This window comes from Arthrobacter sp. Hb9-2 (genome assembly GCF_059091165.1).
In genome coordinates, this window is record NZ_JBNHGJ010000026.1 from 1 (window position 1) to 55,148 (window position 55,148).

54 protein-coding genes (1 of these 54 running past the window's edge) are annotated in these 55,148 nt (G+C 65.6%); 21 read left to right on the plus strand and 33 right to left on the minus strand.

The window, feature by feature from the left end; translation table 11 throughout:
- Positions 1–209 precede the first annotated feature (209 nt).
- From AC5RV1_RS14605 to AC5RV1_RS14615, 3 genes are all read left to right on the plus strand, one after another.
- On the plus strand, positions 210–1,397 hold the full coding sequence (locus tag AC5RV1_RS14605; protein ID WP_493995039.1) for a YihY/virulence factor BrkB family protein: 1,188 nt from the start codon (positions 210–212) through the stop codon (positions 1,395–1,397).
- Between the two features lie 363 nt (positions 1,398–1,760).
- Positions 1,761–2,018, plus strand: a complete 258-nt coding sequence (locus tag AC5RV1_RS14610; protein ID WP_493946145.1) for a hypothetical protein — start codon at positions 1,761–1,763, stop codon at positions 2,016–2,018.
- Between the two features lie 99 nt (positions 2,019–2,117).
- The gene (locus AC5RV1_RS14615; RefSeq protein ID WP_256249403.1) at positions 2,118–2,294 is read left to right on the plus strand and encodes a CsbD family protein; all 177 of its coding nucleotides are present in this window, start codon (positions 2,118–2,120) and stop codon (positions 2,292–2,294) included.
- 108 nt (positions 2,295–2,402) lie between these two features.
- Here the strand turns inward: AC5RV1_RS14615 and AC5RV1_RS14620 are convergent, their stop codons facing one another.
- Positions 2,403–3,080: an O-methyltransferase gene (locus AC5RV1_RS14620; protein WP_493995040.1), complete on the minus strand. Its 678-nt coding sequence runs from the start codon at positions 3,078–3,080 to the stop codon at positions 2,403–2,405.
- Positions 3,081–3,152: 72 nt separating this feature from the next.
- On the minus strand, positions 3,153–3,476 hold the full coding sequence (locus AC5RV1_RS14625; RefSeq protein WP_163168031.1) for a thiamine-binding protein: 324 nt from the start codon (positions 3,474–3,476) through the stop codon (positions 3,153–3,155).
- Positions 3,477–3,597: 121 nt separating this feature from the next.
- Here AC5RV1_RS14625 and AC5RV1_RS14630 point away from each other — a divergent pair, with 121 nt between their 5' ends.
- Positions 3,598–4,233 (plus strand): TetR/AcrR family transcriptional regulator, encoded by a 636-nt coding sequence (locus AC5RV1_RS14630; protein WP_493946143.1) that lies wholly within the window; start codon positions 3,598–3,600, stop codon positions 4,231–4,233.
- A gap of 108 nt (positions 4,234–4,341) precedes the next feature.
- A complete protein-coding gene (locus tag AC5RV1_RS14635) occupies positions 4,342–4,623 on the plus strand; it encodes a hypothetical protein (RefSeq protein WP_493946142.1) in 282 nt (93 codons plus the stop codon).
- A 59-nt stretch (positions 4,624–4,682) separates the two neighbouring features.
- Here AC5RV1_RS14635 and AC5RV1_RS14640 read toward each other — a convergent pair whose 3' ends face one another.
- The 6 genes from AC5RV1_RS14640 to AC5RV1_RS14665 form a co-directional block, all read right to left on the minus strand.
- A complete protein-coding gene (locus tag AC5RV1_RS14640) occupies positions 4,683–4,943 on the minus strand; it encodes a hypothetical protein (protein ID WP_493995041.1) in 261 nt (86 codons plus the stop codon).
- Between the two features lie 106 nt (positions 4,944–5,049).
- The gene (locus tag AC5RV1_RS14645) at positions 5,050–5,361 is read right to left on the minus strand and encodes an AzlD domain-containing protein (protein WP_493946140.1); all 312 of its coding nucleotides are present in this window, start codon (positions 5,359–5,361) and stop codon (positions 5,050–5,052) included.
- Positions 5,358–6,227, minus strand: coding sequence for an AzlC family ABC transporter permease (locus AC5RV1_RS14650; protein ID WP_493995042.1), 870 nt, complete (start codon positions 6,225–6,227; stop codon positions 5,358–5,360). The genes AC5RV1_RS14645 and AC5RV1_RS14650 overlap by 4 nt, the downstream gene beginning before the upstream one ends.
- Positions 6,182–6,685: a DoxX family protein gene (locus AC5RV1_RS14655; RefSeq protein ID WP_493946138.1), complete on the minus strand. Its 504-nt coding sequence runs from the start codon at positions 6,683–6,685 to the stop codon at positions 6,182–6,184. The genes AC5RV1_RS14650 and AC5RV1_RS14655 overlap by 46 nt, the downstream gene beginning before the upstream one ends.
- A 109-nt stretch (positions 6,686–6,794) precedes the next feature.
- The gene (locus tag AC5RV1_RS14660; protein WP_493995043.1) at positions 6,795–8,213 is read right to left on the minus strand and encodes a CoA transferase; all 1,419 of its coding nucleotides are present in this window, start codon (positions 8,211–8,213) and stop codon (positions 6,795–6,797) included.
- A 22-nt stretch (positions 8,214–8,235) separates the two neighbouring features.
- Positions 8,236–9,135 (minus strand): glycerophosphodiester phosphodiesterase, encoded by a 900-nt coding sequence (locus tag AC5RV1_RS14665; protein WP_493946136.1) that lies wholly within the window; start codon positions 9,133–9,135, stop codon positions 8,236–8,238.
- 49 nt (positions 9,136–9,184) lie between these two features.
- Here AC5RV1_RS14665 and AC5RV1_RS14670 point away from each other — a divergent pair, with 49 nt between their 5' ends.
- On the plus strand, positions 9,185–10,540 hold the full coding sequence (locus AC5RV1_RS14670; RefSeq protein WP_493995044.1) for a DUF445 domain-containing protein: 1,356 nt from the start codon (positions 9,185–9,187) through the stop codon (positions 10,538–10,540).
- A 7-nt stretch (positions 10,541–10,547) separates the two neighbouring features.
- Here AC5RV1_RS14670 and AC5RV1_RS14675 read toward each other — a convergent pair whose 3' ends face one another.
- Positions 10,548–11,297, minus strand: a complete 750-nt coding sequence (locus AC5RV1_RS14675; protein ID WP_493995045.1) for a LamB/YcsF family protein — start codon at positions 11,295–11,297, stop codon at positions 10,548–10,550.
- Positions 11,281–12,087: a hypothetical protein gene (locus AC5RV1_RS14680; protein WP_493946133.1), complete on the minus strand. Its 807-nt coding sequence runs from the start codon at positions 12,085–12,087 to the stop codon at positions 11,281–11,283. Before AC5RV1_RS14680 ends, AC5RV1_RS14675 begins: the two co-directional genes overlap by 17 nt.
- 155 nt (positions 12,088–12,242) lie before the next feature.
- Between AC5RV1_RS14680 and AC5RV1_RS14685 the strand changes: the two genes are divergently transcribed.
- Complete coding sequence (locus AC5RV1_RS14685; RefSeq protein WP_493995046.1) at positions 12,243–13,559, plus strand: MFS transporter; 1,317 nt, start codon at positions 12,243–12,245, stop codon at positions 13,557–13,559.
- On the opposite strand, the gene AC5RV1_RS14690 is transcribed toward AC5RV1_RS14685, so the two are convergent.
- From AC5RV1_RS14690 to AC5RV1_RS14700, 3 genes are all read right to left on the minus strand, one after another.
- Positions 13,556–15,898 (minus strand): glycoside hydrolase family 65 protein, encoded by a 2,343-nt coding sequence (locus tag AC5RV1_RS14690; protein WP_493995047.1) that lies wholly within the window; start codon positions 15,896–15,898, stop codon positions 13,556–13,558. The genes AC5RV1_RS14685 and AC5RV1_RS14690 overlap by 4 nt on opposite strands.
- Positions 15,899–16,057: 159 nt before the next feature.
- The gene (locus AC5RV1_RS14695; protein WP_493995048.1) at positions 16,058–16,807 is read right to left on the minus strand and encodes an HAD family hydrolase; all 750 of its coding nucleotides are present in this window, start codon (positions 16,805–16,807) and stop codon (positions 16,058–16,060) included.
- Between the two features lie 420 nt (positions 16,808–17,227).
- On the minus strand, positions 17,228–17,866 hold the full coding sequence (locus tag AC5RV1_RS14700; protein WP_493995049.1) for an alpha/beta hydrolase: 639 nt from the start codon (positions 17,864–17,866) through the stop codon (positions 17,228–17,230).
- A gap of 215 nt (positions 17,867–18,081) precedes the next feature.
- Between AC5RV1_RS14700 and AC5RV1_RS14705 the strand changes: the two genes are divergently transcribed.
- The 5 genes from AC5RV1_RS14705 (at position 18,082) to AC5RV1_RS14725 (ending at position 22,855) form a co-directional block, all read left to right on the plus strand.
- A complete protein-coding gene (locus tag AC5RV1_RS14705) occupies positions 18,082–18,339 on the plus strand; it encodes a DUF6458 family protein (RefSeq protein ID WP_256249387.1) in 258 nt (85 codons plus the stop codon).
- Between the two features lie 303 nt (positions 18,340–18,642).
- Entirely contained in the window at positions 18,643–19,449 is an 807-nt protein-coding gene (locus AC5RV1_RS14710) for a DeoR/GlpR family DNA-binding transcription regulator (protein ID WP_493946128.1), read from the plus strand.
- Positions 19,446–20,441 (plus strand): 1-phosphofructokinase family hexose kinase, encoded by a 996-nt coding sequence (locus AC5RV1_RS14715; RefSeq protein WP_493946127.1) that lies wholly within the window; start codon positions 19,446–19,448, stop codon positions 20,439–20,441. Before AC5RV1_RS14710 ends, AC5RV1_RS14715 begins: the two co-directional genes overlap by 4 nt.
- Positions 20,442–20,443: 2 nt before the next feature.
- Positions 20,444–22,513: a PTS fructose transporter subunit IIABC gene (locus AC5RV1_RS14720; RefSeq protein WP_493946126.1), complete on the plus strand. Its 2,070-nt coding sequence runs from the start codon at positions 20,444–20,446 to the stop codon at positions 22,511–22,513.
- Positions 22,514–22,576: 63 nt separating this feature from the next.
- Positions 22,577–22,855, plus strand: a complete 279-nt coding sequence (locus AC5RV1_RS14725) for an HPr family phosphocarrier protein (protein WP_013599585.1) — start codon at positions 22,577–22,579, stop codon at positions 22,853–22,855.
- 114 nt (positions 22,856–22,969) lie between these two features.
- Here AC5RV1_RS14725 and AC5RV1_RS14730 read toward each other — a convergent pair whose 3' ends face one another.
- From AC5RV1_RS14730 to ku, 3 genes are all read right to left on the minus strand, one after another.
- Positions 22,970–23,302 (minus strand): SRPBCC family protein, encoded by a 333-nt coding sequence (locus AC5RV1_RS14730; protein WP_493995050.1) that lies wholly within the window; start codon positions 23,300–23,302, stop codon positions 22,970–22,972.
- Entirely contained in the window at positions 23,292–24,149 is an 858-nt protein-coding gene (locus AC5RV1_RS14735; protein ID WP_493946124.1) for a class I SAM-dependent methyltransferase, read from the minus strand. Before AC5RV1_RS14735 ends, AC5RV1_RS14730 begins: the two co-directional genes overlap by 11 nt.
- Before the next feature lie 254 nt (positions 24,150–24,403).
- Positions 24,404–25,552 carry a non-homologous end joining protein Ku gene (gene ku / locus AC5RV1_RS14740; protein WP_493995051.1) on the minus strand — a complete coding sequence of 383 codons (1,149 nt, stop codon included), beginning with the start codon at positions 25,550–25,552 and terminating at the stop codon, positions 24,404–24,406.
- Positions 25,553–25,592: 40 nt separating this feature from the next.
- On the opposite strand from ku, the gene AC5RV1_RS14745 reads away from it, so the two are divergent.
- Positions 25,593–28,172, plus strand: a complete 2,580-nt coding sequence (locus AC5RV1_RS14745) for an ATP-dependent DNA ligase (protein WP_493995052.1) — start codon at positions 25,593–25,595, stop codon at positions 28,170–28,172.
- A 67-nt stretch (positions 28,173–28,239) separates the two neighbouring features.
- Here AC5RV1_RS14745 and AC5RV1_RS14750 read toward each other — a convergent pair whose 3' ends face one another.
- Together AC5RV1_RS14750 and AC5RV1_RS14755 are read right to left on the minus strand one after the other, a co-directional pair.
- On the minus strand, positions 28,240–29,538 hold the full coding sequence (locus AC5RV1_RS14750) for an Nramp family divalent metal transporter (RefSeq protein WP_493995053.1): 1,299 nt from the start codon (positions 29,536–29,538) through the stop codon (positions 28,240–28,242).
- 124 nt (positions 29,539–29,662) lie between these two features.
- Positions 29,663–30,598, minus strand: a complete 936-nt coding sequence (locus tag AC5RV1_RS14755; protein ID WP_493946120.1) for a dihydrodipicolinate synthase family protein — start codon at positions 30,596–30,598, stop codon at positions 29,663–29,665.
- Positions 30,599–30,764: 166 nt separating this feature from the next.
- Here AC5RV1_RS14755 and AC5RV1_RS14760 point away from each other — a divergent pair, with 166 nt between their 5' ends.
- From AC5RV1_RS14760 to AC5RV1_RS14770, 3 genes are all read left to right on the plus strand, one after another.
- Positions 30,765–31,799, plus strand: coding sequence for a LacI family DNA-binding transcriptional regulator (locus AC5RV1_RS14760; RefSeq protein WP_493995054.1), 1,035 nt, complete (start codon positions 30,765–30,767; stop codon positions 31,797–31,799).
- Between the two features lie 140 nt (positions 31,800–31,939).
- Entirely contained in the window at positions 31,940–32,365 is a 426-nt protein-coding gene (locus AC5RV1_RS14765; RefSeq protein ID WP_493946118.1) for a YciI family protein, read from the plus strand.
- 4 nt (positions 32,366–32,369) lie between these two features.
- The gene (locus tag AC5RV1_RS14770; RefSeq protein WP_493995055.1) at positions 32,370–33,617 is read left to right on the plus strand and encodes an RNA polymerase sigma factor; all 1,248 of its coding nucleotides are present in this window, start codon (positions 32,370–32,372) and stop codon (positions 33,615–33,617) included.
- Between the two features lie 136 nt (positions 33,618–33,753).
- Here the strand turns inward: AC5RV1_RS14770 and AC5RV1_RS14775 are convergent, their stop codons facing one another.
- A complete protein-coding gene (locus tag AC5RV1_RS14775) occupies positions 33,754–34,011 on the minus strand; it encodes a hypothetical protein (RefSeq protein ID WP_493946116.1) in 258 nt (85 codons plus the stop codon).
- A 526-nt stretch (positions 34,012–34,537) separates the two neighbouring features.
- Here AC5RV1_RS14775 and AC5RV1_RS14780 point away from each other — a divergent pair.
- Positions 34,538–36,151 (plus strand): MFS transporter, encoded by a 1,614-nt coding sequence (locus AC5RV1_RS14780; protein ID WP_493995056.1) that lies wholly within the window; start codon positions 34,538–34,540, stop codon positions 36,149–36,151.
- A 249-nt stretch (positions 36,152–36,400) separates the two neighbouring features.
- Positions 36,401–37,510 (plus strand): FUSC family protein, encoded by a 1,110-nt coding sequence (locus AC5RV1_RS14785; RefSeq protein WP_493995057.1) that lies wholly within the window; start codon positions 36,401–36,403, stop codon positions 37,508–37,510.
- On the opposite strand, the gene AC5RV1_RS14790 is transcribed toward AC5RV1_RS14785, so the two are convergent.
- The 5 genes from AC5RV1_RS14790 to AC5RV1_RS14810 all read right to left on the minus strand — a co-directional run bounded on the left by AC5RV1_RS14790 (position 37,478) and on the right by AC5RV1_RS14810 (position 43,762).
- Positions 37,478–38,251 (minus strand): SDR family NAD(P)-dependent oxidoreductase, encoded by a 774-nt coding sequence (locus AC5RV1_RS14790; RefSeq protein WP_493946113.1) that lies wholly within the window; start codon positions 38,249–38,251, stop codon positions 37,478–37,480. The two genes, AC5RV1_RS14785 and AC5RV1_RS14790, sit on opposite strands and share 33 nt — an antisense overlap.
- 93 nt (positions 38,252–38,344) lie before the next feature.
- A complete protein-coding gene (locus AC5RV1_RS14795; RefSeq protein ID WP_493995058.1) occupies positions 38,345–40,258 on the minus strand; it encodes an IucA/IucC family protein in 1,914 nt (637 codons plus the stop codon).
- A complete protein-coding gene (locus AC5RV1_RS14800; RefSeq protein WP_493995059.1) occupies positions 40,255–40,824 on the minus strand; it encodes a GNAT family N-acetyltransferase in 570 nt (189 codons plus the stop codon). The genes AC5RV1_RS14795 and AC5RV1_RS14800 overlap by 4 nt, the downstream gene beginning before the upstream one ends.
- Positions 40,821–42,170, minus strand: coding sequence for a lysine N(6)-hydroxylase/L-ornithine N(5)-oxygenase family protein (locus AC5RV1_RS14805; protein WP_493995060.1), 1,350 nt, complete (start codon positions 42,168–42,170; stop codon positions 40,821–40,823). The genes AC5RV1_RS14800 and AC5RV1_RS14805 overlap by 4 nt, the downstream gene beginning before the upstream one ends.
- Positions 42,167–43,762 (minus strand): pyridoxal phosphate-dependent decarboxylase family protein, encoded by a 1,596-nt coding sequence (locus AC5RV1_RS14810; RefSeq protein ID WP_493995061.1) that lies wholly within the window; start codon positions 43,760–43,762, stop codon positions 42,167–42,169. Before AC5RV1_RS14810 ends, AC5RV1_RS14805 begins: the two co-directional genes overlap by 4 nt.
- Positions 43,763–44,032: 270 nt before the next feature.
- Between AC5RV1_RS14810 and AC5RV1_RS14815 the strand changes: the two genes are divergently transcribed.
- Positions 44,033–44,374 (plus strand): hypothetical protein, encoded by a 342-nt coding sequence (locus tag AC5RV1_RS14815; RefSeq protein ID WP_493995062.1) that lies wholly within the window; start codon positions 44,033–44,035, stop codon positions 44,372–44,374.
- Positions 44,375–44,600: 226 nt separating this feature from the next.
- Positions 44,601–44,912 carry a hypothetical protein gene (locus tag AC5RV1_RS14820; protein WP_493995063.1) on the plus strand — a complete coding sequence of 104 codons (312 nt, stop codon included), beginning with the start codon at positions 44,601–44,603 and terminating at the stop codon, positions 44,910–44,912.
- A 134-nt stretch (positions 44,913–45,046) separates the two neighbouring features.
- Here the strand turns inward: AC5RV1_RS14820 and AC5RV1_RS14825 are convergent, their stop codons facing one another.
- The 6 genes from AC5RV1_RS14825 to AC5RV1_RS14850 form a co-directional block, all read right to left on the minus strand.
- On the minus strand, positions 45,047–46,009 hold the full coding sequence (locus tag AC5RV1_RS14825) for an NAD(P)/FAD-dependent oxidoreductase (protein ID WP_493995064.1): 963 nt from the start codon (positions 46,007–46,009) through the stop codon (positions 45,047–45,049).
- A 170-nt stretch (positions 46,010–46,179) separates the two neighbouring features.
- Positions 46,180–46,533: a GNAT family N-acetyltransferase gene (locus AC5RV1_RS14830; protein WP_493995065.1), complete on the minus strand. Its 354-nt coding sequence runs from the start codon at positions 46,531–46,533 to the stop codon at positions 46,180–46,182.
- A 100-nt stretch (positions 46,534–46,633) separates the two neighbouring features.
- The gene (locus AC5RV1_RS14835; protein ID WP_493995066.1) at positions 46,634–47,485 is read right to left on the minus strand and encodes a class II fructose-bisphosphate aldolase; all 852 of its coding nucleotides are present in this window, start codon (positions 47,483–47,485) and stop codon (positions 46,634–46,636) included.
- Entirely contained in the window at positions 47,485–48,951 is a 1,467-nt protein-coding gene (locus AC5RV1_RS14840) for a GntP family transporter (RefSeq protein ID WP_493995067.1), read from the minus strand. The genes AC5RV1_RS14835 and AC5RV1_RS14840 overlap by 1 nt, the downstream gene beginning before the upstream one ends.
- Before the next feature lie 136 nt (positions 48,952–49,087).
- Positions 49,088–49,987 (minus strand): NAD(P)-dependent oxidoreductase, encoded by a 900-nt coding sequence (locus tag AC5RV1_RS14845; protein ID WP_493995068.1) that lies wholly within the window; start codon positions 49,985–49,987, stop codon positions 49,088–49,090.
- Between the two features lie 27 nt (positions 49,988–50,014).
- Positions 50,015–51,520: a four-carbon acid sugar kinase family protein gene (locus AC5RV1_RS14850; protein ID WP_493995069.1), complete on the minus strand. Its 1,506-nt coding sequence runs from the start codon at positions 51,518–51,520 to the stop codon at positions 50,015–50,017.
- 159 nt (positions 51,521–51,679) lie between these two features.
- Between AC5RV1_RS14850 and AC5RV1_RS14855 the strand changes: the two genes are divergently transcribed.
- Positions 51,680–52,384, plus strand: coding sequence for a FadR/GntR family transcriptional regulator (locus AC5RV1_RS14855; protein ID WP_493995082.1), 705 nt, complete (start codon positions 51,680–51,682; stop codon positions 52,382–52,384).
- Between the two features lie 8 nt (positions 52,385–52,392).
- Here AC5RV1_RS14855 and AC5RV1_RS14860 read toward each other — a convergent pair whose 3' ends face one another.
- The 3 genes in view from AC5RV1_RS14860 to AC5RV1_RS14870 are tightly spaced (at most 17 nt apart) and all read right to left on the minus strand, a layout consistent with a single transcriptional unit that may run on beyond the window.
- Positions 52,393–53,409, minus strand: coding sequence for a LacI family DNA-binding transcriptional regulator (locus tag AC5RV1_RS14860; RefSeq protein ID WP_493995070.1), 1,017 nt, complete (start codon positions 53,407–53,409; stop codon positions 52,393–52,395).
- 17 nt (positions 53,410–53,426) lie between these two features.
- Positions 53,427–55,004 (minus strand): glycoside hydrolase family 43 protein, encoded by a 1,578-nt coding sequence (locus AC5RV1_RS14865; RefSeq protein ID WP_493995071.1) that lies wholly within the window; start codon positions 55,002–55,004, stop codon positions 53,427–53,429.
- Positions 55,001–55,148, minus strand: the final stretch of a protein-coding gene (locus tag AC5RV1_RS14870) for a DUF6807 family protein (protein WP_493995072.1). 797 nt of this gene lie beyond the right edge of the window; 148 of the gene's 945 nt are visible here — the last part of the coding sequence; its start codon lies beyond the right edge, outside the window — the gene reads right to left on this strand; it ends in the stop codon at positions 55,001–55,003. Before AC5RV1_RS14870 ends, AC5RV1_RS14865 begins: the two co-directional genes overlap by 4 nt.

Here is a 55,148-nt window from a genome sequence, read left to right on the forward strand (position 1 = left end):
ACCGACGCCGCCCAAAACGTCAAAGCCGAAGGCCAAGGAGCCGTCACCGACGTCAAAGACCGCGCCACCGACGCCAAAACCAACGTCCAAAACACCTGACCCGCCACTAATCGCGGCACCAAGAGGCACGAGCACCACCTGAGAGGCCGGCCCCGCCATCCCGCGGAGCCGGCCTTTCAGTTTTCGCACCCTTATCGAGAGGACACCCCATGGCCACTCACGACGCATCCGAGAGCAGCACAGCCAAAGCACGCCAGGCACCGGATCCCAACGACTCACGGAAGCCGGACAGCCCCAAGGACTTGGACAAGCCGAACTGGAAGTACATTGCCAAGAAGACCCTGCGGGAATTCAACAAGGACCAGTGCCCGGATCTCGCTGCTGCGCTGACGTATTACGCGGTGCTGTCGCTGTTCCCGGCCATCCTGGCACTCGTTTCATTGATCGGACTTTTCGGGGACCCGCAGAAAACCACCGACGCCCTGCTTCAGATCGTGCGGGGCTTCGCTCCTGCGGAAACTGTCAACACTGTCAGCGGCACGGTATCGGAACTGGCCAACGCTCCGGCCGCAGGATTGACCCTCGTGCTTGGTCTTGCCACCGCCCTCTGGTCGGCTTCCGGGTACGTGGGCGCCTTCGGCCGGGCCATGAACCGCGTCTACGAGGTGGACGAGGGGCGGCCGTTCGTTAAGCTGCGCGGCACCATGCTGATAGTAACCCTCCTGTCGGTAGTGATCATCGCGATCCTGGCCGGCATGCTGGTGCTTAGCGGGCCGGTGGCAGAAGCGGTCGGCGGCCTGATCGGGCTCAGCGGCGCTTTCCTCGCCATCTGGAACATTGCCAAGTGGCCGGTCATGGTCGCGCTCATCATCGTGATCATCGCTGTCCTCTACTACGCGACTCCCAACGTCAAGCAGCCCAAGTTCAAGTGGATGAGCCTCGGTTCCGGCATCGCACTTTTTGTGTTCCTGCTGGCGTCGCTCGGCTTTGGCTTCTACGTAGGCAACTTCGGAAACTACAACAAGACCTACGGCGCCCTGGGCGGCGTGATCGTGATGCTGCTGTGGCTGTGGATCCTGAACATGTCCCTGCTCTTTGGCGCCGAGTTCGACGCCGAGATGGAGCGGGGCCGCCAGCTCCAGGCAGGTATCGAGGCAGAAGAGACCATCCAGCTGCCGCCGCGTGACACCAAGAAGAGCGAAAAACTGCAAAAGCAAGAGGAAGAGGACATCAAGCACGGACGTGAACTCCGCGAGAAGTACAGTGCGGAGAACGGCAAGGACGGGGAAAACGGAGACAACGGCCAGGCCGGTAACCAGGACACTGGCCAGCCCAGGGAACCGCATCGTGACCGGGTACGGAACAAGTTGCGTGACCGTGGCACCAGCCGGGACTGAGCAGTTGAAAACCGGGGACTGCGGCGGGCGGAAGCCTGTAGACGGGCGCCGCAGTCCCGGGGACTAGGCAGGACCTGCCAGATGGGGGAAAATTGTGTTGGAGGGTCCTGTACAGGCTTCCCCGGTCAACAACAAGGTGGCCCGGGACAAAGACGGGGCCGGCGGTGAGATGGCCTCTTCTGAGACCGAGGCCAGTCCCCCCAGTCGCCGTCGGCCCCCTCGATCCAGTGAAATTCCCGGCGTAACTGGACAAAACGAGCCGTGCTGCCATACGTTCATGATTACCCTGCTGGTTCCCTTGGGATCCGGCAGTGCCGCTGAAGCAGAAACGGCGGCAACACGGTCGACCCCGAATGAGCGAATATGCCTGCTACCCATTTTGAAGATTTTCTTGCCGAAGCAGTTGTCGCAGACAGGGAGCCCGGCCTGGGCCTCCGGCGCGATGAGCTCTACGGGCTGTACACCAGTTGGTGCCTCCTCCACAACGCACCGCTCCAAGCTCCGGAAGCCCTGTGGGAGGCGCTTCATTCCCGCGGGATCAACCCGGACAGCAACAACTTGTCCATGACGGGCCCCGCCGCCGCCGACTACATTGTGGCGAGTGCGCCGGACCTGGTCTGACAAAACCTATCGAACCTGTCGAAGCTACCTTCCGCTGGTTAGCATTGAACATGGCCAGCGCTTACTGTCCGCAGGCCACCAGCCGAAGGGAGAATCACCATGGGTTTGGATGACAAGATCGACAACGCCGCAGAGAAGATGGGCGGCAAGGCCAAAGAGGCTACCGGTGCGGCCACCAATGACGAAAGCCTTCGGTCCGAAGGCAAGATGGACCAGGCCAAAGCGGACCTGAAACAGGCCGGCGAGAAAGTCAAGGACGCTTTCAAGAAAGACTGAGTCCCTCAGGAAGGGTCTGCTGCGGAACACCGCGGCAGACCCTTTTGCTTTTGCCCGATCAGTGGCTGCCCCGGATCAGTGACCGGGGCTGTGGCACCCTCCGCAGCCCTACTTGATCAGCGCGAGAGCGAATCCGTCCCAGCCTTTGGAGCCCACTGTCTGGATGACGGTGGCATCCAGCCTGGGATGGCCGCCCAACAGCTTCAGCGCATCAACAATTCCCTGGGCATTGACGGGATCCATGCCGGGGTCCATGATGGCACCTTCCCAGATGGTGTTGTCCAACACGATGGCTGTCCCCGGGCGCCCCAGGCGGATGGCCCAGTCCAGATAATGGCTGTTGTTCTCCTTGTCTGCATCAATAAAGATGAAGTCAAAGGGTTCACGGTCCTCCTCTGCCAGAGCGGCGAGCGTGTCCAGGGCCGGTCCCAGCCGGATCTCCACCTTCTGCCCCAGGCCTGCCGCGTCAATGTTGGCCCACGCCACCTCCGCATGCTTGGGGAGGAATTCGCAGGTGACCAAAGTGCCGTCGTCGGGCAGTCCCTGCCCCATCCAAATTGTGCTGAAACCGGCCAGGGTGCCTATCTCCAGGACGCGGCGCGCGCCGGAGAGCTGAACCAGGAGCTTGAGGAGCTTGCCGGCGTTGGGCGCCACCTCGATGGCGGGCATGCCGGCGGCAGCCGCGGATTGCACGGCCCTGAGCAAGCCTGGATCAGGATGGACCACGACGTCGGACAGGAACTTCTCCGCGGCAATCCACTCCGGCCGGGGCTTGTGCTCGAACATGAGGCACAGTCTGGCACGCGGCAACCCACGGGTCCAGAGAGTGCAGGCCGACGCCGGAGGCGACGCCCGCGTTCAGGAACCGTCGGAGAGCGCGTCTTCCAGGCGGTCCACTTTGGCGGTCAGCTCACCTGAGTAACCGGGCCGAATGTCGGCCTTGATGACCAGGGAAACCCTGCTGCCGTAGCGGCCCACCGCCTCCGTGGCGCGCTTCACGACATCGAACACCTCATCCCACTCACCCTCGATGGTGGTGAACATCGAGTCGGTTTTGTTGGGCAGGCCCGACTCCCTGACGATCTTCACGGCGGCGGCGACGGCGTCGTGGACGGAGGCGTCAGCGGGCCGGGAACCTTCGCTGGGAGTACCGGACGGGGCGACAGAAAACGCAAGCAGCATGAAGCCCAGTGTGCCACGGCGCCGGCGATGACGCAGGACAGGGTGGCTGGCCCCCTCGTCACATAACCCCCTACCCTTCGGTAACGGTGAAGGCAGCAGGCTCGATTGCTAACCTTTTGGCATGAGCCTCGCAGTCGCCCGCAAGCCCCTCCGCGCCGACGCAGCGCGGAACGTGGACAAGATCATCACGGCGGCACGCCAATGCTTCCGCGAGTTCGGCCCGGAAGTACCGCTGCAGACAATTGCGGCCACAGCCGGCGTCGGACCGGCAACACTCTTCCGGAATTTCTCGGACAAGGAGGAGCTGGTCCTCGCCGCCCTCAACCGGCAGCTGCGGCTCACCGTGGATCCGGTCGTGGACGGTGCCCTTGCCGACATCGACGCAACCGCAGGACTGTTGCGGGTCATGGAGGCCCTAATGGCCGTCGCCAGTGACGACGCCAATCTCTTGGGGGCCGTCGCCGGCCGCCGGGAGCTCCTGACAGGCATCACGGGCTCGCTGATGGAGTCGATGGGTGTTCTGCTGGTACGCGGCCAAGGCCAAGGCAGCCTGCGCTCGGACATCTCCATGACGGACATGTTCCGGCTGCTCGCCATGCTTATCGGAGTTGTGGACACCATGGAACCCGGATCCGATGCCTGGCGCCGTCCGCTGGCCTTGGTGGAAGACGCCATCCGGACCGTCCGGCCCACGCGCCCGCTTCCTGTCCACGTGCCGCTGCCGGCCGCTTCCCTGGCGGGGCAGCAACCCCTCTAGCCGCAGGAATCCTGCCCGCAGGGACGTCCTGGGCCTCCCCATTGTGGGCCTCCAGCCCGTGCAATACACTTCAAGTGGGTTACGCAGCCAGCCTCTGTTCCTCTCCAGATGGAGCCCACGCATGCCACAGTTCCTGCACCTACGGCCCTCCACGGCCCCAGCGCGATGAACAGTTCCCGGCTTCTGCACTACATCAACGACCCGCGCGGCCCCGAGGAACTACTTCCCACCCTGCCGGCAGAGGAACTCGCAAAACTGTTGGATGCCCTCTACCAGAACCTTGACACACCCGAACCCGAATTCGGCGCCCAGGCCTGGTACGAGATGGCGGTTGAAGAAAGCATGCGCCGGTCAGCTGCACCTGACGGCGCCACCCACGGGGTAGCCTAGCCACATTCCGTCGCCCGCGTGCGGACTCTCCTGATAGCGCTCTTGATGTCCTGGCCCAGTTAGTTGCTGTCAGCTACTCCCCTGGCGCGGATCTCCCGGCGGACCAAGGCCTGCAGCGCAGGAACCTGGGAGGCCGGGTCCACGTCCATCGCCCGTTGAAGGCTTTCTGCGAGTGCTTCCAAGTCCTCGGCCGGGACGTCGGAGATACCGGAAAAGCGGGTGAAGAAACGCTTGACGGGCAGCCCCGCGCGTCGCCGAAAATCCTTGTGTGGACGGGGTCTTCCGGCCCTTGCCGCGGACGCGTGCAGTTGATCTTCCATCGTTGCCGTTCATCAAATCGTTGGGGCCAACTGCATAGCCGCTCTCATAGTACAACTCACACCCACCGGCAAGGGAAGAGAACGGCGTCACGTTCTTACTCGTTGGTCAGTTCCAGCCCAGCATCCGGAGCAATGCCGCAGTCCCGGCACCGGCCACCACCACCACGAGAAACGGTGCCCTCAGCGCCAGGGCGACCGCGGCTGCTGCGAGCGCACCCAGGCGCGCATCGGCCACCAGGGCCTGCCCTGACGCTACGGCGTTCACTACTGTCAGGGATGCAAGCAACCCGATAGTCATGGTGCCTGCGACCCGTGACATCCGTGGATTCTCCAAAAACCTGGCCGGGACGAAGTAGCCCACCAGTTTCCAGGCATAGGCCAAGGCACAGGCGATCAGCAGCCAAATCCAGAGGGTCATGTGCCGGCCCCTGAGGTGCCGCCCTCGCCACGCTGGTGGCCGCCGTCTGCGCCGTGCCGGCGGTGCCCGCCGTCCGGATCGCGCCCGCCACGGTGATGGTCCGCGCCGCGGTGCTGGTGCTCCCGGTAGGGATCCACATCCGGCTCCAGGCCCTCGTCGCTCCGGCCGTGGCTGAACCAGCCCATCACGGCCGCCACGACGGCGGCCACCAGGATCGGCACTCCGGCAGGAACGAAAGGTACTGCCGCCACCGTGGCCACGGCACACACCACAGCAATGGCGATCGGCTCACGGCCCTTCAGCCGGGGCCAGAGCAGGGCCAGGAAAGCGGCCACCGCTGCTCCGTCCAGTCCCCACTGTTTGGGGTCCCCCAGTCCGCTTCCGGCCAGCGCCCCCACCGCGGTGAACAGGTTCCAGAGGACGTAGATGCCGATGCCGGCTGCCCAAAAGCCGCGGAGCTGCTCTGCGGGGTCGGTCTGGCCGGTGCTGGTGGCTGTGGATTCGTCGATGGTCACCTGGGCGGCCACGTACTTGCGCCACCCCATGGGGTGCAGCAAGGCGTTCAGCTGCATGCCATAGATGCCGTTGCGCATTCCCAGAAGCGTGGCTGCGCTCATCGCCGCAATGCCCGAGCCGCCGCCACCCACCACGCCGATAAAGGCGAACTGCGAGCCGCCACTGAACAGGAGCAGGCTAAGGGCCATCGTCTGCCAGAAGTCCAGCCCGGATGTGACGGAAAGTGCGCCAAATGATATTCCGTACAGGCCGGTGGCCACGCTGATGGAGAGCCCCACGCGCACGGCAGGGGAAGCCAGGAGTTTCACTGCCACGGCCACGAACCCAATGCAGGCTTCCGAAGACTCCATGCCCAGACGATCAGCGGCCACTGTAACGGGAGGCGCAAACTGTGAACTTTGCGTTGCAGAGGGGTCCCCTGGGGGCCGTAGGCCCGGCGGAGGGCATCGGCATGGCCCGCCAGGAAGACGATGAACATCGCGGTGAGGGCGGTTGCCGCCGCCTTGCGCGTCAACGGCACCAGAATGCCGACGGCGGCAGAGAGTTCCAGCAGGCCGCTGACGGCGATCCATTCTTCCCTGGTCATCACAGCCAAGGGCCGACGGCGGCTTGGTTCCGGGTTGCTGGCGGCCGCACCGCAGTCGCGCATTCCTTGCCGTTCTGAGTCCACAAGGCAGAGGTAATCGGGCACTACCTGGCGGAAGAAGCCGGGGTCGCGGAAGTGTTTCATGGCGCTGGCCAGCAGCAGCGCGCTCATGGCTGCAGCGGAAAGGCTCTGGAGGGCCCGGCCGGACCGGGGAAAAGGCATGGCTCCACTCAATCACAAGCGCGGCGGGCCATCGAAACCGCCCGGCCCGGCGTAAACCCCAGGCCCAACCCACCCTCTGCCCACTTAACCCATCTGCCCGGGCAAACCGTCAGTTCCAGGCAGGAGCCGAACGTCCATAGGGCACTGGCGGCGCGGTGTAGTCGAGGGGTCGTCCGGCCACCAGGAGCGGCGGCGGAGCGTAGCGGAGTTCCCCATAAGTGCTGGCCATGGTTCCGAGTTGGGGTTCAGGCAGCAGGCTTGCCATGCCCGCGGAATGCACGGCCGGCAGGGCGAAAAGTTCCTCTGCGGTGCGGACCAGCGACAACCGGGCCCATCCGCCGAGGCCAGTCCGCCGGCGCCGGGCGAGCAGGGCGATGGCTGCCGCGGCCACACCGTACCCTGTCGCGTGGTCCAGGGCCTGGACGGGGAGCACACCCGGCCGCCACTCGCCGTCGTGGTTCTCCGTCCCGTAAAGGTGTGCGATCCCGGTGGCCGCCTGGACAATGCTGTCGAAACCGCGCAGGCCACTCCAGGGCCCCATGCTGCCCCAGGCGTCCAGCGAGACCACCGCGCGCTCCGGGCGGGATGCCAGCAGCACCGCCGGCTCCAGCCCAAAGCGGTCCAGGGAGCCGCGCCGGTAGCCGGTTATCACTACGTCAGCGGTCTCCAGCAACTGTTCCAACTGGTGTTGGCCGCCGGCGGCAGTCAGGTCGGCCTCGGTACTCCTCTTGTCGAACCCGGTATCCACGAACTGGTCGATGATTTCGGGCAGTTGCGGCGGATCGATCCGCAGGACGTCGGCGCCCAGTGCCCCCAGCAGCCGGGTGGACACGGGTCCGGCGATGACGCGGGTCAGGTCCAGCACACGAACTCCCTTGAGGGGGCGGCGCGGGTCTTCAGCCACGAGCCGCAGGGGGCCTTCGGTGCCGTTGGTTTCTCCCGCCGGGAGGGTCCAATCGATCCATGGCCCCGCTGCTGCAGCCCGGCCCATCCCGGACTCCAGCCATTCGTTGCGGCTTCGCACCACTGCGGCCACTCCGCCCTGGGATTGGATCGCGGCCTCGGCTTCGAGGGACGTCATCGTGCGGAGGGAAGCGGCCAGGCCATCGGCCGTGCTGGCTCCCACCGCCTGCATCAGCCGCTGTTCGTGGTGCGGGTAGTTGGCGTGCAGCCGGATCCAACCGTCCTGCGTGCGCCGGAAGCCGGACAGCGGGGCGAAGCCCTGGATCTTCCGGCCGTTGATCCGCAGGTGCCCGGAGGAGTCAAAGGCTCCGGCCGTCAAGGCCGCCGTGGTGGTAAAGCGGCCCGGCGCACCGGCCAGGAGGTTCAATACTGCGGCTGCAGCGCCAACGGCTCCCAGAGCGAGGCCTTCCACGTCCAGGGGGCCGCCCCACCAGCTTCGGGGACCGGACCAGGGCGGCAGGGCGTCGCCGAGCGCTGGTTCTCCGCCATTGAGCACGGGCGCGGGGCCGTATGCCGGCTCGAGATTCCGGAACAGCTGAGGAACGCCGTCGAAAGACTTGCTCACGTGGCCGGCCTGCCTTCCCTGATCAGCTTCCCTGCGTCGAAGCCACCTGAAGCTGGCCCAGCACACGGGCCGGCACGTTGGTGGTGATCTCGTGGACGCCGAGGTCCTGGCAGAGGGCCACGTCCTGCTCGGAGTCCACGGTCCACACCCGGAAGCGCCGGCCCTGCTCGAGCCACCGCTGGACAGTTGCCGGGTGGCGGCGAACGTAGTCGACGCCTGGACCGGCCAAAACGGCTTCGCCTGCGTCCAGGATCCGCTCACCTTCCAGCTGGGCGGCTTTCATGACGTTGGCAATCGCACCGCCGGTGATCAGCCCCAACCCCAATTCCTCGCGAAGCTCACGCACATCCACGTCATCCACCAGTTGGCAGATGTACTCGGCCGGAACCGACCGGAGCAGGCGGCGCACGGATTCCGGACTGAAGCTCATAAAGGTCACCGCCACGTTGTCCAGGGATGAACTCCCGGCGTCCCAGCCCTCGCCGCGGAGAACCTCCAGGACCCGGTCCTCCAGCTTGAGCTGGTACGGGCTGGGATGCTTCAGCTCGATGGCCAGCCCCACGGGCCGTCCGGCCCCGCGAAGGATCTCCAGCAGCTCGGGAAGGGTGAGGAACTGCTCGGACCTCGCACCGTACACCTCCGGGATGCGCACGCCTTTCCACGAACAAAAATCCAGGCGGCGGAGCTCGCGCAGCGTCCGTTCCGCCACCGGCCCGGTTCCATCAGAAGTGCGGTCCAGGTTGGCGTCGTGCAGGAGGATGACGTGCTGATCGCGGGTGAGATGGACATCGCACTCCACGCCGTCCGCCCCGTCCGCCAGCGCCTGCAGGTAGGCTGCCCGGGTGTGCTCGGCAAACGCGGCGCTCGAGCCCCGGTGGGCAAAGACCAGGGGCCGCGGCGGCACTGACTCGTCAGTAGTCATGGAGACACGGTAGCCGACCCGGGCCGCACTGCGGGACTAGGCTTGGCACATGCAGGTGAACTCTGAGCCAACTACCCGGGAAGCACGCACCAACCACACACCGTCCGCTCCGGCCGCACCGCCCGGCGCAGAGGTGCGTGCCGCCGTCGGCCATAATCTCAGCGCCGGTGACGCCGAAAAGGCGGCAGCGCTGCGGAAAATGAAGCTGGTGGCGCTGGCGCTGCTGGTGGCCATGGCGGTGATCTTCGTGTTCGCGTTCGCGCTGCAGAAGGAGTATCCGTGGCTCCAGTACGTGCGTGCTGCGGCTGAAGGCGGCATGGTGGGCGCGCTGGCCGACTGGTTCGCCGTCACCGCGCTGTTCAAGTACCCCATGGGCATCAAAATCCCGCATACCGCCATCATTCCGCGCCGGAAGGACCAGATCGGCGCCTCGCTGGGTGAATTCGTGGAAACCAACTTCCTGTCCGAGCAGGTGGTCCAGGACAAGCTGGCCAGCGTGAACATCGCGCGCCGGGCAGGCGAATGGCTGGCGACGCCGGCAGGCGCCGAGCGGGTGGCAAAGGAGGGCGCCGCCGTCATCCGCGGTGTTTTCAAGGTCCTGAACGACGACGACGTCCAGGCGGTCATCGAGGGCATGGTCCGCAAGCACCTGCTCACTCCGCCGTGGGGACCTCCCGTGGGCAGGATGGCCGAGCGGATTTTCCACGACGGGCACCACCACAAGCTTGTGGACCTGCTGGTGGACAGGGCAGCGGACTGGGTCAGTGAAAACCACGAGACGGTCAGCCGGCTGGTGTCGGAGCGTTCGCCCACCTGGGTGCCGCAGTTCGTGGACGGGCTGGTGGGTGACAAGGTCTACATCGAATTCCTCAAATTCGTCCGGGCCGTGCAGTCCGATCCGAACCACCAGGTCCGGCAGTCCATCGACAAGTACCTGAACGACCTTGCACAGGACCTGCAGCACGACCCGGTGATGATCGCGCGCGCCGAGGACATCAAGGCCCAGGTCCTGGGTGATCCCGAAGTCCGGGAACTGGCATCCCGGACGTGGGGAACAGTAAAGAACGCCCTGCTGGGTGCTGTTGATGATCCGCAAAGCGACCTCACCATCAAGTTCAAGGCAGCGGTCCGCGACTTCGGCTCGCGCCTGGTCAACGATCCCGAACTCGCCGGAAAGGTCAACGCCTGGATTGGCGACGCCGCCGGCTACCTGGTACGGACGTACCGCTCCGATATCGCCGGGGTCATCACGGATACCGTTGCCCGCTGGGATGCTGAGGAAACCTCCCAGAAGATCGAGCTCCAGGTGGGCAAGGACCTGCAGTTCATCCGGATCAACGGCACCGTGGTGGGTTCACTGGCCGGGCTCACGATCTTTACCGTGGCGCACCTGATTTTCGGGTAAGCGAAGCCTACGCGAAAGACTCCAGCTCCACACCGGCAGCTTCCAGGCCCGCCCTGACGGCTGCAGCCATCTCAACCGCCCCCGGCGTATCACCGTGGATGCACAGCGAGTCCGGCCGAACCTGCAGCACGGTTCCGTCAAGGGCCGCCACCTCACCCTTGGTGGCCATGCGCACAGCCCGCTCGACGATCGAGTCGACGTCGTGCAGCACGGCGCCCTCCTGCGAGCGCGGCACCAGTGTTCCGTCAGCCAGATAGGCGCGGTCCACAAACGCCTCGATAAAGACGGGGTGCCCCGCTTCCTGCGCCTGCTTGAGAAGCTCCGAACCGGGCAGACCGAGGATGGGCAGGCCGGGATCATAGGAGTTCACTGCGGCCACCACGGCGGAGGCCTGGTCGGCATCGTGTACCAGCCTGTTGTACAGCGCGCCGTGCGGCTTCACGTAGTCAACGGAGGCACCCACGGCGTGGGCCACGCCGTCGAGCGCGCCCAGCTGGTAGAGCACGTCCCCGAAAAGTTCGTCGAAGGACATGTCCAGCGAGCGGCGGCCGAACCCGGCAAGGTCGCGGTAGCCCACGTGCGCGCCGACGGTCACGTCCAGCTCATAGGCCGCCCGGCAGCTGTCCAGCATGGTAACGGGGTCGCCGGCATGGAAGCCGCACGCCACATTGGCGCTGGTGACCAGCCGGAACATGGCGGGGTCGTCCCCCATGTTCCAGGAGCCGAATGATTCGCCGAGGTCAGCGTTGAGGTCCAAGATTGTCACCTTCCAGCGTCAGGTTGTCCGGTGCGGCGGCGTTGAGTTCGCCGGGGATGGTGTCCGGCATGGGACCAAACGCTTCCTTCGCGTTCGACACAACTGCCCGCCCCATCATGAGGTTACCGGCTCCGCCCACCACTGCGCCGATGCCGAACGGCAGCGCCCGGCCGAACAGCGCGGTGCCCTGGCGCTTGAGGAGGTTCTTAAGAAAGGCTTTCTGGATCCGGTTACGGATTGAGCCAAAGCCGGGCACGGGCATCGACTTCGACAGCACGTTGCCCCACGCACTGGAAGCACCAATGCTGTTGCCGGCCGCCTGGCCGCTCAGCGTTCCGAGCAAAGCAGTGCCTTCCTCACCGAGCATGAGGGCCATCACCATGGTGCTGGCCTTTTCCGGGTTGGTGAGGCGGATGCCGTGCAGCTCCGCGAGTGAAGTGGCGTAGAGGGCGGTGGCCTCCAGGAATCCAACCGTCGCGGCAGCGGAGAGGCCGAGGGAGGCCACGGTGCCAACGCCGGGGACCACCGCGGTGGCGCCGACCAGGGCCCCGCCGCCTGTGACGGCGCGAAGGTAGTCGCGTTCCAGGATGTCCGCCAGCTGGGCGGCGGTGGCACGCGGATGCTTGCGCTGCAGCCTGCGGATGTAGGCCAGCACCAGGGGGCGCTGGATCTCCACTGCCTTCAGGAGCATGTTGTGCACGCCCGGCTTCGGGTTGCCGTCTGCGTCGAAGACGGCATTGTGGGCGGTCTCGTGTGCGATTCGTGCTGCGGGATTGCTGCGCCTGGCCATGGTCACCTCTGTTGGTCTCGCCGGCCGCGTCGGATGCGGCCTTTTCCTAATACTAAGGTTGCTTAACACTAGGCCACGGCATGCCTGCCCCAGGTGGCCATGAGGATAGTTTGACCCTGCTGTCCGGGTATCCGTCCAAAGCCTAGACTTACCCTATGCCCGCCCCCAAAGCCCTGCGGCCCTTTGCCCATCGTGAGTACCGGGTACTGATTTCGGCCCTGGCCATCTCCATTTTCGGTTCCGGAATGTGGGCCGTCGCAATGGTCTACCAGGTGATCCATCTGGGCGGCGGACCGCTGGAGCTGTCAGTGGTGGCTGCCGCCGGAAGTGTTGGCCTGGTGGCCTTCCTGCTGGCCGGCGGAATCGCCGCCGACCGGATCCCGCAGCGGCGCCTGATCATTGCCGTGGAGGGAGCCAACCTCGCCGTCATCGCCGCCATCAGCGGGCTCGCCATGGCCGGGTGGCTGCAACTCTGGCATCTGGCAGTGGGCGCCTTTGTGCTGGGCGTGGGAGCGGCGTTCTTCTTCCCCGCCTATTCGGCCATCCTGCCGCGCATTCTGCCGGCAGAAGATCTGCTCGCAGCAAACGGGGTGGAGGGTTCCATGCGGCCGGTACTCCAGCAGGCCGCCGGTCCCGCAGTGGCCGGTATCGTGGTGGCCGCCCTCTCGCCGTCGCATGCCGTAACGGCGGTGGCCGTCTGCCACCTCTCGGCCTTCATCGTCCTCAACTTCCTGGGCCAGCACTCCCTGGACGCGCCCGTCAACGGGGCCGAAGGCGGTTCCCACCCTGCGGGAGCAGAACGCGGCAAGTCGTCCTTCCTCCAGGACCTGCGCGAGGGTGTCAGCTATACGCTGCGCACCCCGTGGCTGCTGTGGACCCTGCTGTGGGCGTGCATCTCGGTCCTGTTCCTCATCGGCCCCATCGAGGTCCTGCTGCCGTTCGTGGTGCGCGACCAACTTGGCGGCGATTCCCGCATGTTCGGCTTCCTCCTCGCCGTGATGGGCGTGGGCGCGGCCTTAGGCTCGCTGTTCACGGCATCATTGAGGCTGCCGCGGCGCTATCTCACGGTGATGATGGTGTCCTGGGGCGCCGGCAGCCTGCCGCTCGCCGCCGTCGGGCTCATGGACAACTTCTGGGTCATGGCGGCGTCGCTGTTCATCTGGGGCGCCACCGGCAGCGTGGGCATGGTCATCTGGGGCACGCTGCTGCAGCGGCGCGTCCCGCCCCATCTTTTGGGCCGGGTCTCCAGCCTGGACTTCTTTGTGTCGCTCGCCCTCATGCCAGTCTCCATGGCCCTGGCCGGGCCGGCCGCCGAGGTTCTGCCTATCTGGCTGCTCTTCCTGGTGGCCGGCGTTGTGTGCCCCATCATGGCGGTCATCGCCATGATGGTGGCACGGATGCCCGACGACGAACTGGCCCACCCGCTGGACAGGGCACCTGAAGTTGAACGTTCGACGGCGCGCGGAGACTAGTTGTTGGCGCGCACCACGGGGATGCTCGCCGTCGGAAGTCCGCTGGGGAACACGGTGGGTTCGGGCTCCGGCACGGGTTCGAGCGCTACCCGCACGGGCTCCGCACCCACGCTAAGACGCTGGCCGCGGACGTCCACCTCCAGTGCCTCGCCTTCCTCGACCGCCAGGGTGATGGCACCGGCGACGAGCTCAACCAGCAGCAGGCGACCGCGGATCTTGAGGTGGAACGTCAGGGCTTCCCAATCAGCGGGCAACCGGGGATCGAAGTACGGGACCGGGCCCTGGTCCCGGAGGCCGGCGAACCCGCAGACGAGGGAGCTCCACACGCCGCCGGTGGAGGCGATATGCACCCCGTCGATGGTGTTGCCGTGGGTATCGTCCAGGTCGATGAACACAGCGTTGGTGAAGTGCTCAAGCGCCTCGCGGGAGTACCCCACCTCAGCAGCCATGATGCCCTGGACGCAGGCGGAAAGTGTCGAATCGCCCGTTGTCAGCGGATCGTAGAAGTCGAAGGCACGCTGCTTTTCCTCCGCGGTGAAATCCTGCCACTGCAGGAACATCGCCAGGACGGTGTCCGCCTGCTTCAGGACCTGGTGGCGGTAGATCACCAGTGGGTGGAAGTGCAGCAGCAGGGGGTACTTGGACCGGGGCGTGGTCCAGTCCCAGGGCTCCAGGGTCATGAAGTCGTTGTCCTGCGAATGGACCTGCATGCGGTCGTCGAACGGCAGCTGCATGCGGTTCGCCGCTGCCTCCCACAGCTGCCGCTCTTCCAGGCTGATGCCGGCATGTTCCAAGGCGGCAGCAGCACGCAGGTTGAAGCGCGCCATGACGTTTGTGTAGAGGTTGTCGTTGACCACGGCCGTGTATTCGTCGGGCCCGGTAACGCCGTGGATATGGAAGAGCCCGTCCTTGCCGAAGAAGCCCAATGAGAGCCACATGCGTGCGGTCTCAATGAGCAATTCAGCGCCCATCCCGTCACGGAACGCGGTGTCCCCAGTGGCCCAGACGTACCTGTTGGTGGCGAAGGCGATGGCGGCTGCAATGTGGAACTGGGCGGTACCGGCGGCATAGTAGGCGCTGGCCTCGAGTCCGTTGATGGTGCGCCACGGGAACAGCGCCCCGTCCACGCTGAGTTCCTTGGCGCGGATCCTGGCCTCGGGGAGGATGGCGTGGCGGTACTCCAGGACCTGGCGGGCGCCGTCCGGATTGGTGTAGGTCAGGTACGGCAGGAGGTAGACCTCCTGGTCCCAGAAATAGTGGCCCTCGTAGCCTGAACCCGTGACTCCCTTCGCGGGAATCCCGGCAACATCGGCACGGGCAGTTGCCTGCGCCAGCTGGAACAGGTTCCACCTGATGGCCTGCTGCAATTCGGGCTGGCCGGCCACCACGATGTCCCCGGTGGCCCAATAGTCCCGGTAGTGCGCTTCGCTTTCGGCGAAGATGTCCTGGACCGGACGCAGATTCTGCTCTGCTACGCCAGCGGCGTCAATTGCAGGGTCCTGGAGTGCCGGGCCGGCCGCGTAGCTGACGCTCTTTTCCAGGCGGAACGGCTCGTCCGCGCTGACGGCCAGGACGTAGCGGACGCTGCTGTCATCCTGGTCCACCAAGGTGTCGAACGGCTGATGCCCTGCGGACGTCCAGTGGTCCACCGCAACGCCGATCCGCTGCTTGGACTCGGCGGCCTCCCAGGCGAGCCGGAGGGACCCGTCCCCCCCGTCCAGCCGCAAGGGCAGCAACACGCGTCCGGCGTGGCGGCCCGCCCGGCGCGGATCGTGGGCGGAATGGTCTTCCACCGGCTGGTCCTGGCGGTTGATCACTGAGGAGGTGACGTCCAGGGAGACGTCACGGTCCGTGGCCACTTCCAGGGAGATGCCAAGAGTTCCCCGGGAAGCGAATCCGACGGCGCGCCGTTCGGTGGTGGTGACGGCGGCGCCGGAGCGGCACTGCCAGGTGATCCGGCATTCGTAGACGCCTTTGGCGAAATCAACGGAGCGCCGGTAGTCCAGCACCTCGGATTCGGCCAGGCTGAGGGCCTCGCCGTCGACAATCACGGTGAAGTTGTTGGCGTCCGGGATGTACAGGATGCGCTGGCCGGTGCGGGCGAAGCCGAAGGCGTTTTCGGCATGCTTGATGTCCCAGATTTCGTGCAGGCCGTTGATGAAGCTGCCCGGCAGGTCCGAGTCCGCTGCCGCCCAATGGGCACCACGGATTCCCAGGTGCCCGTTACCCAGGGCGAAGAGCGTTTCCAGCGTCCCCTCATTGCCCTGTTCGTGGCGTGTTTCCACGAGCTGCCAGGGTGTGTTCGGGAACCTTTCGCGGTCCGCGGAGATCAGAGCCATGATGTTGGGGTCCTTGTGCTGTGGCGGTGCTGCCGGGTGGGCCGGCCAGGCGTGCCGAGGGGGATTGTGGCAGCTGGGGGTGCTGCTTATTGCTTGCTTAGGTGGTGGTTCGTTGTGTTCCGGCGGCGGGATTGGGGGACGCCACCCGGTACGGTGCGGCTAGAGGAGCTCGTCGAGGTCCCTTACCACCACGGTGGCCCCGGCCTCGAGAAGCGTCTTCCGTCCGGCGCCGCGGTCCACTCCGACAACAGAGTGGAATGTGCCGGCGTTTCCAGCCTGTACACCGGAGACAGCGTCCTCGACTACCACGCATTCCTCAGAGGGCAGGTCCAGCAGGCGCGCGGCATAGTTGTAGGTGGCGGGGCTGGGTTTGCCCGGCAGGCCTTCGCTGGCTGCCACCACGCCGTCCACCACCACCTCGAAGTGGCGGCTGAGTCCGGCGGCCGCCAGGACAGCCGGAGCGTTGCGGGAGGAAGAGACGACGGCGACCTTCAGTCCGCGGTCAAGCGCGGCATGAAGGAACCGCACGGAGCCTTCGAAAGGCTCGACGCCGGCGCTGACGATGTCGTTGAAGATCCGGTTCTTCCGGTTGCCCAGGCCCTGCACCGTGATGTTAACGGGGTCGTCATCGGTGGGCCCTTCCGGAAGCACGATTCCGCGCGAGGCCAGGAAGTCCCGGACGCCATCGAAGCGCGGCTTACCATCAATGTGGTCGAAGTAGTCGCTTTCGCTGTAGCCGGCGACCTGCGGCTGCGACGCGAGGTAGCCTTCGAACAGTTCCTGCCACGCCCGCTCATGGACGGTGGCCGTGGGGGTCAGCACCCCGTCCAGGTCGAACAGGATGGCAGAGGCGCCGGTCCAGGCGGAGAGTTCGGCGGTTGCTTGTTCTGTAGCCATGTTTTCAGTCATCAGCGGTGGGTTGTCCTTTCAGGACGTGGGCAGCCTCGAAGGCGGGATGCTTTGGGAGTGTGGAGGCCTCGATGCCCGGACGATCGGCAGTCGCAGCAGGCAACTGCCGGCATAGACATTGCCGGGGCCCGTAAGCTAGCTGATCGTTGTATTCCATCATGACCGTGTGGTGCGCTATGGCACAAACCGTCGGAGCATTCAACTGGGACTGCGAAAGTCAGGGCAGCTGACCGTTTGGGGCCACAGTAAACCGTCCGCACCGCGTTGATCTCCTTGTCCGCCCAGTTCAGGGCCGCAATAACGGCCGAAGACGAGTGTAAGCGCTTACAAATTTGGCTGGCAACTGTTTTTTCGTTCGGTCAAACTGTGACGCGCTTCACGGCTCAACATGGCCGGCGCGCTGGGTTTAGCCCAGCCCGCCTAGGCTCCAACGGCCGCTGCGGGCCTGAGCACGTAATGGCGCAGGAAGGCACTCACGTCCACCATCTCGGTCTTGGACATCGCATGCCCCATGCCCGGGTAAGTCCGGGCGGTGAGGAGGGTGTTGTTCCGGAGCCACTCCTCGGTGTACGCGATCGCGTCTTCGTTGATGACAAGGTCGGCCTTGTCCCGCCCCCAGAAGAAGGGCGGTTTGGCGTCAAAGGATTCAGTGAGGGACAGCAGCTCATTCTCGAGCACAAAACCGGAAAGCCCCACCACGGCTACATAGTCCTTGGGGTGGAGGCGCAGCAGCGTGCTGGCCATCGCCATGCCCTGCGAGTAGCCAAGCAGGCTGACGCTGCTGTGCTGGCCCTTGACGCTGTTGATCCATGCCTGGACGGCACTGGAGGCTTTGATGACGTCGGCGAAGTCATTGGCCAGGAAGTAGTCCAGCAGGAACCAGCCAAAGTGGTCGCCGATGGGCATCGGGGCCCGCAGGGCCGCGCAGGTAAATTCCGCCGGCAGGTACTCAAAGAGCCTGACCATGCGTGACTCGTCCGTGCCGTAGCCATGCATCATCACCAGCAACGGAGTGCCCGCCCGCTCGTCCTCCGGCTTGGACCACACAACTGTTTCCATCGAATCAGCCTAACGAGGCAGGTTAGGAACAAGCCTCAACCGGATACCTTAATCACTTGAGTCACACCTGCCCCGCGTCGCGCCGCCACCAACTGCCCCGCCCCAGTCATTGAATACCGCAACTTGGGGCTGTAGCGTGACGCTTAACGGGAAGCATGCTTAGCAACCGTCAACGGGCTATGAACACGCCCACCAGCCACCACAAGGAGCACGTCATGAGAATCGGATCCTCCATCTTCCTCATCGCCCTCGGCGCCATCCTCGCGTGGGCGGTCGCTCCAGGCCTAATACCCGCCGTCGACCAGGTGCTGGTGGGTTACATCCTGATGGCCGTCGGCGTGATTGGCCTCATCGCGTCACTCATACTCGCGTCCCCCGGCCGCAGCAGGCGCATCAGCGAGAGCCGCTCGGTGGTGGACCCCAACACCGGAGAGCGCATCACCCGGAATGAAAGCCGCGACGGCGGACTGTAGCCGGGCAGAAAGAAGCATCGTGACCCGCTAAAGCCGGGCCGGACCATTGCGGTCCGGCCCGGTTTTCTTGTCCCCCGCATCCTTGTCCAGCTGCAGGGCCGGGACGGCAGGACGCTGCGCCGCAAGGGCTGAAAATCTGGCGCATTTTGTTTCGTGTGGATTTCCATTGACAAACCAACACAACCAAAGATAAAGTCAAGTAACACAACATCATGTGATGCCAGTCACGCACCGGCGCGCTTCCATCATTAGAAGCAGCACCATAAACAGCCGCACCATCAAGCCTTACGCAACGGAGGGTATGTGTTCGCCGAGGAGCGCCAGCAGAAGATTGCCGAGCTTGTAGCCGGCACCGGCCGGGTCAGCGTGACCCTCCTGGCCGAGCGCTTCCGTATCACCACCGAAACCGTCCGCCGGGACCTTGCCACCCTGGAAAACGCCGGCACCGTCCGGCGCGTGCATGGCGGGGCCGTTGCGGCAGACCGCTTCAGCACCACGGAGGAAAGCGTCAACGAACGGGCCATCCAACGGCCCGACCAGAAGATCCGGATCGCCGAGGCTGCGCTGGCGCTCATCCCCCGCAACTCCCCCGGCAGCGTCCTCATCGACGGCGGCACCACCACGGAAGTGCTGGCGGACCTGCTCTCCCGGCGCACCGCCGTCGAGCGCATTGACGGGGCAGAACCGCGGGCGGAACTGGTTGCCATCACCCATGCGGTCCCCATCGCCGGCAAGCTTTCGAGCGTTCCGGGCATCGCCCTGGAGATCCTGGGCGGCCGCGTGCGCGGCATCACGCAGGTTGCCGTGGGCCAGGCAACTGTGGACGCCGCCGGCAGGCTCCGGCCAGACATCGCGTTTATCGGCACCAACGGCATCCACCCGGAATTCGGCCTCAGCACTCCCGATCCCGAAGAAGCGGCCGTCAAGGCAGCTTTTGTCCGTTCGGCCCGCCGCATTGTGGTGCTGGCCGATTCCTCAAAGCTGGACACGGAAACCCTGGTCCAGTTCGCCTCCCTGAAAGATCTGGACACCTTGATTACAGACAGCGAACCCGGCCCGGAACTTGCAGCCGCCCTGGAAGAAGCCGGCGTAGATGTGGTGATCGCATGATCGTCACCTTCACGGCCAACCCCAGCCTCGACCGGACCGTGGCGCTCCCCGGCCCCCTCGAACGGGGCGAAGTGCAGCGGGCGGTCTCCGTCAGCCAGGAATCCGGCGGCAAGGGCGTCAACGTCTCCCGCGCGCTGGTGGCCTCCGGCCTTGAATCCGTGGCCGTCCTGCCCGGCGCGGACAGTGACCCCGTCCTGGCCGGCCTGCGCGAAAGCGGAGTCCCCTTCGTTTCCCTCCCCATCAATGAGCCGCTCCGCACCAACGTGGCGCTCACTGAGCCCGGCGGAGTGACCACCAAGATCAACGAGCCCGGACCGCTGCTCGACGCCGACCAGCAGGAAGCCCTGATGAAGCTGCTGCTCGAGAGCTCCCGCGGTGCGAGCTGGGTGGTCCTTGCCGGGTCGCTTCCGCCGGGATTCCCCCCAGATTTCTACGCCACCGTGGCGCGCCGGCTCCGCTCTGCGGGGAACGGAAACGCCCCGCAGATCGCCGTGGACTCCTCCGGCGCTCCTCTTGCCGCCGCCGTCTCCAGCGACGAGGCAGGCGATGGTTCGGGAAAACCGGACCTCCTTAAACCCAACGCCGAAGAACTGGCGGAACTGGCTGCTGCAGCCGGCTTCGCCTCCCCGGCCACCGCTGACGAACTGGAAGCGGACCCGGCTGCTGCCGCAGCAGCAGCCGCCGCCGTCGTACGTTCCGGTGTGGGTGCTGTGCTGGCAACTCTCGGATCAAAGGGAGCTGTCCTGGTAACGGCCGACGGCGCGTGGCTGGCCACGCACCCGCCGGTCGCCGCGGTCAGTACGGTCGGTGCGGGCGATTCGGCCCTCGCAGGCTACCTGCTCGCCCACGGCCAGGGCGCCGCCCCGGCCGATTGCCTTCGTCAGGCCGTGGCCCATGGTGCCGCAGCCGCCTCCCTGCCCGGTTCCACAGTTCCGGCAGTTCACCAAACCACCCCGGATGCCGTAACCATCACGGCCCTTCGAAAGGATTGACAGTGACCCAGCTCATCACCACGGAACTGGTCGAGCTCGACCAGAACCTGGGCAACGCGCCCGAGGCGGTGATCCGGCACCTGGCAAGCAAGGTAGCTGCCGCCGGACGCGCAACAGAAGTTGAAGGCCTCTTCGCCGATGCCTACGCCCGCGAGCAGAAGACCGCCACGGGCATCCCTGGCGGCATTGCCATCCCGCACTGCCGCTCCGCCGCAGTAACGGAACCAACCCTGGCCATGGCCCGCCTCAACCCCAAGGTGGACTTCGGCGCCAAGGACGGCCCAGCAGACCTGATCTTCTTCATCGCAGCCCCGGACGGCGCGGACCAGGAGCACCTCAAGCTGCTGTCCAAGCTCGCCCGGTCCCTGATCAAGAAGGACTTCACCGCCGCCCTGCGCAACGCTTCCTCCCGCGAGGAGATCGTGGAACTGGTGGACGGCGCACTCGCTGACAAGCCAGCCGCCCATGCAGCGCCGGTTTCGGCAGGCGTTTCTGCGGGCGGTTCCCTGAACGCTTCCGGGCAGTCCGGGGCCTCCGCAGTAGCCGCGGCAGGTTCAGACGGCTCCGCCGCCCCGGGACCCAAGCGTCTCGTCGCCGTAACAGCATGCCCCACCGGCATCGCCCACACCTACATGGCAGCCGACTCCCTCGTCGCCGCTGCCCAGGAGGCAGGCGTCGACCTGCAGGTGGAAACCCAGGGTTCCTCCGGCGCCAAGCCGCTGGACCCCGCCGTTATCGCCGCAGCGGACGCCGTCATCTTCGCCGTGGATGTGGACGTGCGCGGCAAGGAACGCTTTGCCGGCAAGCCCGTGATCAACGCCCCGGTCAAGCGCGGCATCGATGAGCCCGCCAAGATGGTCCAGGAAGCATTGGCCGCCGCGGACAACCCGAACGCCCGCCGCGTCCCGCACTTCGGTGCCGAGGAACAGGCAGAGCACGACGCCGAGGAAAAGGGCGAGCACATCGGCCAGAAGCTGAAGCGCGCACTCCTCACCGGCGTGAGCTACATGATTCCGTTCGTCGCCGGCGGCGGCCTGCTGATCGCCCTCGGCTTCCTGCTGGGCGGCTACGACATCACCGAGGTTGCGGACACGGTGGTTGTGGAGAACAACTTCGGCAACCTTCCTGAGGGCGGGCTGACCACCTACCTCGGCGCAGTGCTGTTCAAGATCGGCGCCCTGTCCATGGGATTCCTTGTCCCTGCACTCGCCGGTTACATCGCCTACGCAATTGCGGACCGGCCGGGCATTGCACCCGGTTTCGTTGCCGGTGCAGTCTCCGGGTTCATGGGCGCCGGCTTCCTCGGCGGCATCGTCGGCGGCCTGCTCGCCGGCTACATGGCTCACCTGATCGGGACCTGGCAGGTTCCGCGCTGGCTCCGCGGCCTGATGCCCGTGGTGATCATCCCGCTGCTCGCTTCCATCTTCGCCTCCGGCCTGATGTTCCTGGTCCTCGGCGGCCCTATCGCCGGCCTCACGCTGGCCCTCAACGGCTGGCTGTCCGGGATGACCGGCGCGTCCGCCGTCGTCCTCGGGATCATCCTCGGCCTGATGATGTGCTTCGACCTCGGCGGCCCGGTCAACAAGGTGGCTTACGCCTTTGCAGTCGCAGGCCTGAGCGCCGGCAGCGCCGACAACCAGGCACCGTGGCAGATCATGGCAACCGTTATGGCCGCCGGCATGGTCCCGCCATTGGCGATGGCCCTGGCCACGGTCCTGGACAAGAAGCTCTTCAGCCTGGCCGAGCGTGAAAACGGCAAGGCCGCCTGGCTGCTGGGTGCGTCGTTCATCTCAGAAGGTGCCATCCCCTTCGCCGCGGCCGACCCGCTGCGCGTCATCCCCGCAAGCATGGTAGGCGGTGCACTCACTGGCGCACTGTGCATGGCTTTCAACGTCACCTCGCAGGCACCCCACGGCGGCCTCTTCGTGTTCTTTGCCATCGGCAACCTGCTGATGTTCGTGATCTCGATCATCGCCGGAACCATTGTCAGCGCGCTGGCAGTGGTGGCACTGAAGCGTTGGGCTGCCCCCAAGAGCGCTGCTACGGTGGAGACCGTTCCAGCAACGGTCTGACCTGCCTCACCCACTACCTGTCCGGCGCTGAACGCCAGCCGCCCGGAAGACAAAGGAGCAAAAATGCCAGAACGCACAGCAACCGTCGCCAGCCGTGTGGGCCTGCACGCCCGCCCCGCCGCCATCTTTGCCGAGGCAGCAGGAGAATACGACCTGGACATCACCATCGCCCGCGAAGGCGAACCGGCCGATGAGGCCATGGATGCCGCGAGCATCCTCTCCCTCATGAGCCTGGGCGCCTCACACGGGGACGTGGTAGTCCTCCGCGCCGAAGGCGACGGCGCTGACACCGCCCTGGACCACCTGGTCCAGATCCTCGAAACGGATCACGACGCCGAGTAGCGGCACCGCAGCCCAGGCAGCTAAGCAGCGGCCGCCGTCGGACTTTCCCTCCCTGGGGAGTCCGACGGCGGCCGTTGCGTTTAAGCGGTCCCCTCCCTACCCAAGCAGGTAGCCCTACGTGTCGTTACGGCGCCTATAACGACACGTAGGGCTACAGGTCAGCGTGTGATAGTTTTCCGGCTTGTCTTCCTGGCCTCCCAGAGGACTGAAGTGCGTGTAAACCAGCTTTCGGCCGGGTTCCACTTCAAGGATCACTCCCTTGTCCTGGTACTCCTTGCCCTCCCAGCTGCCACTCCAGGTGATGGGTCCGCCCACAGTCCAGTCCGTGCCGAGCTCGGTGCCGAACATAAAAATCCTCGTGGCAGCCGGGTCCGTGATGATGTCCCACACCCTGGCGGGCGGTGCTTCGACAGTGACCGAGGACGTGGCGACATAATCACCCGGCATTACCCTTGGCCTTTTTGGCGGTAAACAGCAGGTACTCCCACTCCATCTGGAAGGGGGTGTCGCCATGGGCGTCGCCAAACGACTCGGCCAGGTCCGTCAGCGCCTTGTCCAGCTCCTTGACCTTGTCCCCGTCCTCGGCGATGAACTTGTACACGGAAATCGTGGGGCCGTAGTGAGACTTGAAGTAGCGCACGAAGTCCTCCGGCTGGTGGAAGCTGTGCACCGCCAAAGTCTTTTTCCGGGCGTTGGTTTCGGTGATCCTGTCACCGAAGAGTTCGCGGAGGTGGTCCTCGCTCCCCCACAGCGGTGCGGGCTGGGCACCCGGCGGCGGTGGCGGGGCAAACGGCTTCAAGGTGGCGAACATCCTGCCGATGAACCCCTCAGGTGTCCAGCTGAGAAGTCCGATGGTGCCACCCGGTTTGCACACGCGCAGGAGCTCATCGGCTGCCGGCTGGTGATGGGGCGCGAACATCACGCCGAGGCAGGACATTACGGTGTCGAACTCGGCGTCGGCGAAAGGCAGCGCCTCCGCGTCCCCTTCTTTCCATTCCAGCTCCACTCCGCGGTCCGCTGCCTGGTGGCGGCCGGCGTCGAACAGTTCCGGGGTGAGGTCGCTCGCCACAACCTTCGCACCCATCATGGCGGCGGGGATCGCCGCATTGCCCGCCCCCGCGGCGACGTCGAGGACCCGCTGCCGGGAGTTGATGCCGCAGGCTTCCACAAGGATGGCCCCCAGCTCCGGCAGCAATTCACTCGCGAGCGCAGGATAATCCCCTGACGCCCACATCGCACGATGCTTCTGCTTGAGCGCCCGGTCCGCCTCGAGGACATCGGTTTGGTCATCCATGACTGTGCCTCTCTACCGTGATGGTTCGTCAGTGAGTGAACAGCGCGCTGCGGCCACAGCGGAGGCTGCGATGCGACTCATTGTGAACTCGCCGAACTCGGCTGTAAAGAGAGCAGCCGTAAGGGACCCGCTGCGGTAGGCCGCGCAGGCAGACCGCTGGTAAAACCAGTGCCGGCTACCGAAAAGCAAGCAAGCTTAGTAGTTTCGTAGTCATGGCATCAACCCCGGGAAAAGACGCCGCCGGCCACGGACCCTCACGCCGGCTTGCGCGCCCTGGTGCCCGTTGCCTTGCTGGTGGTGGTTTTAGCGGCCGGTTTGGCACTGGACTTGGCCGGCGAGGACTTCGCCGCAGTGGATGTGTCCGCCTTGGACTTTACTGTGCCGGCCTTGGCTGTAGTGGATTTTGCCGCACTCGCCTTCGCTGTGCTGGTCTTCGCCGTGCTGGTCTTCGCGGCCGCCGACTTCGCAGCGCCGGACTTGCTCTCACCCGACGTGGAATCCGAGGACTTGCTGGCGGTGGCCCTCTTGCGCGCCGGTTTGGCGGCCTCTTCGTCGTCTCCGGAGGATTCATTGCCCGAGTCCCCGCCATCCGAATCGGCGGCGGCATCGGCCCCGCCCCCGCGTTTCCGGTCAAGGCTCCGTTTCAGTGCCTCCATCAGGTCGATGACTTCGCCCTTGCCGCCTTCGCCGGCTTCCACACCGAAGGTTTCCTCGGTATCCAGGGAGTCGCCCTGCTCCAGTTTGGCCTCGATGAGCTGGCGCAGCTGCACCTGGTAGTCATCCGTGAAGTGCGCGGGATCAAAGTCGGCCGCCATGGACTCCACGAGCGCCGCAGACATATCGCGTTCCTGCGGGGAGATCTTGATGGATGCATCCAGGGAAGGGAAGTTGGCTTCGCGCACCTCGTCCGGCCAGAGCAGGGATTGGAGCACCAGGACGTCGTCCTTGATCCGCAGGGCCCCCAGCCGGGTCTTCTCGCGCAGGGCGAACTGGACGATGGCCACCCGGTCAGTGTCCTCCAGCGCCCGGCGCAGCAGGACGTAGGCCTTGGGCGACTTGGAGTCCGGCTCCAAGTAGTAGCTCTTCTCGAACATCATGGGTTCAAGCTGCTCGGACGGAACGAACTGCACCACTTCGATCTCGTGGCTGTTCTCGGCGGGAATGGCCTTGAGTTCGTCCTTGGACAGGATCACCGTCCGGCCGTCCTCCTCGTAGGCCTTTTCGATGTCCGAATAATCGATGACCTGGCTGCACACTTCGCACCTGCGCTGGTAGCGGATCCGGCCGCCGTCGGCATTGTGGACCTGGTGCAGACTGATGTCATGATCTTCGGTTGCGCTGTAGACCTTCACGGGCACGTTGACCAGGCCGAACGCGATGGCACCTTTCCAGATGGCTCTCATTCCCTAAGTCAACATCACGCAGCCCCGGAGGTGAAGCCCCATGGCCGCAGCTAAGGAGCGTGTCCGGGTTGCCGGCAGGGAATTGACGCTCACCAACCTGGGTAAAGTCATCTACCCGGAGACCGGCACCACCAAGGCGGACGTGCTCGCCTACTACGCAGCGGTGGCACACGTCCTGATCCCGGCGGCCGCCAACAGGCCGGCCACCAGGAAGCGGTGGGTTAATGGCGTGGGTACTGCGGGGAAGCCCGGCGAGGTGTTCTTCCAAAAGAACCTTGAGGACTCCGCTCCCGGCTGGCTCCCGCGCGCGGCCATTACCCACAAAGACCGGACCATCCACTATCCGATGGTCAACGACCCCGCGACGCTCACCTGGTTTGGCCAGATCAACTCGCTGGAAATCCATGTTCCCCAGTGGCAGGTGGACTCCCACGGCAACCAGCTCAATCCGGACCGGCTTGTCCTGGACCTGGATCCCGGTGAAGGCGCCGGCCTGGAAGAGTGCGTGGAAGTGGCCCTCCTGGCCCGCTCAATCCTCGAGGACGTCGGCCTGGATCCCGTCCCCGTAACCAGCGGCAGCAAGGGCATCCATCTCTACGCACCCCTGGACCGGAGCCAGACCTCGGATCAGATCTCGGCCTTTGCCCGTGAGCTGGCACGCGCCTTGGAAGCGGACCATCCGAATCTTGCGGTCAGCGACATGAAAAAGACCCTGCGCAAGGGCAAGGTGCTGGTGGACTGGAGCCAGAACAACGCGGCCAAAACCACCATCGTGCCCTACTCGCTCCGGGGCCGTCCCGCCCCGATGGTCGCCGCGCCCCGGACCTGGCAGGAGATCGGCTCGCCAGGCCTGACGCACCTGGACTACCTGGCCGTGCTGCAACGGGTGCAGGAAGGCACGGACCCCTTTGCCGCCGTCGTGAACGCCGCCGGCCGGGACCCCGAGGTACGCATCGAACATCACGACGGCAACCCCCGCCTGGGCAAGTACCGGTCCATGCGGGACCCGCAGAAAACACCCGAGCCCTTCTCCGGCGCCGCCGGCAGCGGCGACGCCTTCGTTATCCAGGAGCACCACGCCAGCCGGCTGCACTTCGACCTCCGCCTCGAGCACGACGGCGTCCTGGTGTCCTGGGCCTTGCCAAAGGGGGTGCCGGAATCCGGCGGCAAGAACCACCTGGCCGTCCAGACAGAGGACCACCCGCTGGACTACCTCACTTTCCAGGGCACCATTCCCAAAGGGGAGTATGGCGCCGGCGAGATGACCATCTGGGATACCGGCACGTATGAACTGCATAAGTGGATCAACGGCAGGGAAGTCATCGTTACCCTGACCGGTTCCGAAGGCGGCGGGCTGGGCGGCACCCGAAAGTTCGCCCTGATCCATACGGGCCGGGGGCAGGGCAAGGACTCCGAGGGCCAGTGGCTGATCCACCTCATGGACAAGGAGCATGCCAGCAGCCGGCACCGGCCTGCGCCGGCGCGGGAGGAGGAGCCCGAAGAAGCCGAGGACGAGGCTGACGAGGCTGCCGAGGTGCATGAGGAGGCGCCGGACACTGCAAGGCCGGAGCAGGAAGAGGAGCCGGAGGAAGCCCGAGAGCCGGACCACCAAGAAGCTGAAGAAACCTCTCCGGCGCCCCCTTCAGCCGCCGCTTCCGCATCACCTGAGGATTACAGCCCCATGATGGCCACCGCGGGGACAACAGCCGATCTGCAGGGGAGCAACTGGCAGTTCGAGCTCAAGTGGGACGGCGTCCGTGCCATCCTCGTAGCGGACGAGGTTGAAGTAAGGATCTTCAGCCGCAACGGAAACGACGTCAGCAAGACCTACCCCGAGTTCACGGACCGGAACTGCTGGCCGCCCCAGCCGTTCGTCGCGGACGGCGAGATCATCTCCGTCGGGCCCTCAGGCAGGCCGGACTTCGGACTGCTTCAGGGGCGCATGAAGCTCACCCGGCCCGGCGACGTCGCCAAAGCGCGCAGGGCCATCCCCGTCCGGCTGATGCTTTTTGACCTGCTCTACGACGCCGGCACGGACCTTCGCAGGCTGCCCCTCGCCAAACGGCGCCACCGGCTGGAGGAGTTCTTCAGCCCGTCGGACTGCCCGGTGGATCTTTCAACTGTGCTGGAAGACCGGGTGGAGCACATCCTGGAAAGCGCCCAGGAACTGGGCCTCGAAGGCGTGATGGCGAAGCGCACGGACAGCCGCTACGTTAGCGGGCAACGGACGCGGACCTGGATCAAGCTCAAGCTCGACCAGACCCAGGAGGTGGTGGTGGGCGGCTGGCGGCCGGGCAAGGGTGCCCGCCGGGACTCGGTGGGTTCGCTGCTGGTGGGCATCCCGGAGGGAAGAAACCTGCGCTACGTGGGCAGGGTGGGCAGCGGTTTCAGTTTCCGCGAACTGACGGAACTCCGGCAGACCGTGGAACGGCTTGCCCGAAAGACATCTCCCTTCCAGGACGTTCCGCGCGAGGACTCGGCGGATGCGCACTGGGTAACCCCTCAACTGGTGGGTGAAGTGACGTACAGCGAATGGACCGGGACGGGCCGGCTTCGGCATCCGGTGTGGCGGGGTTGGCGGCTGGACAAGGACCCGGCGGACGTGGTGGACGAAGCCTGACACTGGTAGGAGCGCCCGCTGCTTGCGCAGGGGGCGCTCCTTATGGCTGTCGCTGGTCAGGTGCTTTCTAGCCAATCAGGGTGGTGATGAGCCTGATGGAGGAGGCGATGATAGCGATGAGGCCAAAGGCTCCGAAGAGGTTGTGCCACCACCTGTTGCGGAGGTCGCCCATGACGGAGCGCCTGTTGGCCATGATGACGATCAGGACGCCGAGCATGGGTGCGATGAGCACGGTGAGGGATTGGGCGATGACGATCAGTGCCACGGGCGAGGCTTGGAATGACAGGGTGATGATCAGTCCGAAGGCAAGGATCATGCCGGTGACGATGCGGGCGGCAGGCGATCCGGCTTCGGCGCCCCGGCCCATGGCGTCGGAGAGCATGGTGCCTCCGGCGGTGGCGTTGGCGATCATGGATGAAAAGGCTGCTCCGGAGAGGCCGAGTGCGAAGAGCATCGCGCCGACGGGGCCTGCCAGGGGCGTGAAGATGGAGGCGAGGGCGTTGATGGTTCCGGCCTCAGCTCCGGTTTTGCCGAGGACGGCTGCGGCGACCATGATGACGAGCGCGGTCATGATGCCGGGGGCGACGATGCCGGGGATGGTGTCGACGAGGGTGATGTCGCGGTAGTCGGCTCGGGTGCGGCGGTGTTCCTTGATGCCGTAGGAGGTGTAGAAGGCGGCGTTGATGGAGAAGTTGGTGCCCACGAGTGCGACGATGAGGATCTCGCTTCCGGCGGGAAGGGTGGGGACCATGCCCTCAAGGGAGCGGTACCAGTCGGGCTGGGCGACCACTGTGCTGGCGATGAAGGCGATGCCCATGAGGACGACGATGGCCAGGAGGGCCTTTTCGACGATTCCGTAGACGTTCTTGAAGGCCAGGACGAAGGCGACGGCGGCGGTGCAGACGACGGTCCACAGGACCGGGGATCCGCCGAAAATGAGGGAAAGTCCCAGCCCGGATCCGACGGCGTTGCCGACGGAGAACATCAGCGTTATGCCGAAGACGCCGAAGCCGGCCAGGACGCCCACCCATTTGCCCAGGTGTTCTTTGATGGAAGTAATAAGAGACACGGGTGTGGCGATCCCGAGCCGGACGCTCATGTCGGTGAAGAAGATCATCAGGATGGTGGAGACGGCGATGACCCAAACGAGGCTGTAGTCGAAGCGGCTGCCGGCCTGGACGGCGGTGGTCAGGTTGCCGGGGCCGAACTGCCAGGCTCCGACGACGAATGCCGGGCCCATGAGGGCAAGGTAGCCAAGGAATGTTCGGTGCTTTTTTGTGGTGCCTTGGGTCGGGTTTCCTTGCTGGGTTGCCATCTGATCTTCCGTGGTTCCGGGGTGGGTGATGGTCTTATTCTGCTCGCGCATCGGCGAGTCCTCCTTATACAGCGACATTGCTGGGGGCGTCGTTGGCCCGGGGTGGAGAGTAAAAGCTGGGGCACGGGCGGCGGGCCAAGAGCCCGCCCCCCGTGAGGACCCGTGAAGGGTGGGATCAGGCGCTGACGGTGACCTTGCCGATGTTTGCGGCAGCGAAGGCTTCCGCAATTTCGGTATCGGCGCCCTCGGGCAGGGGCAGGAGCGGGGTGCGCACTGTGGCGTGGTCCAGAATGCCGCGGTTCACGAGGCCCCACTTCAAGGCGACGGTGCCCTCCATGTGGGACCCGCGGTGGTAAACGTTCTTGGTCACCGGCAGCAACCGCTCATGGATGGCGTGGGCACGCTTGTAGTCCTGCGCCTTCCCGGCCTCGATCAGTTCGACGAGCAGTTCGGGGGCGATGTTGCCGTAGCCGACGAGCAGACCGTCGACATCGAACATCGTCGGCAGCAGGTACTCGTCATGGCAGGACAGCACCTGCAGCTCGGGGTACGCGGCGCGCAGCGCGGGGATCTCGGTGTACCACCGGCGCATGTTCCGGACACCGTTCTTCGTGGCAAAGACGCCTTCCTGGCCGGCGATCTCCAGCTGGGTGTCGAGGTCGTAGGTCGCCTTGGTGTTGTCGGGGTACTGGAACAGGATCAGCGGCAGGCCGGACTCTTCATAGATCTCCTGGTAGCGCGACTGGGGCGCGCCATTCTGGTATCCGAAGCGCAGCCACCCGTGCGAGGGGTAGACGAGACCAGCTGACGCGCCGGCCTCGACGGCCTTCTTGGCCTCGAGGGCCGCGGTCTTGTTGCCTTCCTTCGTGATGCCCGCCACGACCGGTACACGGCCGTCGGTCGACGCCACGAACGCGCGGATAACGTCCAGCTGCTCCTCTTCGGTGAGGAACGTGCCTTCGCCGGCGTGCCCCAGGACGACGAGGCTTTTCACGCCCTCGATCGATCCGAGCCACGAGCCCAGACGCTGGATCGCAGCGAAGTCGACAGCGCCATCTTCGGTGAACGGGGTGACAGGTGCGGGGCTGAGTCCGCGGAGATCGAGTGTCATTACAGCTACCTTCTTGTCTTCATTGATGGTCGGCAGTCCCGCCGGTTGAAAACGTTTGCGGGAACGTTTTCAATATTGCAACGTGTCCCAGCTCACTGTCAAGAGAACGTTTGCAAAAAGGGGGAATAGAGTGTCTGTTACGCCCCTTTCGAAGAGGAGAACCAGCATGGAACCGGCGGCTCCCGGCATGATCGTCACACTCAAGGACGTTGCTGCGGCCAGCGGCGTGAGCCTCTCCACCGCCAGCCGCGCCCTGGATGAACGTACGACGTCGCGTTCGGCAGCAGCCGCGCATGTCAGGAAAATAGCCGAGGAGCTTGGCTATCGCCGCAACTCCTTCGCATCCAACCTCCGCCGGGGTGAGACCCGGACCCTCGGCGTGCTCGTGCCGCGGCTCAGCGACACGGTAATGGCCCTGATGTTCGAGGAACTCGAGCGGGTGGCGTCGGACCGCGGATACTTTGCCATGGTTGCAACCAGCGGCGATGATCCCGACGACGAACGCCGGGCAGCGGAAACCCTCCTGGACCGCAATGTGGACGGGCTGATCCTGGCCACGGCCCGAATCGACGACGATTTGCCCAAGCACCTGCGTGAACGGGGTGTGGCGCACGCGCTGGTCCTTCGCACCGACGGTGTCAGCCCCTCGGCTCTTGGCGACGATGAGGTGGGCGGATACCTGGCGGTCCGGCATCTGATTGATCTTGGGCACCGTGACATCGGGGTAGTGACCGGACCGTCCTTTACCTCCACCGGGATAGCCCGCCTCGCCGGTGCCCGCAAAGCCCTGGAGGGTGCAGGCATCCAGGCCCGGGAAGACTGGCTGATTGCCGCCGGCTATGGCATCGAAAGCGGGTTCTCCGCCGCGGAATCTTTGCTGTCCGGCGACTCTGGAAAACGTCCCAGCGCGGTGTTTGCCGCCAACGACAACCTGGCCATGGGGGTTATCGCCGCCGCCCACCGCCTCGGTATCACCGTGGGAGAAGACCTGGCCCTGGTCGGCTACAACGACATACCCCTCGCCTCCCGCCTTCCAACCCCGCTCACTTCGGTGCGGGTGCCCCTGGACCAGATCGCAGCCAATGCGATCGACCTCATCGTAAATCCCGGCAAGGAACCCAGGATCCGGAAATCCCTGCCCACGCTCATGCCCCGCCAGTCGAGCGGTTCCCCCCGATATTCAGCACCGCAGGCGCCTTGAAAGGCTCCCGGCCAGAAATACTTTGGCGCATGCGGCATTCTGAATAAGAATTTTCCTGGTTCCTGTCGATCCGGTGCCCGCCCGTTCGACGCGATAGTAGAAGGACGCATCAGGCGTCCTCAATCAGAAGGAGAAGAACCGTGAAGTTCATGCTGATAATGCGCGCTACGGACGAGGCCAAGAAGGCTTACGAAACGGCGGACATCGAACAGATCATTAACGCGATGGGCGCCTACAATGAATCCCTCATGAAGGCCGGGGTTCTGCTGGCCGGTGAGGGGCTCGCCGATGATATGAGCGAAGCGTTCGTTGTCGACTTTTCAGGCGAGAACCCCATTGTTACCGACGGCCCGTACGGGGAAACCCATGAACTGTTCAACGGATTCTGGATCATCCAGACCGCCAGCAAGGAAGAGGCGGCCCAGTGGGCCAGCCGCTGCCCCTTGGGCCCGGGCAACAAACTCGAAGTCCGCCGCGTGACCGATATGAGCGACTTCGAGGACTTCTCGGACAACGAGTTCCTGCAAAAGGAAGCCGGCTGGCGCGAGGAACTGAACCAGCCCTAGCCACATGGCAGACAAGGACCTGCCCACGCCGGCGATCCAGCGCACCCTGGACGCCGTGTGGCGGATCGAAAGCGCGCGGATCGTCGCCACGCTTTCCAAGGTGACTGGCGACGTCGGCCTGGCTGAAGACCTTGCTCAAGAAGCGCTGCTCGACGCCCTGACGCAGTGGCCGGGGTCGGGCGTCCCGGAAAACCCGGGCGCCTGGCTCACGGCCGTGGCGAAGCGCAAGGCCATAGATGCCTGGCGCCGCCGGGAGCGGCTGGACGAACGCTACCGCGCGATTGCCCATGACCTCAGGGAGATGACTGAAGACCAGTGGCAGCCGATCCCCGATGACGTGCTTCGGCTCGTCTTCATCGCCTGCCACCCTGTGCTCTCCCGCGAGGGGCAGGTCTCCTTGACGCTGCGAACCGTCGGTGGCCTGACCACCGAGGAGATCGCACGGATGCTGCTCGTTCCCGTCGCCACCGTCCAGCAGCGCATCGTACGGGCAAAGAAAACCCTGTCGGCCGCCCACGTGCCCTTTGACACCCCCGACCCCAACGAGTGGAACGCGCGCCTGGGCGCGGTACTGGCGGTGCTGTACCTCATCTTCACCGAAGGTTATGCCGCCACAACCGGTGACAGGTGGATCCGGACCGAGGTCGCCAATGAGGCCCTGCGCCTTGGCCGCGTGCTCGCCGGCCTGCTGCCGCGGGAGCCTGAAGTTCACGGACTCGTAGCGCTGATGGAGTTCCAGGCGTCCCGGTTCGCCGCCCGCGTCAACCGCGACGGCAGCCCAATCCTGCTCGCTGACCAGGACAGGTCGCGCTGGGACCGGACGCAGATCGGCCGTGGCCTTACCTCCCTGGCCCGTGCCGATGCGCTCGGCCGCGGAAGGGGGAGCTACTGCCTGCAGGCTGCCATCGCCCAATGCCACGCCACTGCCAGCAGTTTCGAAGAAACGGACTGGAACAGGATTGTGCTGCTCTATGAAGCCCTGGGACGCCTGGCGCCCAGCCCCGTCGTCGAACTCAACCACGCGGTAGCGGTTTCCATGGCCACCGGACCTGCCGCCGCCCTGAGGATCGTGGACCGCCTCGTTGCCGAGGGCGCCCTCCGCCGCTCACACCTGCTGCCCAGCATCCGGGGAGAGCTGCTCACCAAGCTCGGGAGAACCGACGAGGCCAAATCAGAGCTGCTTCAGGCAGCCCAACTCACGGCCAACGAACAACAAAAGGCTGTTCTGCTCGCCAAGGCGGCTGCCCTCTGACCCCTGGGGAATGCAGCAGGCAGGGACAACCCAGTCCTGGGCTTTGCCTGGTCAGGCTGATGGGGACACCGGATTCCGGTGTCCCCATTCCTTCACGGTCCTACGACGTCGGTGTCCTCCGTTTGCCTCAATGTCCTCAGGACGAGTGCGGCATCTGTGGCCGGCTGGTGCGGTGGACCGCCGTGACGGCAGCCCCCTGCCCCATCCGGCCAAAGCCGGAACCGCGTTCCTTCGGATGCCGCCGCTTCCCGTTACCATCGGGCCACCTTTGCTGCCCGCCCGCTCCCATGGGAGATAGCGGGGCCGCCGCGCCAGGCATGTCCGGGGCGTCCATTGCCTCCGCCAGGTGGCTCGCCAGCTCCGGAGCGATGTGCTTGTTGTTTTCGTCAGCCATTTGTTCTTCCTTTCCCGCAACGCAATGAAATGAAGTGCTACCAATCGAGGCCAGCCAGGGCCTTTTTGTGACTGTCAGAGCGGCCGGCCATGCCCGGCCGCAGGCGTCCGCCTACCTAAAAGAAAGTGTTCCCATGGCACAACCTTAGGGAAGCGCCGGGCACCTGTGAACCCCCATAAAAGAGGTGGGCAAAAAGGACGACGGCGGCTCTGCCGGGTCGTGGAGGAGAGCTCAGGAAGCCGTGGCCGGCATCACTTTTTCGCGTGTGAAGCGTTCAAAACGACGGCAAGGGGAGCCGACAGCGAAAAAAATTCGGTGACAAGGGCGCCCGACCCCGCAGATCCCCATAACGGCGCGGGAAAAGCCGGGAAAGAAATCTCAAGGAAACGGCACGAAAAGCCCCAAAAAGGGGTGATCCTACGGCATGGACCGCGCAGACGCTACGGCATTCGCGTAAAATTGAAGGCCTGCCCGGAGCGGGGCAGCTACAAGTCGCAAGCAAATGACCTCCACGGGAGTCGCCCAAATGCCCACAGACCGAAGCATCACCGACTCTTCCGCAGGCGTATACAACGCCGCCGGAACCAACCAAGCTACACCCCCAGGCACCCCACCCGCGGCTGCCAAGGGACCACGCAAGCCAAACATTTTGAAGCGCCGCCGGCTCAAGGAGTCGGACGTCAACGTTGTTAACCAGCCCATGCTGAAGAAAGCCCTGGGCGGAACCATCGTAGGCAACACCATGGAGTGGTACGACGTCGGCGTGTTCGGCTACCTCATCACCACCATGGGTCCGGTCTTCCTGCCGGAGTCCGACCCCACCACCCAGACCCTCTTCCTGCTGGGTACCTTTGCCGCCACGTTCATCGCCCGCCCCCTGGGCGGCGTCATCTTCGGCTGGATGGGCGACAAGATGGGCCGGCAGAAGATCCTCGCCGCCACGCTGATGATCATGGCGGCAAGCACGTTCGCCATTGGACTCCTTCCCGGCTACGCCCAGATCGGACTGTGGGCGGCAGGCCTGCTGGTGCTGTTGAAGATCGTGCAGGGCTTCTCCACCGGCGGCGAATATGCCGGCGCCACCACCTTCGTCAGCGAGTACGCTCCGGACAAGCGCCGCGGCTTCTTCGCAAGCTTCCTGGATATGGGCAGTTACCTTGGTTTCGCCCTCGGCGCGGCCCTGGTGTCCGCCCTGCAGCTGACTCTGGGCCAGGCGGCCATGGAGGAGTGGGGCTGGCGCATCCCGTTCTTGGTGGCCGGTCCGCTGGGCCTGATTGCCGTCTACTTCCGCAGCAAGATTGAGGAGTCCCCCCAGTTCCAGGCGACCCTGGACGCCCAGGAAGACCTCGCCAAGCATGCCGCTGCCTCGGAGGAAGCCACGGCCAAGGGCCCGGTGGGAATCGTCAAGGCCTACTGGCGCTCCATCATCGTGGCGATGATCCTGGTTGCGGCCGCCAACACCGCGGGTTACGCCCTGACCTCCTACATGCCCACCTACCTCACGGAGTCCAAGGGCTACGACGAGGTGCACGGTACCCTGCTGACCATCCCAGTGCTGGTCGTCATGAGCCTCTGTATCCCCCTCACGGGCAAGCTGTCCGACCGGATCGGCCGCCGCCCCGTGCTGTGGATCGGTGCGCTGAGCACAGTGGTCCTGGCCTCCCCGGCCTTCCTGCTGATCGGCATCGGCGAAATCTGGTCCACGCTGGCCGGGCTTTCCCTGATCGCCTTCCCGGTGACGTTCTACGTGGCCAACCTCGCCTCCGCGCTGCCGGCCCAGTTCCCCACCTCCAGCCGGTACGGCGCCATGGGCATCGCGTACAACTTCTCGGTGGCCATCTTCGGCGGAACGACGCCTTTCATCGTGGCAGCCCTGATCAGCGCCACGGGCAACGACATGATGCCGGCCTACTACCTGATGGGAACCTCCCTGGTGGGCGCCGTTGCCATCTACTTCCTGAAGGAATCGGCCCAGCGCCCGCTGCCGGGTTCCATGCCAAGCGTGGATACCCAGGCGGAGGCCCGCGAATTGGTGGCCACGCAGGACGAGAACCCGCTGATCGACCTGGACGAACTCCCGTTCGAGGCCCAGGACATCACGGATTCGAGTGCAGCCGATAAGGTTCCGGCCCGGGTTTAGCAGGGCGGCAACCGGCAGGCGGTGGCACCCAGCCACTCCCCCACGGGCAGGGCTAGCAGCAACGCTCCAGGGCCCGTCATGCACAGCTTCCCGGAAAGCTGAGCATGACGGGCCTTCGCCATGCAACGCCCGCACCCCGATGTCGCTTTATGTCCCCCGACGCCCGGAGAAATGGCCTGACCCGCGAAGCCGGTGATACGTTCCGAAGGGATCCGGAAGGGATCCGGAAAAAAGCAGGAAAGGTGCGGCATGAAGCTTCTGATGGAGCAGGTGCGCGCCCTTCACCGGCTGGAACCCGCCAACCGTGACCATCTCGCAGCCCTGCGGGTAGCCCTCAGTGTTGCAGTTCCTTCGCTGCTGCTCCTCGCCGCCGGCCGCACAGACCTCATCATGTACGCCGTCTTCGGTGCGCTGACGGGCATGTACGGGCGCTCCGAGCCGCACCAGCTCCGCCTCCGGCACCAGTCCCAGGCCGCAGTGGTCCTGCTGTGCGGCGTTGCGGCAGGCCTGTTCCTGTCCGTCAACCACCTCCACTCCTGGTGGCTCGTCGCTGTCGAAGCGGTGCTGGCCGGCGCGGGATCCGTTTTTGCGGACCGGGTGCGGCTGAAACCCAACGGGCCCTTCTTTGGCATCCTCGCGCTGGGGGCCTGCGCCTCGGTACCTGCGGCGGTTCCCTGGCAGGTGGCCATGCTGATCGCCGCAGGGTCCGCCGCCTTCTCCATTCTGGTGGGGTTCGGGGGCTGGATCCGCAGCAGGTCCTGGTACCGCGGCGCTGTCCGGAACGTTCCCGCCATGCACCCCGCCGGCCGTGCTGAGTTGTTGGTGCACGCAGCCCGCTACGTTCTGGCCGTGGGAGCTGCCGGCACCGTCGGCGTCCTGTCCGGCAGCGGCCACCCGCACTGGGCTATGGCCGCCGCTGCGGTACCCCTTGCCGGGGCCGACCTCCCCAGCAGCGTCCGCCGCGGGATCCACCGCATCGTGGGGACATTCCTCGGTTTGGCGGTCACCGCCGTCGTTATCCTTCCCGGCCCCTGGTCCCTGGCCGGGCTGTTCCCGGGCCGGCAGGCCGTGGTGCTTGCCCTCCTGGTGATCCTCTTCCAGTTCACTACCGAGCTGTTTATGGCCCGCCACTACGGCCTGGCCATGGTTTCGTTTACGCCGGTAATCCTGCTGATTACCCAGCTCGCCGCGCCCATCGACCCCGCGGTGCTGATCCTGGAGCGCGGCGTCGAGACGCTGGTCGGTGCATTGGTGGGCATCGCGGTGGTGGTAGCCGTCCGCCGGTCCGGGACCCGCAGCCCGCGGGCATTGCTTGGCCTCGCGCCCCTATTTCGGCTTCCGCGGAGGACCCGCCAGTAGTTTGGCTGGCGCCACCCGGGCAACCGCCGCCAGTACCTTGTACCGCCTGGACGGGATGGAAACCGCTTTGCCCCGCTGGTTGTCCGCCAGGCCGTCCCGGACCACCCGGTCTGCGTGCAGCCAGGCCCACGAGGGCGCCACCGATTTGTCCATGCCCATCCGGTCGTGGAACTCCGTATGGGTGAAGCCAGGGCATACGGCGGTGACCTTAATGCCCCGCTGCCGGTAGGCGAGGTTCGCCCACCGGCTGAAGCTGACCAGCCACGCCTTCGCCGCGGAGTAGGTTCCACGCGGGAGGAAAGCGGCGATGCTGGCCACGTTGATGATCCGGCCACCGCCGCGTTCCAGCATCCCTTTCAGCGCAGCATGGGTGAGCTCCATGGCCGTCTCGCCGTGCAGCTTCAGGTGCTTTTTCTCCTCCGAGATGGGGTTGTCCTCGAAGTTGTGCAGCAACCCGATCCCGGCGTTGTTGACCAGGATGCCCACCGGCCGCTGCGGATCGGAAAGGCGTGCGACGACGGCTGCCACGCCGGCGTCATCCGTCAGGTCGGCGGGCAGGACCTCAGCCGTGATCCCGTAACGCCGTTCCAGGCCCGCCGCGGTTTCCTCGAGGCGGGCCCGGTTCCGCGCCACCAGCACCAGGTTGCAGCCCTGGGCTGCGAGCTGGCGCGCGAACTCGGAACCCAGTCCTGCACTGGCACCGGTGATCAGGGCCGTCGTTCCGGAGGAGTCTGCAGTCATGCTGCAAGCCTAACGATCAGCTGATGGCTTTTGGCTGCACTGTACGGGCTGCAGTGTCCCGGCTGCAGTCGGGCGGCCTTGCTGTTCCCGGTGTTATTTTCCGGCGAACCTCGCCAGCGGGTTCGCCAGGCGCCCGGCCATCTGCAGGCCTCCGGAGGGATCCGACAGGTCCAGCATCTGCTGGTTGTTGCGCAGCTGGAGCCTGTTGAGGCAGGACAGTTCAAAGTCCGGCGCGAAGAGGTCATGCCGGGCGAACTGGTCCGCGAGCCCGGGGTGCTGGGCCTGGTAGTCCTGGATGGCGGCGGCGGCCGTCCGCCAGAACTCCTCCTGGCTGAGCTTGCCGTCCTCTGCAAGGAGTGCAGCCAGGAAGCGGAAGATGCAGTCGAAGATGTCCGTGAAGATGGCCAGCACCTTCTCGCCGTCCGGGATGGCCGCCTTGATCCGCGACACCTCTTCGGGCAGGTCCAGCCTGTCGCCCATCACCACAACTTCCTCGGCGATGTCCTTCATGATGGCGCGGACCGGCACCCCGTCCTCGAGGAAAAGGATCACGTTCTCGCCGTGCGGCATAAACGCCAGTTCGTACTGGTACAGGCAGTGCACCAGCGGAACCAGGTAGGCCTCGAAGTAGCGCCGCAACCAGTCCTGCGCGGCCAGTCCGGAACGCCCGATAAGGGCGGAGACCATCGGCCTGCCCTCGGCATCCACGTGCAGGAGGGACGCCATGGTGGCCAGCTGCTGCCCGTCCTCCAGGAGCGGCAGCGGGCTCTCGCGCCACAGCGCCGACAGCATCTTCCGGTAGGGCGAACCGTTCGCGGACCCGGCCTCGTAGTTCCTGTTGTGGTAACCGATGGCTGCGGTCTCACCGATCATGGTGAAACCGCGGGCCTGAAGTGCACCGTCTGACTCGATCAGGTTCCGCAGCCAGTCGTTGATGGCCGGGGTGGCCTTCATATACTGCGGCGACAGGCCGCGCATGAACCCCATATTCAGTACGGACATTGCGGTCTTGACGTAGTGGCGCGCCGGTGCGCTGGTGTTGAAGAACGTCCGGATGGATTGCTGCGCCTGGTAGACGTCTGTGCCGGTGCCCAGGTGGACGATGCGCTGCCGGGCGATTTCCGCCGCGAACGTGACGGTGAGCTTGTTCTCCCACTGCCACGGATGCACGGGCATCAGGAAGTACTGGTCCGGGTCCAGTCCCCGCACCTGCAGTTCGGCGTCGAAACTGCCCAACAACGGACCGAGCTCGGCTTCCAGGTGGGCCCGGTAGTCCAGCCCGGCAGCGGATGTGAAAACGGCGTGGCTGCGGTGGACGGCGATCCATTCCAGCTGGACCGGGGCGCCGGTTTCAGGAGCGAACGCGCGGTAGTCGGTGATCCCGAAACCCAGGCGTCCGTTGTTGGCAACAAAGCACGGATGCCCCTCGGTCATGCTCCGCTCAATGGCCTGGAAGTCGGCGGCGCGGTCCACCCCGCCGGTAACTCCGGCCGCGAGTGCGTCGGCCGACGGCTGGCCGGCCCACTGCTTGTAGGCGTGGCTTGCCAGGGTGCTGCTGACCTCCTCAAGGTACACCGGGAGCATCTGGAGGTTGATGCCCAAGGTGCGGTGAAAAGCCGTGATGAAGTCCAGCACGTCCAGCGGCGTTTCGGTGCCGTCCTGGAAGCAGCGGATGGAAGCGGCGTCGATGGACCAGTGGTCCAGTTCGAGGACCCTGGCGGCGAACCGGTACTCCTGCCTGCCGTCGTCGCTGCGCACCCGGTACCTGCCGGTCCCGCCAACAGCGCCGGCAACCCCGTTGGTGCCGGCGTCGGGACACCGCTCCGGGGCGAGGATACGTTCGTGCGAAAACTCGGCGAGCGCCTTGCGCAGTACATGCCGGTTGGCCTTGTTCCAGCGTTCTCCGGTGAGGTGCGGTACGTCGGCAGTGTTGGTGCCGGCATCATTCGCGGATAAGGGTGGGCCGGCGCTGACAGCGGGGGCGGCGGGGTCGAGATGGATAGTCACAGTGAGGCTCCCTGTGGGACGGGTCTGGAAAGAGTGTCGAGTGCCGTGCGGGCGGCCAGGTAGTCGTCGCGGCTGCAGAAGCTCAGCAGCGCGTCCTTGTCGGGAAGGGTCACGACGCCGGCGGGCTGGAAGCCCAGCCGTTCGTTCAGGGCGTGGATCTTGGTGTTGCGCGCATCGGGTTCCACCACGATGCGGTCCACTCCGGGCTTGGCAAAGAGCCGGTCAAGGACGGCGTCCATCACGGCGGCGGTGTAACCAGGCCTGGGCCCTGACATCGGCGGCGCCACCAGCAGGTGCATCCCCAGGTCGCCGGGCAGGACGGGATAGACCGCCGCCAGGGGCGAATACGCGGGAAGATACTCCTCCATCAGGAAGGCGGGGATGCCGCCGTCGATTCCCAGCAGCGCGTGGTGGTGGGCGCTGGCCTGGATTTTGGCGTATTCCTCCACCACGTCGTCCACGCCGGCGGACAGCATCCCCCAGAACGAGGCGTAGGGCTGGGTCACCCAGCTGTGGAGGAGCGGTGCGTCCGCCTTCGCGTCGAGGCAGCGGAAGGTAAACCTCATGCCGGCACCCCTGTCCTGGTTTCAACGTCAGGCTGGGCGCCCATGCCGGCGGGTGACCCGAACTGCTGGAAGGCGATGCTGCGCTCCAGCGGGTACACCTCGCGCCCCGTGATTTCCCGGAGGATGCAGGAGTTGCGGTACGCGCCCATTCCCAGGTCCGGGGTGACGAATCCGTGCGTGTGCAGTTCGGCGTTCTGGACGAAAATCTCCCCCGGTTCGACGCCGGTGCTGTAGTTGCGGTCCACGGCGAACCTTCCTGCGCTGTCCCGGGCTATGCGGTCCTGGATGCCGGCCAGGAAGCCGGGTTCCTGGTAACCGTAGCCGGTGGCGAGCACCACGGCTTCGCTGTCCAGCGTGTAGGACGTCCCTTGCTCGCCGTGCCGGAGGTGCAGCGTGTGCGTACCGGTTTCCGGATCCCATCGGGCAGCGGTCAGTGCCGAGTGGGTCAGCAGCTGCGTGTCCACCATTCCGGAGATGCTCCTGGTGTAGAGCAGGTCGTAGATGGCATCGATGAGATCCGAGTTAATGCCCTTGTAGAGGTTCTTCTGGGTCTTGTTGAGGTGGTCGCGCTGGTGCTGAGGGAGGCTGTGGAAGTAGTCGACGTACTCGGGCGAAGTCATCTCGAGCGTCAGTTTGGTGTATTCCAGCGGGAAGAACCGGCCAGAGCGGGTCACCCAGTTCAGCTGGTAGCCGTGCGCCTCCGACTCCTGGAGCAGTTCATAGTAGATCTCGGCTGCGCTCTGGCCGCTGCCCAGGATGGTGATGCTGCGCTGCTGCTGCAGTTCCGCCTTCCGTGCCAGGTAGTCCGCGTTGTGGAAGGCCACGCCACCGTGTCCTGCTGCTGCATCGGCAACGATGTCCGCCGCGGCTTCCGGCACGTACGGGGAGGTGCCGGTGCCCAGCACCAGCCGCCGCGCCAGCAGCACCTCAGGCCCTTCGGGACCGGACACGGACAGCCGGTACACGCCGTCGTCGTGCGTTACGTCCAGCACAGCTGTGCCAAAACGTACGGATGGCAGCTGCCCTGCCACCCACTGGCAGTACTGGTTGTACTCCGCGCGCAGGGGGTAGAAGTTCTCCCGGATGTAGAAGCGGTACAGCCTGCCCGTCTGCTTAAGGAAGTTCAGGAACGAGTAGGGCGAGGTGGGGTCTGCCAGGGTGACGAGGTCGGCCATAAAGGGAACCTGGAGGTGGGCCGGCTCAAGCATCATTCCGGGGTGCCAGTCAAAGGATTCCCGGCATTCCAGGAAGATCCCGTCCAGGCCCTCCACCGGCTCGCTGAGCGCAGCCAGCCCCAGGTTGAAAGGCCCGACGCCGACGGCAGCAAAGTCGTAAATGCGGCTCATGCGGATACCTCACTCTGCAGCAGCCCCGCGCCGGTGCGGCGCAGGAGGTCGATGATGCCGGCGATGTCCTCCAGCGTGGCCTCGGCATTGAGGAGCGTGAACTTGAGGTAGTGCCGGCCGCCCACTTTTGTACCGGCAACCACAGCTTCGCCTGAGGCGAAAACGGCGGCACGGATAGCGGGGTTGAGCGCGTCGGCCGCGTCCTCGGAGAGCCGTCCGCCGCCATCCAGCCTCGGCCGGTACCGGAAGACCAAAGTGCTGAGCTGCGGCGGCGCGGCGAGTTCGAAGTCGTCCTCGGTGGCAAGGAGGGAGCCCACGCGGGCGGCAAGGTCGATGGCTTCGTCGAACAGGGCGCCAATCGCGTCCGCACCCATGATCCGCAGGGTGAGCCACAGCTTCAGTGCGTCGAACCGGCGGGTGGTCTGGATGCTCTTGTCCACCTGGTTGGGGATCTCGGCGAGCGCCGCGCTTTCCGGGTTCAGGTAGTCGGCGTAGTAGGTGATGTGGCGCAGCATGGATGCTTCCCGGACCAGGAGGGCGCTCGAGCTGACCGGCTGGAAGAAGGTCTTGTGGAAGTCGACGGTCACGGAGTCCGCCAGGCCGGTTCCGTCCAGCAGGTGGCGGTAGCGGCCGGACACCATCAGGCCGCCGCCGTATGCTGCATCGATGTGGAACCAGGCCCCATAGACCCGGGCCAGGGCGGCGAGGTCTGCGAGCGGGTCAACCGCGCCGAAGTCGGTGGTCCCGGCGGTGGCGACAACTGCCATGGGTGACAGGCCGGCGTCGCGCGCTTCAACCATGGCCTCGGCAAGGGCAGCAGGATCCATGCGGTGGTCGGTTGTGCAGGGAACGGTGATGACGGCGTCGAAGCCCAGGCCCAGCATGGAGGCTGACTTCTGGATGCTGAAATGGCTGTCCTCGGACGTGAAGATCCGCAGCGTGTCCAGGAGGGCCGGAAGGCGGAAGTTGCTTCGGGACGGGTCCTGGCGGAGGCGGGCCACGGCGTGGTTGCGGGCGATCAGCAGGGCCTGGAGGTTGGACTGGCTGCCGCCGGAGGTGAAGATTCCGTCCGCGTTATCCCCGAGGTGCAGCCGCTCTGCTGCCCAGTCGATGAGGCGGCGTTCGATCATGGTGGCACCGGCGCTCTGGTCCCAGGTGTCCAGCGATGAATTTACGGCAGACAGGATGGCTTCTCCCACCAGCGCCGGAATGACCACGGGGCAGTTGAGGTGTGCCGCGTACTTCGCGTCGTGGAAGTAGATGGCGTCGCGCAGGTACACGTCTTCGAGCTCCTGCAGTGCCGCTGCCGTGTCCTGCAGGGGCGTTTCAAGGTCCACCGCGGCAACGCGGGCTTTCATCTGGGAAGGCCCGACGCCGGTGAACGGCCGGGTGGTCCGCTCCAGTTTGGTGGCTACGGCCGTGACGCCCTGCAGCACCTGCGCCACATAGCGGGGGGAGTTGCGGGCGTTGAAGAGATGGTTTGTGGCCCCCAGGGCGAGCTCCACGCGGGACCCGAAGTCCTGGCCTGGGGCCTGCTGTTGATGGCGCGGGTCATCCACTCGTAACTCGTCAAGGCGGGGCGTAAGCGGCACTGGTCTTCCTTTGGTCGGCGTCTCCGGCAAGTTGCAAAGGTAACACTTACTTAGGGCAGCCTTTTAAGCAAACTTTTGTGATGTATTTGTCCCGAGGGTCCGCGATTCGCCGTTTTTTCGCTGCTGAGTCCGTCATTGACTGGCGGCGCGAGCTAGGCGTCCTGCAGAATGGCCCCTCCAGCACGGCTGCAGACAAGACATCCGCGAAGTCCCGGACTAGGGCTTGGCGCGTACCGGCAGCCGGGCATTGCAGAAATCACAGGGGGAAACATGGAACAGTCAGGAAGTGCGATCGAATTCCGGGAAGTGGACCAGGACGGAAACCCAGTAACGGAGGCAGTCCGGTCCGGAGCAGGGGAAGAGTCGCAGAGCAGTCCCGTGCCCGCCGTGAACCCGTTCATTGTGATTCTGTGGCTCCTCGCCATCCTGCTCATCGGGGGCGGAGCCTTGATCTTCTTCAACGCCAACACGATGGTGGGCCCGACGACTTCAGGAATGCCGGCATCTTTCCTGATGTTCACTTTTGCCCCTTATGCGATCGTCGCGGGACTTGCTGCTGCCATCTGCCTGCTGTTCTGGCACGCATTCCAGTGGCAGCGCCGGCGCGGCTGAAGTCGGGGCGGGCACGGATGGCTGGAACCCGCGGTGCCGGGGGAGCCAGGACCGCATTGCGGCACTGACGGGGTTGCCGGGGTCGCCGGGGTGCGCTGGATCACAAGCTGATTTGCCCAACTATTAGTAAGCATGCTTAGGTTACGGGGTAAATGAACCTCCGCAAGCAGTCGCGGCGGGGCTGCCAACGCCGGCAGTACCGTGAAGAAGCCCAAGGACGAACATCATGACCATCGTTACAGAAGATCAGCCAGTGGCTCCTGCGGAGCCCGAGACAGGACCCGAAGCCCTCTTGAGCTCCACCCTCCCCGTTGACATGGGATTGTTGGTCACCCTGAATTCAAGAATGCACTGCCGCGCCCCGATGCTGCGTGTGGATCCAGACGCACTGTCCCTGTACCAGCCCGTTCACGTTGATGGAGCAACGGTCATTCCCGTTGGCGCCGGCTCCCCGCCCGCCAGCGTGGAAACCTACCGCTGTGCCTGCGGCTTCACTATTGATGTCCCGGCTGCCAGCATGCACGCACTGGCCAGCTGACCACAAGGGAAGAGCTGGCCGGGACCGCCGGCTGACTCACACCGAGCCGGATTGCGGGGAACCTGGTGGGTACGGGTGCCCCGCAAACCAGCACGCAAGCCGGCCAACTAACCGGCCGCCAGCTAAGCAGCAGGCTAATGCACTGCAGCAGTCCTCGCCGCCTCCACTGCCCGCCGCGTATCTTCCAGTACCAAATCCGCGTTGATGGCGGCGGCCGCTTTCAGTCCGGCGGCGGCGGCCGTCATCACCTGGGCCGAGACGTCCGTCGCGTTGCCGGCGGCCCAGACCCCCGGGCAGGACGTCAGCCCCGACTCATCGGTAGCCAGCCGGGTCCCCGGCCCTTCTTCCAGGCCGTCCGGTTCCAGCCCGAGGGCCTGGAGCATGTTGGCCTTGCTGACCGTGGCCGGGCTGACCACCAGAACCTCCAGCGGTACCGCTGATCCGTCGTCGAGCGTGACCCCCGTCAGCTTGTCGTCCTGGACCACCAATCCGCGGACCCTGCCATCCACCACGTTGACGGACCGCGCTCCCAGCTGTTCCGCTTGGCCCGGGCTGAGCGCCAGTTCGTCGTTGAGCAGGAGGGTCACGTCTGGGCTCCACTGCCGGAAAGTCAGGGCCTGCGAGACAGCGTGGGCATCAGAAGCGAGGACCCCTACCTGTTGATTCCTGATCTCCCAGCCGTGGCAGTAGGGGCAGTAAAGCACATCCCTGCCCCAGCGCTCGGCCACACCCGGCAGGTCAGGAAGCTCGTCTTCGATTCCCGAGGTAATCAGCAGCCGCCGGGCTGTACAGGCTGTGCCGTCGTCGAGCGAGAGCACGAAGTTGTCGCCGTCCCGGCTGGCAGACTCAACAAAACCTGTGATGTTCTGCCCGCCGTAGTCTGCGAGTTCCCCGCGCCCGGCAGCAAGAAGCTCGCTGGGGCTCATGCCCTCGCGGGTCAGGAAGCCATGCACCCCTTCTGCGCGCAGGTTCCGCTGCCCGCCGGCATCGATTACCACCACCGAGCGCAGCGCCCTGGCCAGGGCAACACCGGCGCTCAACCCTGCCGGTCCCCCGCCCATGATGGCAACGTCGAATAGCTGTTCTTGGTGATTCATCCAGGATTCCTTCCCCGGTGTGCGCTGCTCCCGGACAGAGGGCGCATACAACTGTGTGAGCCCTCTGCAAGACCGCGCTCAGGAAAGGTACCCGGCGCTGCGGCACAATAACGCGCAGCCCGGGTTCAGGGAGGAGGATTTTGTTTGCCCCTCGGAGCGGCGCCGGTTTATTAGGCTCCCGAACCGTTAGTTGCCGGGCTATCCGGCCAGTCGACGCACTGCTCGTAGCCCTCGTGCTTGCGGAGGTAGCTTGCAATGAAGGGGCAGTGCGGGATGATCCGTTTTCCTGCTGCCACGACGTCATCCAGGGCGAAGTGGGCCAGTACCTTGCCCAAGCCCTGGCCCTCAAAGTCCGGCGACGTTTCGGTGTGGCTGAAGTCGATATGGCCCGGCAGGTCCTGGTAGAAGGACTGGACGGCCAGCTTGCCGCCCACCAGCAGTTCATAGCGGTGCTGCGCGTCGTTGCGCCTCAGCGTGACATCGGGCGTGAACCTATCCTCGGTGGACATCGTGTTCTCGGTCATGCTTCGACACTGGCACTACTTCAGCCCGCTGGCAATGCCCCCGCTTACCCTTCAACATCAGTAGGGCAAGGGCCAGGAAGGCAAAAGAGGGAGGCCAGGATCAGCGCGTGAGCATACCCAGGGCCGTTGTGGCGAAGCTGCCCGCGGACTGGTTCCAGTGGCCCAGGAGCCCCTGCAGGTTTTCACCCTCGGAACGGTGCCCGGGCAGCTGCTCCTGCAGGGTGGCGAGCACGCCGGTGCGGAGCTCGGTGTTGAAGTTGACCTTGCCAACGTTCATGGACGCGGCCTTCACCAGCTCCTCTGCAGGGATCCCGGAGGCCCCGTGCAGGACCAGCGGAATGTGCGTCCGCACCGCGATGTCCTGCAGCACGTCCCAGCGCAGCTGCGGCTCGCCCTTGTACTTGCCGTGGACATTCCCGACGGCGACCGCCAGCAGTTCCGCGCCGGTCCGGGACACAAAGTCCTCCACCTGGGCCGAATCCGTCAGCCCGGCGACGGCCACGCCGGACTGGTCGGCGCCAAAGGCACGGTCCTCATCACCGGCGAGTCCGCCCAGCTCCGCTTCCAGCACGACGTCGGGCCCCAGCAACTTACGGGCAGCTATGACCAGTGCGATGTTGTCCTCGTAAGGAAGGGATGAACCGTCGGCGAGGACAGAGTCCGCCCCTGCCGCGACGGCGTCGGCCATCACCTGAAGGTCCGCAGCGTGGTCAAGCTGCACGGCAACGGGCACTGAAGCCGCGTCAGCCAGGCCCCGGAGGGCCCCGATGAGGCGCAGGCCGTTGGAGGTGGCGGCGGTCTTGGGCGCCACGAGGAGGATGACGCCGCGGCCGGATTCCTCTGCAGCGCCCACCACGGCCAGTGCGGTGGTGAAGTCGTAGCAGGTGAAGGCCGGGACGGCGGACCCCTGCTGGAGGGCGGAGGTGACCAGGTGGTCGAGTCGGGTGCGCATCAGACGCCCAGGCCTCCTACCAGGATCCAGGCCACGAAAGTCAGCGCGAAGCCGGCAAGGCCCAGGATGGTGGTGAGGACGGTCCAGGTCTTCAGGCCGTCGGAGACCGTGAGGCCGTAGTAGCGCACCACAGTCCAGAACCCTGCGTCGGTCACGTGGGACAGGCCCAGCGAGCCGAAGCCAATGGCGATGACGATCACGGCGATCTGGGCCGGCGTGTAGCCGCCTTCCATCACGGCGGAGGTCAGCAGGCCGGTGGTGGTGACGATTGCAACGGTTGCCGAGCCCTGTGCGGCACGAAGGGCCAGGGAGATCACGAAGCCCAGGGCGATGACGGGCAGGCCCAGGTGGTCCAGGGTCTGGGACAAGGCGGCACCGATGCCAGACGTCCGCAGGACCTCACCGAACACACCGCCGGCCGCGACCACCATCAGGATGGAGGCGATGGGAGGCAGTGCCCCCTCGAAGATTTCGCCGGTTTCCTTCAGTGACCAGTTGCGGCGGACTGCAAGCAGGAAGAAGGACAGCGCGACGGCGACGAGGAGCGCGAAGAACGGGTTGCCGACAAACGCGGCCAGGCCGTACCAGGAGTTGTCCTTGGGGATGGTGAGGGTGCCCAGGGTGCCAAGCAGGATCTGCACGATGGGTGCGGCGATGAGGAAGATGATCAGGCCGGGGCGGGGAGGTGCGATGGCTGCGGCACCGGGGCCGTCATGGCCTACCTTGACCAGGGAATCGGAGCCGAATTCTTCCACCTGCGCCTTAACCGACGGCAGGAGTTCATACTCCTTGCGGTTCATGATGCTGGCCACCCAGTAGGACAGGAAGCCCAGGGGAACACAGATGGCCAAGGAGATCAGGGTGATGAGTCCGATGTCGGCGCCGAAGACACCTGCTCCTGCCACGATGCCGGGGTGCGGCGGGACGGCCACGTGGATGGCGAGCATGATGCCGGCCATGGGCAGGCCGAACTTGACCGGATGCACGTTGGCGATCTTCGCGAAGGCGTAGACGATGGGGACCAGCACGATGACGCCGACTTCAAAGAAGACGGGGATGGCAACCAGGAAGCCGACGGCGGTGAGGGCCACGGCCACCCGCTTGGCACCGAGCCTGTCGGTGAAGTGGGCGGCAAGGGACTGCACGCCGCCGGAAACCTCGATCATGCGTCCTAGGACGGCGCCGAGTGCGATCAGCAGCGCCACCTTGCCCATGGTGCTGCCCACGCCGTTGGCGACAACGGTGAAGACGTCCTTCAGCGGGATCTGGGCGGCGACAGCAACCATGATGCTGACGGTGAGCAGGGCAACGAAGGCCTGGATCTTGAAGCGGATGATCATCACCAGCAGCACGGCGATGCCGAGTGCGGCGATGGTCAGCAGCAGCGGAGTGCCGAGCTCCACTGCGGGTTTGATGGCTGGAGCATCAGCCGCCCGCACTATCAGCGGGTTCATCAGATGGTTCACTGTGGGTGTCTCCTTTGACGAGCCAGTCTTCCAGAAGACGGGCAATCAGGCGCTGGTTTTTTCTATTGGGGAAAGGCCGGGAGGTACGGCGACGGCGGAAGGGGGACCGTCGCCATACTTTTTTTGGAAGGTGGGGCTAGTTGGTGCGCTTAGTGGGGGCAACAACCTTGATGACGGCGGAGTCATCAGCGGCGGCGAGTCCTTGGGCCTGGCCCAAGAGGTAAAGCTGCTCAGCAGCGGCGGCAACCGGAGCTGCCAGTCCTGCCGCCCGGGTGGCCTTGCCTACGATGCCCATGTCCTTGACGAAGATGTCCAGGCGGCTGAGGACCTCGGCGCCGTCCTCGTTGTAGGCCTCCAGGATTCGGGGGCCGCGGTTGGAAAGCATAAACGAGCCGGCGGCACCGGCTTCGAGGGCGGCAAGGGTTTTGGCCTGGTCCAGGCCGAGTGCGTCGGCAAGGGCCATAGCCTCGGCGGCGGCGGCGATGTGGACGCCGCAGAGGAGCTGGTTGACGGTCTTGAGCGCCTGGCCGTCGCCGGGCTTGTCGCCCACGACGGTCAGGGTGGAGGCCAGCAGTTCCAGGGCCGGAGCCGCCTTTTCGCGTGCTTCCGGGGAAGCCCCGACGACGATCAGCAGGTCGCCTTCGCCGGCGCGCTTCGGGCCGCCGGACAGCGGGGCGTCCACCAGTTCGACGCCGTATTCGGCCAGCTTTGCGACCGTTGCGGGAATGGCTTCAGTGCCTACGGTGCTGCCCAGGATGACCACGGCGCCGGGCTCGAGCACAGAGGCCACGCCGTTTTCACCGAAGAGGACGTCGTTGAGCTGCTCTCCGTTGCGGACGGCCAGGAGAACGGCGTCAGCGCCCTTGGCGGCTTCGCGGGCAGTAGCGAAGGTAGCGATGCCTGCTTCTTCGGCGAGCTTGAGGCGGGGTTCGGCGATGTCGAAGCCGTGGACGGTCAGCTGCGAAGCGAGGCGGGTGGCCATCGGCAGGCCCATGGCTCCGAGGCCCAGGACGGTGACGGTGTAGTTGCTGGTCATGGTGTTCTCCATTGAAGGTGTGCTGGGTTAGAAGGTGTTGCTGAGCTTGCGGGTGACGTCGGCCAGGGACTGGTCGTCGCCCACGTTGCCGGCGAAAACGATGTAGGGGATGCCCTTTGCGGGGCCGTCCACCGGTTCCCAAAGGCTCACGATGCCGGGGAGCATGGGACCCCGGACGATGGCATGGCGGATCTCCAGGCCGTGGGCAGCCACGTCCGAGGAGGTGATCCCGCCCTTGGCGATGACGAACCGCGGCGGGAAGGTCTTGAGGGTCCGGTTGACCACCGCTACGACGGCGGCTGAAACGGTGCGGGCGATCCGCAGGCTTTCAGCGGGATCATCCGTCTTGATCAGCAGCCGGCTGGTGTGGACGATGACGTCGCCGCCGCGGAGGGCTTCGACGACGGTGTCCACGGTGTGGTCCAGGTGGCTGTCAGCGTGGGCGCCAAGGAGCTTCTCGACGTCGATCTCAACGATCCGGGCCGCGCTGTGCTGTTCGGTCAGGGCCTTGAGCTGGCGGGTGGTGACCCCCACGTGGGAGCCGACGACGATGAGCCCGCCGGACTCAGACGGGGTGTTGCCCGCGTATGCCTCGGCGCCGCTGAGTTCGGTGCGGATTTCCTGGCCGATCCGGGCGCGGCCGAACGGCGGACCCACGCGGTAGAGCAGTGTCTTGCCGCGTCGCTCGGCTTCCTCCAGCCCGAGGGACAACGCCCGAAGGTCATTCTCGGTGACGATGTCGGCCACGATCGGGGTGGAGTCCGTGGCCGTTTCGATGGCGTCGGCGATGGCGTTGGCGCTGATCCGCGCACCGTCTAACGCATCTGCGGCCGAAGCCCCCGCGCGGATGATGTTCAGGTCCAGGACGATCACCGAGTCCGCAGCGAAGCGGCCCTGGGATTTCTCCTCGACGTAGTCGGCCATCACGGACGTCGTGAAGCCGAAGGTGGCGTCCTTGGCGAATTCAGTGTTGGCCACCGGGGTGAGGGTGCCGGCAGCATCACCTGTGCCGCGCATGTAGTGGACGCCGCCGATGGTGACCCGCCCGGCGTCCGGGAAGGCCGGGACCAACACCACGCCGTCGGTCTGTTCGCCACTGACGTCAGCAACGGTGGCGGCAATGACATCCGGCTCCAGCGGGTAGTGGCCGCGGAGGGTGGAATCGCTGCGGCTGACGAAGCCCAGTCGGAGACTGGAACCAACACCGCCCTCCGGCGAGCCGGCAGCGGCGAGGGCGTTGCGGACCACTTCCTCATTGCGGCCGGCTGCCTCGGCGGGGTCAAGGCTGCGGGTGTTGGTGAGGACGTAGACGGCGGGTTTGGCCTGGCCAAAGGCCCAGATAAAGTCCTCCACTTCCCACTGGGTGAGCACCGGCAAATCTGCCACGGACTGGGTTCCGGTGGGGTCGTCGTCGAGCACTACCAGGACACGCGGGGTCTCCGCGTTGGAGGCAGCCAGCGTGCTGGCCACCAGTTCGGCGGGAATCCGGACCTCGGCCGGGTAGGCGGCCAGAACGTCTGCTTCAAGCGTCACAGTGCACTCCGTTGTGTATGAATCCAGGCGGATCCTGAGATGTAAAAGTTATCTGTAAGATGTCTGACATCTTGCATCTGATGCTAGTGTGGCATAGGACATAAAGACGCGCAAGGAGATTTGTCTGACATATCCGCAGAGGGCACCGATGGGGGCAGCATGGCAAGGAAGTCGCTGGTAGGGCAGGTGGCGGATGAGCTCCTGGACCGCATCATTGCGGGCGAATTTCCTCCTGGCGCCACTGTTCCGGGTGAGCACGAACTCAGCGCCGCCCATGAAGTGAGCCGGATGACCGTCCGCGAAGCAATGAAAACTCTTGAGGCGCAGCGGATCCTCAGTGTCGAGCGCGGGCGCGGCACCTTTGTGAACCCACTCAACCGGTGGGCCTCGCTGGAGGCAGTGCTGCGCGCCGCCTCCGAGGGCAAGAACGAAGCGGAGGCGTCCGTCCAGCTCATCGAACTCCGCCGCATGCTGGAAACCGGTGCCTGCGAACTCGCCGCGCGGCGTATCAGCGACGCGGACATCCAGGTGCTTCACGGCTACGTGGCCGCCATGCGCGCCGCCCACGAGGTGAACGACATCGCGGCCTTCGTGGAAGCGGACCTCGCGTTCCACGACCTGATCCTGCATTCCTCCGAGAACGTTTTTGTGGCCGTTCTCTTCGAACCGCTCCACCGGGTCCTGGAAAAGCGACGGACCGAAACGTCAGCCGTGCGCGAGATCCAGGTGCACGCCATCCGTCATCACCAGAACATCGCCGAAGCATTGGAATCCCGTGACGCTGCGCGCTCCCGGGAGGCAATGGACGCACACATGCAGCAGACCCTGGACGACCTCAAGAACCTGGTGCTCGAGGCAAAGTAATTGCTGGCTTAGCGCGCCGGCGGGGCCGTTGTTCCCCGGACCACCAGTTCGGTCGCTACTTCCAGGGCTGTGGGAACGGCTGAAGCCGATTGTTCCTGCTGCTCCGTCAACATCCCCACCGCCATGGAAGCAAGCTGTGCCAGCGGCTGCCGGACCGTGGTGAGCGGCGGCGACGTCAACGCGGCCTGCGCGATATCGTCAAAGCCCACAATGCTCAGGTCTTCGGGAACGTGGAGCGAGCGCTGGCCTGCCGCGTTCATCACGCCCAGGGCCTGCAGGTCGCTGCCCGTGAAGATGGCGGTGGGCGGCTGGGGCAGGTCCAGCAGCTCCCCGCCCAGCCGCATACCCGACTCGATACTGAAGTCGCCGTCCTGCACGAGCTCCGGCAGGACGGGCAGCCCGGCCTCATGAAGCGCAGCTGCATAGGCTGCGTAGCGGGCACGGCCGTGCCCGGGACTGTGCTTGCGGCCGGTGATGATGCCGATCCTGCGATGGCCCTGGCCCAGCAGGTGGCTCACTGCGGCCAGGGCGCCGGAGAACGACGCCGGGCTGACGCTGGGGATTGCCAGCCCTTCGGTTCCTTCCGGGTCGATGGCGACGGCGGGAATCTTCAGCGTCCGAAGCGCAGTCACGAGGCGCGAATCCTTCCGCGGCGCCAGCAGCAGCACGCCATCGAGCCGGTTGACGGACGGCTCGCGCAGCTTCCGCCAGCGCTCCGCAGTAGCATGCTCGGCGCGTGCATAGGCAACGGCATAGCCCAGCCGGTCCGCGGCCGCCTCCACTCCCGCCATGGTCTCCAGGACCCAGGGAGAGTCGAAGTTGTTAACCACCAGCTGCAGGACTCCCGGCTGGGTGACCGACGCGGCGCGCTTCGAGTAGTCAAGCTCTTCGAGTGCCTGCTGAACCCTGGCGCGGGTGGCCTCGGAGACGTGGGTCCGGCCGTTGAGCACCTTGGACACCGTGGGCACGGAGACGCCTGCTGCGGCCGCGACGTCAGCAATTTTGGGACGCGGAGTGGCGGTCACAGGGGCGGTCCTCGGAGTCATGTAGTTAGGGCGGCGAATTGCGGGGCGGTGGGACGCCGGGCTGGCGCAACGTCCACCCGCACGGGTCCCACGATAACATTGCCGCCATCCTCCGAACCCAGTGGTGAGGCCGCGAAGAGGCCCAGCTCCGCGCCGATCCACTGGCCTTTCACTACGTCGAAGTTCCAGCCCTGCACTTCCCACGGTTCCCCCGGTCCGGAGCGCCAGGCAAAGGTGGACCGGGGCGTGCCGTCGGTTCGGATCTGCAGTTCTATCCGGGAGCCCGGCAGGACACGTTGCCTGCCCAGCCGCTGCTCGTGGGGCCCCTCTCCCCCAGTGCCATCGCCGAGGACATAGCCTTCAGCTGTCCTGACGATGCCCAGCCAGGCGTATTTCAGCCCCAGCACCACCACGCCTGCGCGGGTTCCCACCGGGACGTCCTGCAGCTCAAGCGACGTGGTGAACGTGGATGGCGTTCCGGGCAGGATTTGCCCGAGCAGGTTCGGGAGCTCACGCAGGTTTACCGGATCGTTAGCCTTGGGCTTGAGGACGAGGTGCCCTCCTCCGCACTGGTGCGCCCAGTCATCCTGGGGATTCGCCTGCCAATGCCACTGCGGCCCCAGGCGCGGTGACGAGAAGTCGTCGCTGGCCGGCGGTGCAACGTTTTCCGCGGCAGTACCCGCCGGGTAGGGATGGCTAATCACAGGGGTTCCCGGTCCGCCGTCGGGATTCCGGACTCCCATCCAGGGCCAGCCGTCCTCGCTCCACCCCATGGGCTGCAGGTGCACCACCCGGCCGTAGGGTCCGCGGTCCTGGAAGTGCAGGAACCAGTCCTCGCCCCGGGGACTGGTGACCCAGGCGCCCTGGTGGGGTCCGTTGACCTCGGTATTTCCCTGCTCGAGGACCCGCCGCTCCTCGTAGGGCCCGAACGGGGACCTGGACCGGAATACCGACTGCCAGCCGGTGGCCACTCCGCCCGCCGGGGCGAAGATCCAGTACCAGCCGTCCCTTTTGTAGAACTTCGGACCTTCCAGGGTGCTGTAGCCCGGGAGGTCGGCCCCGTTGACCACATGCGTGCCGTGGTCCAGCAGCCTGCCGGCGTCCGGGCTCATGCGGTGGACCGTGAGCCGGTTCTTCACGCCCACCCGGCTCTGGGCCCAGCCATGCACCAGGTAGGCCTGGCCGTCGTCGTCCCACAAGGGGCAGGGATCGATGAGCCCGCGGCCGGGGTACAGGAGGTGCGGGGTGGTCCACGGGCCCTCAGCCTTTTCGGCGCTCAGCACGAAGATGCCATGATCCGGATCGGGGTAGAAGATCCAGAAGCGCCCGTCGTGGTACCGGAGTGAGGGAGCCCAGACGCCGCTGCCGTGGCGCACCAGCGAGTAGTGGCCGGTCTGGGGGAGCTCGGCGAGCGCGTGGCCGGCATGCTCCCAATCCACGAGGTTCCGTGAGCGAAGGACCGGCAGGCCGGGGACGCGGTTGAAGCTGGAGGCGATGAGGTAGTAGACGCCGTCCACTTGCACCGCATCCGGGTCCGGCCAGTCGGCGTTAAGGATCGGGTTGCGGTAGGCGGGGGCGGGGATCCGGGTAGTCATGATGTCCTGTCGGGAGAGCTGGGGCTTACGAGGGGGTGCTGGCTTAGGAGGCCCAAGGCCTGGGCGGCGGTGGACACCTGGCCGTCGTGGATAACGGCGTGCAGGGCAAGCTTGAGCGGGTTGCCGTGGTCCACGACGGCGGGT

Coding starts and splice junctions, on each gene's coding strand:
- AC5RV1_RS14800 (WP_493995059.1), bottom strand. CDS start 40,824: ATGAGGTTTACCTTCCGCTGCCTCGACGCGAAGGCGGACGCACCGCTC.
- AC5RV1_RS14725 (WP_013599585.1), top strand. CDS start 22,577: ATGCCAGAACGCACAGCAACCGTCGCCAGCCGTGTGGGCCTGCACGCC.
- AC5RV1_RS14745 (WP_493995052.1), top strand. CDS start 25,593: ATGGCCGCAGCTAAGGAGCGTGTCCGGGTTGCCGGCAGGGAATTGACG.
- AC5RV1_RS14730 (WP_493995050.1), bottom strand. CDS start 23,302: ATGCCGGGTGATTATGTCGCCACGTCCTCGGTCACTGTCGAAGCACCG.
- AC5RV1_RS14855 (WP_493995082.1), top strand. CDS start 51,680: ATGGCAAGGAAGTCGCTGGTAGGGCAGGTGGCGGATGAGCTCCTGGAC.
- AC5RV1_RS14820 (WP_493995063.1), top strand. CDS start 44,601: ATGACCATCGTTACAGAAGATCAGCCAGTGGCTCCTGCGGAGCCCGAG.
- AC5RV1_RS14670 (WP_493995044.1), top strand. CDS start 9,185: ATGCAGGTGAACTCTGAGCCAACTACCCGGGAAGCACGCACCAACCAC.
- AC5RV1_RS14780 (WP_493995056.1), top strand. CDS start 34,538: ATGCCCACAGACCGAAGCATCACCGACTCTTCCGCAGGCGTATACAAC.
- AC5RV1_RS14785 (WP_493995057.1), top strand. CDS start 36,401: ATGAAGCTTCTGATGGAGCAGGTGCGCGCCCTTCACCGGCTGGAACCC.
- AC5RV1_RS14620 (WP_493995040.1), bottom strand. CDS start 3,080: ATGTTCGAGCACAAGCCCCGGCCGGAGTGGATTGCCGCGGAGAAGTTC.
- AC5RV1_RS14760 (WP_493995054.1), top strand. CDS start 30,765: ATGGAACCGGCGGCTCCCGGCATGATCGTCACACTCAAGGACGTTGCT.
- AC5RV1_RS14655 (WP_493946138.1), bottom strand. CDS start 6,685: ATGCCTTTTCCCCGGTCCGGCCGGGCCCTCCAGAGCCTTTCCGCTGCA.
- AC5RV1_RS14625 (WP_163168031.1), bottom strand. CDS start 3,476: ATGCTGCTTGCGTTTTCTGTCGCCCCGTCCGGTACTCCCAGCGAAGGT.
- AC5RV1_RS14685 (WP_493995046.1), top strand. CDS start 12,243: ATGCCCGCCCCCAAAGCCCTGCGGCCCTTTGCCCATCGTGAGTACCGG.
- AC5RV1_RS14640 (WP_493995041.1), bottom strand. CDS start 4,943: ATGGAAGATCAACTGCACGCGTCCGCGGCAAGGGCCGGAAGACCCCGT.
- AC5RV1_RS14825 (WP_493995064.1), bottom strand. CDS start 46,009: ATGAATCACCAAGAACAGCTATTCGACGTTGCCATCATGGGCGGGGGA.
- AC5RV1_RS14775 (WP_493946116.1), bottom strand. CDS start 34,011: ATGGCTGACGAAAACAACAAGCACATCGCTCCGGAGCTGGCGAGCCAC.
- ku (WP_493995051.1), bottom strand. CDS start 25,552: ATGAGAGCCATCTGGAAAGGTGCCATCGCGTTCGGCCTGGTCAACGTG.
- AC5RV1_RS14750 (WP_493995053.1), bottom strand. CDS start 29,538: ATGCGCGAGCAGAATAAGACCATCACCCACCCCGGAACCACGGAAGAT.
- AC5RV1_RS14695 (WP_493995048.1), bottom strand. CDS start 16,807: ATGACTGAAAACATGGCTACAGAACAAGCAACCGCCGAACTCTCCGCC.
- AC5RV1_RS14700 (WP_493995049.1), bottom strand. CDS start 17,866: ATGGAAACAGTTGTGTGGTCCAAGCCGGAGGACGAGCGGGCGGGCACT.
- AC5RV1_RS14790 (WP_493946113.1), bottom strand. CDS start 38,251: ATGACTGCAGACTCCTCCGGAACGACGGCCCTGATCACCGGTGCCAGT.
- AC5RV1_RS14610 (WP_493946145.1), top strand. CDS start 1,761: ATGCCTGCTACCCATTTTGAAGATTTTCTTGCCGAAGCAGTTGTCGCA.
- AC5RV1_RS14605 (WP_493995039.1), top strand. CDS start 210: ATGGCCACTCACGACGCATCCGAGAGCAGCACAGCCAAAGCACGCCAG.
- AC5RV1_RS14615 (WP_256249403.1), top strand. CDS start 2,118: ATGGGTTTGGATGACAAGATCGACAACGCCGCAGAGAAGATGGGCGGC.
- AC5RV1_RS14715 (WP_493946127.1), top strand. CDS start 19,446: ATGATCGTCACCTTCACGGCCAACCCCAGCCTCGACCGGACCGTGGCG.
- AC5RV1_RS14650 (WP_493995042.1), bottom strand. CDS start 6,227: ATGGAGTCTTCGGAAGCCTGCATTGGGTTCGTGGCCGTGGCAGTGAAA.
- AC5RV1_RS14770 (WP_493995055.1), top strand. CDS start 32,370: ATGGCAGACAAGGACCTGCCCACGCCGGCGATCCAGCGCACCCTGGAC.
- AC5RV1_RS14830 (WP_493995065.1), bottom strand. CDS start 46,533: ATGACCGAGAACACGATGTCCACCGAGGATAGGTTCACGCCCGATGTC.
- AC5RV1_RS14630 (WP_493946143.1), top strand. CDS start 3,598: ATGAGCCTCGCAGTCGCCCGCAAGCCCCTCCGCGCCGACGCAGCGCGG.
- AC5RV1_RS14735 (WP_493946124.1), bottom strand. CDS start 24,149: ATGGATGACCAAACCGATGTCCTCGAGGCGGACCGGGCGCTCAAGCAG.
- AC5RV1_RS14865 (WP_493995071.1), bottom strand. CDS start 55,004: ATGACTACCCGGATCCCCGCCCCCGCCTACCGCAACCCGATCCTTAAC.
- AC5RV1_RS14645 (WP_493946140.1), bottom strand. CDS start 5,361: ATGACCCTCTGGATTTGGCTGCTGATCGCCTGTGCCTTGGCCTATGCC.
- AC5RV1_RS14755 (WP_493946120.1), bottom strand. CDS start 30,598: ATGACACTCGATCTCCGCGGACTCAGCCCCGCACCTGTCACCCCGTTC.
- AC5RV1_RS14845 (WP_493995068.1), bottom strand. CDS start 49,987: ATGACCAGCAACTACACCGTCACCGTCCTGGGCCTCGGAGCCATGGGC.
- AC5RV1_RS14805 (WP_493995060.1), bottom strand. CDS start 42,170: ATGAGCCGCATTTACGACTTTGCTGCCGTCGGCGTCGGGCCTTTCAAC.
- AC5RV1_RS14705 (WP_256249387.1), top strand. CDS start 18,082: ATGAGAATCGGATCCTCCATCTTCCTCATCGCCCTCGGCGCCATCCTC.
- AC5RV1_RS14690 (WP_493995047.1), bottom strand. CDS start 15,898: ATGGCTCTGATCTCCGCGGACCGCGAAAGGTTCCCGAACACACCCTGG.
- AC5RV1_RS14680 (WP_493946133.1), bottom strand. CDS start 12,087: ATGGCCAGGCGCAGCAATCCCGCAGCACGAATCGCACACGAGACCGCC.
- AC5RV1_RS14635 (WP_493946142.1), top strand. CDS start 4,342: ATGGAGCCCACGCATGCCACAGTTCCTGCACCTACGGCCCTCCACGGC.
- AC5RV1_RS14815 (WP_493995062.1), top strand. CDS start 44,033: ATGGAACAGTCAGGAAGTGCGATCGAATTCCGGGAAGTGGACCAGGAC.
- AC5RV1_RS14835 (WP_493995066.1), bottom strand. CDS start 47,485: ATGCGCACCCGACTCGACCACCTGGTCACCTCCGCCCTCCAGCAGGGG.
- AC5RV1_RS14665 (WP_493946136.1), bottom strand. CDS start 9,135: ATGACTACTGACGAGTCAGTGCCGCCGCGGCCCCTGGTCTTTGCCCAC.